This window comes from Streptomyces sp. NPDC060000 (genome assembly GCF_042737375.1).
Taxonomy (GTDB): Bacteria; Actinomycetota; Actinomycetes; order Streptomycetales; family Streptomycetaceae; genus Streptomyces.
On record NZ_JBHWUU010000086.1, the window covers coordinates 1 to 41830 of the forward strand.

Below are 41830 nucleotides of genomic sequence, written 5' to 3' on the forward strand. Positions count from 1 at the left end.
CCGACGGAACGTTCCGTCGGCGGGCGCCGGAGGGTCGTAAACCGGTCAGGCCGGCGAACGAAGGAGAAGAGATCGGGAAGAAACCGGGAAAAGACGGGAGGAGCCGGGCCAGGAGATTCGGGGTGGTCCCGGGGGACCGCCGGGGTACCGGGTGGGAGGTCAGTGGATGATGCCGGTCCGCAGGGCCACCGCGACCATGCCGGCGCGGTCACCCGTGCCGAGCTTGCGGGCGATACGGGCGAGATGGCTCTTGACGGTCAGCGCGGACAGGCCCATGGAGACGCCGATCGCCTTGTTCGACTGGCCTTCCGCGACCAGTCGCAGCACCTCGACCTCACGGCCGGAGAGCTCGCGGTAGCCGCCCGGGTGACTCGGGGCACCCGGGGGGCGGCGGTGCAGACGGGCGGCCGAGCCCATGGGGGCGGCACCGGGACGGCTGGGAAGGCCGAGGTTGGTACGGGTGCCGGTGACCACATAGCCCTTGACTCCGCCCGCGAGGGCGTTGCGCACGGCGCCGATGTCGTCGGCGGCGGAGAGGGCGAGCCCGTTGGGCCAGCCCGCGGCGCGGGTCTCCGACAGCAGGGTGAGGCCGGAGCCGTCGGGCAGGTGGACGTCGGCGACGCAGATGTCGCGGGGGTTGCCGATGCGGGGACGAGCCTCCGCGATGGACGAGGCCTCGATGACGTCGCGCACACCGAGCGCCCACAGGTGACGGGTGACGGTGGAGCGGACGCGTGGGTCGGCCACGACCACCATGGCGGTGGGCTTGTTCGGGCGGTAGGCGACCAGGCTTGCGGGCTGCTCGAGGAGAACGGACACCAGGCCTCCTGGGTGGGGGACGGGAGCCGGCTCGCGGGGCTTGCGGGGAAGGAAGCCGGGACGAACCGTGCTTTCAAGGTCACAGTCGTCTTCGGCAGCGAACCCGGGGTCCTTTAGAGAATGATCACGATCTAGTGAGTAACAATCCGTGCAATTCGGACACGCGATCGATCATCCGAAGATCGAGTCGGTTTAAGTGGGTGTCTTACGGGATCGAAAATGGCCGTATCGACAAAGAGATGGTCAACGTGAGTGTGGCCCCCTGCGCTGTGGCAGCGTCACCACCGACGCGTCCCCCGGACCGGCCGGCGGCAGCCCCGCCACCTGCGCGAGCAGATCGCACCAGGACGCCAGGTGCGCCCCCGTCTCCGGCACGCCGCCCAGCCCCTCGCGAGGTGTCCAGGAGGCCCGGATCTCGATCTGGGAGGTCGCCGGGCGCTCCGCCAGGCCGCCGAAGTAGTGCGAACTCGCGCGCGTGACGGTCCCGCTCGGCTCGCCGTAGGTCAGCCCGCGCGCCTGGAGCGCGCCGGTCAGCCACGACCAGCACACCTCCGGCAGCAGCGGGTCCGCGGCCATCTCCGGTTCCAGTTCGGCCCGGACGAGGGTCACCAGCCGGAACGTCCCGTGCCAGGCGTCGTGCCCGGCCGGGTCGTGCAGCAGCACCAGCCTGCCGTCGGCCAGGTCCTGGTCGCCGTCCACGACCGTCGCCTCCAACGCGTACGCGAACGGGGCGAGCCGCTTCGGGGCCGGCGTGCACTCGACCTCGATCTGTGGCCGCAGCCGTGCCGCCCTCAGCGCCTCGACTGCCGCCCGGAAGGGCGGTGGACCCGACCTGTTGCCATCCCCGTCCCCCTCGTTCGCGTCATCCATCCCGCCAGCGCCGTCCGACAGTCGTCCCTGAGCCGCAGCCATGCGGGGAAGGTTAAGGGGAACGGGGCCTTCGCGCAGGGCAAGACACCCGTGCGGGCCTCGCGGACGGGTGCGCGCTGGGCGAACAGGCGCACGGCCCGCGCACGCCCGAGGACCACGACTCACGCCCGACAACCGGCCCGACCGCGACCTGCAGGGTCACGGCGGCGGCCCGGCAGGGAGTCGGTGGCGGCCCGGCGGCAGCCTGCCGTGGCCCGGCTGCGGCGGGGTGGGACCCGGCGGGGGCACGCGGCGACCCGTCAGTGGTCCGGTGGTGGCCCGGCAGCCGCACGGTGGCGGCCCGGCATGGACCCGGCGGTGGGCTCGTCAGGGGTCCGGGGTGGCCCGGCGGCGACCCGGTAGGGAGTCGGTTGCGGGGCGGGGGCTGTGCAGGGGGCGGGGTCGCCGTCTTCGGCGGCGTGGGAGACTTGCCGGCGTGAGTGCGAACGAGAGCCCGGCGGGCCGGCAGCCGACAGCGACCTACGACAGTGCCTTCCTGAAGGCGTGCAGGCGCGAACCGGTGCCGCACACGCCCGTGTGGTTCATGCGGCAGGCCGGGCGCTCACTGCCCGAGTACCGCAAGGTCCGCGAGGGCATCGCGATGCTCGAGTCCTGCATGCGGCCCGAACTGGTCACCGAGATCACCCTCCAGCCGGTGCGCCGGCACAACGTGGACGCGGCGATCTACTTCAGCGACATCGTCGTCCCGCTCAAGGCCATCGGTATCGACCTCGACATCAAGCCGGGCGTCGGCCCGGTCGTCGAGCGCCCGATCCGCACCCGCGCCGACCTCGCCCAGCTGCGCGACCTCACCCCCGAGGACGTCTCCTACGTCACCGAGGCCATCGGCCTGCTGACGGCCGAGCTCGGCGCCACCCCCCTCATCGGTTTCGCGGGCGCTCCTTTCACCCTCGCGAGCTACCTCGTCGAGGGCGGCCCGTCCCGCACGTACGAGAACGCCAAGGCGATGATGTACGGCGACCCCGAGCTCTGGGCCGACCTGCTCGACCGCCTCGCGGAGATCACCTCCGCCTTCCTGAAGGTGCAGATCGAGGCGGGCGCGAGCGCCGTCCAGCTCTTCGACTCCTGGGCCGGCGCGCTCGCCCCGGCCGACTACCGCCGCTCGGTGCTGCCCGCCTCCGCGAAGGTCTTCCGCGCGGTCGAGGGCTACGGCGTCCCGCGCATCCACTTCGGCGTCGGCACCGGCGAGCTGCTCAAGCCGATGAGCGACGCCGGAGCGGACGTCGTCGGCGTCGACTGGCGCGTCCCGCTCGACGAGGCCGCCCGCCGGGTCGGTCCCGGCAAGGCGCTCCAGGGCAACCTCGACCCGACCGTCCTGTTCGCCGGCACCGAGGCGGTCGAGGCCAAGACTCGCGAGGTCCTCGACGCGGCCGCCGGCCTGGAGGGTCACATCTTCAACCTCGGACACGGCGTCATGCCGTCCACCGACCCCGACGCGCTGACCCGTCTCGTCGACCACGTCCACACGCAGACCGCCCGCTGAGCCGCCTCACCAGCTGTGCCGGGGGCGCGCCCGTCTGCCGAACAGCAGACCGCGCGGCTCCGGCGGCGGGGGCGTGCCCGCCTTGAGCGGCCAGGCGAGCAGCATGCCCGCGAGGAAACCGACGACGTGCGCCGCGTACGCCACGGTGCCCGCGCCGGACACACCCTCGCCGGAGGAGTACACCGCCTGCAGCCCGAACCAGAAGCCCAGCACCAGCCACGCCGGCAGGCGCAGCGGCAGGAACACCAGGAACGGGACGAGCACCCACACCCTGGCCTTCGGATACAGCACCAGATAGGCGCCCAGCACCCCCGCGATCGCCCCGGACGCGCCGATCAGCGGGTCGGTCGAGTCGGCGTTGAGCAGGGCGAAACCGTACGACGCCGCATAGCCGCAGACGACGTAGAAGAGTGCGAAGCGCACGTGCCCCATGCGGTCCTCGATGTTGTTGCCGAAGATCAGCAGGAACAGCATGTTGCCCAGCAGGTGGAGCCAGCCGCCGTGCAGGAACATCGCGGTGAGCACGCTCAGCGCGGGCGACTTGTCGTAGCCCGGCGGGTTCACCACACAGGTCGCGCCGCGTACCTCGCCGGTGGGGACGAGCTGCGGCAGCTGATGGTGGATCAACTCGCGTGGTACGGCGGCGTAATGCTCGAGGAAGGCGTGCAGATGACACGTCTGGGCCAGGCTGCTGTCGCCCGCCACGGAGCCGGACAGACCGGGCATGAACAGGAAGACGAAGACGTTCACCGCGATGAGGGCGTACGTCACCACCGGGGTGCGGCGCACGGGATTCACGTCATGGACGGGGATGACCACAAGGAAGTACTGCCCCCGATCCGTTCGGTGAACCGGTGAACGCGGATCCCCACGGGCGCGTATGAACCGTCAACCGCTCGCGGTACGAGGAAGGCGGGCCGCGGGGACGACGTGAGGAACAGGCATGAACGACCGAGTTACTTCCCCGATGCACGCGACCCCCGACGGCGAGGCGGAGATCTCCCTGGTGATCCGGCTGCCCTGGGAGGACGTGGCGCGGCTCGGCCAGGAGGCCGGGCGGCTCGCCGCGCAGATGCAGCGGCCGGTGACGCTGGACGAGGCGGTCAGCAGCCGTCTGCGGTCGCGGCCGGCACCCGCGGCGCACGCGAAGCCCGCGGAGCAGCCCGCCACCGCGGCTGTTTCCGCCTTGCCGAGGCTCAGCGGGACTGCGTAGCCGCCCCGCGGGGAGGCCGCAGGGCGTGGGTGGGTGCGGCGGCCGCGAGCAGTCGGTGGCCGGTCGCGCCCACGCGGCGCAGCCGCGGATCGACGCCGTTCCGCGCCCCTAACGTCCGCCGGCGTGCACCTTGGCCGTGGCCTTCCTGGCAGCCACCAGCACCGGGTCCCAGACCGGGCTGAACGGCGGCGCGTACCCGAGGTCGAGGACCGTCATCTGTTCCACCGTCATCCCGGCCGTCAACGCCACCGCCGCGATGTCGACGCGTTTGCCCGCGCCCTCCCTCCCGACGATCTGGACGCCCAGCAGACGGCCCGTCCTTCGTTCGGCGATCATCTTGACCGTCATGGGGGAGGCGCCGGGGTAGTAGCCGGCGCGGCTGGTGGACTCGATGGTGACCGTCTCGAACCGGAGGCCCGCGCGGCGGGCGTCCTTCTCGCGGAGGCCGGTGCGGGCGATCTCCAGATCGCAGACCTTGCTGACGGCCGTGCCGACCACGCCGGGGAACGTGGCGTAGCCGCCGCCTACGTTGGTGCCGATGACCTGGCCGTGCTTGTTGGCGTGCGTGCCGAGGGGAATGTGGCGCTCCTGGCCGGAGACCAGGTCGAGGACCTCGACGCAGTCACCGCCGGCCCAGACCGTCCCGGCGGCCAGGGACCCGCGCACCCGCATCGCCAGGTCGGTGAGCAGCCCGCCGTGAGTGCCCAGGGGCAGCCCTGCGGCCTTCGCCAGCGCGGTCTCCGGGCGGACGCCGATCCCCAGCACCACCACGTCCGCCGGGTACTCGGCGTCCTCGGTGACCACCGCACGTACGTGGCCGTCCTCGGCGGTCCGCAGCGCGGTGACCTCGGTGTCGTTCACCATGGTGATGCCCAGGCCCTCCAGGGCCCGGTGCACCAGCCGGCCCATGTCCGGGTCGAGGGTCGACATCGGCTCGCTGCCCCGGTTGACGACCGTCACCCGGTAGCCGCGCTTGATGAGCGCCTCGGCCATCTCCACGCCGATGTAACCCGCCCCCACGACCACGGCCCGCTTCCCACGCGCGCGTGACAGCGTGTCGAGCAGCGCCTGCCCGTCGTCCAGGGTCTGCACCCCGTGCACCCCCGCCGCGTCCGCGCCAGGCATGTCCGGCCGGATCGGCCGGGCCCCGGTCGCGATGACGAGCTTGTCGTACGACGTCCAGGACCGCGCCCCGGAATCCAGCGCACGCGCGCGTACCCGCCGCCCCGCGACGTCGATCTCCGTGATCTCCGTGCGCAGCCGCAGGTCGATCCCCCGCGCGCGGTGTTCCGCGGGCGTACGGGCGACCAGATCGTCCCGTTCGGTGACGTCGCCGCCCACCCAGTAGGGGATGCCGCACGCCGAGTAGGACGTGAAGTGGCCGCGTTCGAAGGCCACGATCTCCAGTTCCCCCGGCCCCTTCAGACGGCGGGCCTGGGACGCCGCGGACATGCCCGCGGCGTCACCGCCGATCACCACCAGTCGCTCGATGCTCATGCGAACACGCTACGGGGCGCTCACAGTTCAGTCCCGCCCGGGCTCACGCGCCTCGCCTCCCGCCTGCCCGGCCTCGGTCTGCCCCGCCTCGGTCTGCCCGGCCTGTCCGGTCCCGGCCCGCGCGGTACCTGTCTGCCCGGGCACACCCAGCCCGGCCCAGCTCGCCTCCGTCGCCCTTCGGCGCGGCCGCACCAGCCGCAGCCACGCCAGCAGGATCAGGACGCCCACCGCCAGGAACGGCAGCACCGCGCCGAACGCGACGGCGATCCAGCGCAGCATCGTGACGAACGCGTCCCAGCCGCCCGCCAGCGCGTCCACGAACCCGGGGTCGTCGTCCTCGGCGGCCAGGGCGACCGGCTTCTCGGACAGGGTCAGCGTGACGGTCGCCAGGCTCGTGCGGTCCCTGAGGGACGCCTGCTGGGCGAGCAGCGCCTCCAGGTCGGCCTCCCGGCTGCTCAACTCGCCCTCCAGGGTGACCACGTCGCTCAGCTTGGTGGCCCGGTCCATCAGCTCGCGGACCCGGGCGACGCTGGCGCGCTGCGAGGCGATGCGGCTCTCGACGTCGACGACCTGGTCCGTGACGTCCTGGGTCTTCGCCGTCCGCTCCAGGAGCTTGCCCGCGCCCTGGAGCGCGGCGAGGACGTCGTCGTACTTGCCGACGGGGACCCGCAGCACCACCCGGGTCCGCTCGGCGCCGTCCTCGTCCCGGACGGTCGTCTCGTCGCCGACGTAGCCGCCCGCGTTCTCGGTGGTCGCACGGGCCTCGTCCAGGGCCTTCGGCACGTCCTTGACCTGCACGCTCAGGGAGGCGGTGCGGATGATGCGGTTGACGGTGAGGTCCGGCGCGGCGGTGGCCTTCGAACCGCTCGCGCCCGCGCCCTCCTTCGCGTCCTGGGCGCCCGCGTCCTGGGCGCCGGCCTCTCCGACGGCGGCCTTGTCGGCCCCGCTGCTCTCGCCCGAGTCGCCCCCGGCGCTGCATCCGGTGAGCGCGAGGGCCGCGGCGAGCGCGATCGCGGCCAGGGCGTGGACGGGCGGGGCGAGGCGTCGTACTGAGCGTCCGTGTCCTGCGGAACGGCGTGTGCGCATGTGGGTGTACCCCCGGGGTTCTGACAACCTGACGCCCCTTCGACGCCCGGGCCGGCCGAAACGTTGGCGGGGGATCGGTTCCGAAGAGGTCACGGTCGGGACGCGGGGAGGACACCGGGGGCGGCGGGGGTGTCGGTGCGGTCTGAGAGAGTGGGCGTATGAGCGCAACGGGTACGGGCACGGGGCAGCACGTCGTCGTCGTCGGGGCCGGGATCGCCGGTCTCGCCGCCGCCCACCGGCTGCTCACGCGCGGGGCGCGGGTGACCGTGCTCGAGGCCTCCGACCGGGTGGGCGGCAAGCTGCTGCCCGGCGAGATCGCGGGCGCGCGCGTGGACCTGGGCGCCGAGTCGATGCTGGCCCGCCGCCCCGAGGCGGTCGCCCTCGCGCGGGAGGTGGGTCTCGCCGACCGCCTGCGGCCGCCGGCCACCGCGACGGCCTCGATCTGGACCCGGGGCGCGCTGCGCCCGATGCCCAAGGGCCATGTCATGGGCGTCCCCGGCACGGCGACCGCCCTCGCCGGAGTGCTGTCCGACGAAGGCCTCGCCCGTGTCGAACGCGACGCCGACCTGCCCCGCACCGAGGTCGGGGAGGACGTGGCGGTCGGGGAGTACGTGGCGGCGCGCCTGGGCCGCGAGGTCGTCGACCGCCTCGTCGAACCCCTCCTGGGCGGGGTGTACGCAGGCGACGCCTACCGGATCTCGATGCGCTCGGCCGTCCCGCAGCTCTACCAGGCGGCCAGGACCCACACCTCGTTGACGGAGGCCGTCCGCGAGATCCAGGCGAAGGCCGCCGCGAACGCGCAGACCGGCCCGGTGTTCATGGGCATCGTGGGCGGTGTCGGCTCCCTGCCGCTCGCGGTCGCCGAGTCCGTCGAAGCGCGCGGCGGCGAGATCCGCACCCGGGTACCGGTGACCGGGCTGCGCCGCGCACCCGGCGGGGGCTGGCGGGTCACCGCGGGGGAGCGGGAGCTGCACGCCGACGCCGTGGTCGTCGCCGTCCCCGCGCCGGCCGCCGCCGCGCTGCTGGCCGCCGAGTCCCCTGGGGCCGCCGCCGGACTGCGCTCGGTGGAGTACGCCTCCATGGCCCTGGTCACCCTCGCCTACCGGCGCGCCGACACGGATCTGCCCGACGGCAGCGGCTTCCTCGTCCCGCCCGTCGACGGACGCACCATCAAGGCGTCCACCTTCGCCTCCCGGAAGTGGGGCTGGATCGCCGAGGAGAACCCGGACACCGTCGTGCTGCGCACCTCCGTGGGGCGGTACGGCGAGACGGAGATCCTGGGGCGCGAGGACGCCGACCTCGTCGCCGTCTCCCGGCACGACCTGCGCGCGGCCACGGGACTGGACGCCACCCCCGTCGAAACGCGCGTCACCCGCTGGACCGACGGTCTGCCCCAGTACCCGGTCGGCCACCACGCGCGCGTGGCCCGCATCCGCGAGCAGGTCGCCGAGCTCCCGGACCTCGCCGTGTGCGGCGCGCAGTACGACGGCGTGGGCATCCCGGCCTGCATCGCGAGCGCGTACGCCGCGGTCGACCAGCTAGGCGGTGACCTGAGCGCGGTACGGGACCTCGCGGCCAACCCGGTGCAGAGTCTGCACGGCGGAGCGGGAGAATGAGGAGCATGAGTGACGACGCCCCCACCACCGAGTCCGGCAGGGTCCCGAACAAGGGCAAGCTGGCCAAGGACCTCAACGAGGTCATCCGCTACACGCTGTGGTCCGTCTTCAGGCTGAAGGACGTACTGCCCGAGGACCGCGCGGGCTACGCCGACGAGGTCCAGGAGCTGTTCGACCAGCTCGCCGCCAAGGACGTGACGATCCGCGGCACGTACGACGTGTCCGGCCTGCGCGCCGACGCCGACCTCATGATCTGGTGGCACGCCGAGACCGCCGACCAGCTCCAGGAGGCGTACAACCTGTTCCGCCGCACGAAGCTGGGCCGCGCCCTGGAGCCGGTCTGGTCGAACATGGCGCTGCACCGCCCGGCCGAGTTCAACCGCTCGCACATCCCGGCGTTCCTCGCCGACGAGACGCCCCGCAACTACGTGAGCGTCTACCCCTTCGTGCGCTCCTACGACTGGTACCTGCTGCCCGACGAGGACCGTCGCCGGATGCTCGCCGACCACGGCAAGATGGCCCGCGGTTACCCGGACGTGCGCGCCAACACCGTCGCCTCGTTCTCACTGGGCGACTACGAGTGGATGCTGGCCTTCGAGGCCGACGAGCTGTACCGCATCGTCGACCTCATGCGCCACCTGCGTGCCTCCGAGGCCCGTATGCACGTGCGCGAGGAGGTCCCGTTCTACACGGGCCGCCGTAAGGACCTCACGGAGCTGGTCGCGGGCCTCGCCTGATCAGCGTCCCCGCCGGGCGGCGCGCTCCGCGGGGGCGGCCGCCGGCCGGGGTTCCGCGTGCGCCGCGCAGGCGGCGCGCCGAACCGGGAGCCGCCCCTCCAGCAGATACGCGTCGAGATGGCCGTTGACGCACCGGTTGGGCCCGCCCGCGATGCCATGGGTGCCGGCATCCCGCTCCGTCACCAGTACCGAACCCGACAGGCGCCGGTGCATTTCGAGGGCCCCGGCATACGGCGCGGCCGCGTCCCGTTCGGCGGCCAGGATCAGGGTCGGCGGCAGTTCGCCCGGCCCGGTCCGCACATCGATTGGGCGCTGCCGGGGCGCCGGCCAGTACGCGCACGGCAGGTTCGCCCACACGTTGTCCCACGTCTCGAACGGCGCGACGCGCGCCAGCCGTGTGTTGTCGCGGTCCCACACCCTCCAGTCCGTCGGCCAGGACGCGTCGTTGCACTCCACGGCCGTGTACACGGCATTGGCGTTCTCCGCCTCGGCGGCGGCCTCCCGCACCGGCCCGGCCTGCGCGATCAGCTGCTTCGGATCGCCCTTCAGATACTCCGACAGCGCCTGCGCCCGCGCGGGCCAGTAGTCGTCGTAGTACCCGGCCTGGAGGAACGCGCCCTGGAGCTGTCCCGGCCCCACCTTCCCGCCGGCCGGCTCGGCGGCCAGCCGGGCGCGCGCCCGCTCGTAACTGTTCAGCACCTCCTCCGCCGTGCCGCCGAGGCCGTACACGTCGTCGTGCCTGGCGATCCACTCGCGGAAGTCCGTCCAGCGGCTCTCGAACGCGGCCGACTGGTCGAGGTTGTTGCGGTACCAGATCTGCGCCGGGTCCGGGTTCACGGCCGCGTCGAACACCATCCGCCGCACATGGGAGGGGAACAGCGTCGCGTAGACCGCCCCGAAGTAGGTGCCGTACGACGCGCCCATGAACGTCAGCCGCTCCTCGCCGAGCGCGGCGCGCAGCACGTCCAGGTCGCGGGCGTTGTTGACCGAGTTGTAGTGCCGCAGGGCGCTGCCCGACCGCTTCGCGCAGCCCCGCGCGTACGCCTTCGCCTGCGCGACGCGTTCCCGCTTGTACGACTCCGAGGGGTGGACGGGGGCGGGGGAGGGTCCCTTGAAGAATCGCTTGGGGTCCTGGCAGGACAGGGGCGCCGAACGGCCGACCCCGCGCGGGTCGTAGCCGACGAGGTCGTAGGCCGCGCCGATGCGCTTCCACTCCGGGAGCAAACCGATCAGCGGGAAGTACAGACCCGAGCCGCCGGGACCGCCCGGGTTGAAGACCAGCGCGCCCTTCCGGGGCACCCGGTGCTTGCTGTTGTGCGGGTCCCGGTGGGTGGCCCGTACCCGGCTGACGGTCAGCTCGAGCTGCTTGCCGTTCGGGTCCGCGTAGTCGAGCGGGACGGTGACCGTGCCGCACTGCATGCTGCCGGGCAGGTCCTGGGCGGCGGAGCACTTCCCGAAGTCGACGCCCTTCGCCGCGGCCCGAGCGGCGGCGAGTACGACACCGGGTGAGCCGGAGAGTCCGGTGGCGCCCGCGACGCCGCCCGCCGGGGCGCCGCCTGCCGGGACTGCGGAGAGGGCGGTCAGGAGCAGGGCTCCTGCGGCCGAGTGGAGGGCGGCGGCTCTCATCGGGTGTCCCTTCGGTGCACGGCGGCGACAAGAGGGATGGTTGGTTCGACCGTGGGGTAAGGCAAGCACCACCGGCGGGTGTCGGCGCCAATGCCCCCTGTGCGCCCCCCGGTGGTCGGGCGCGCCCTTCTTCAGTCGCGCGCGTGCTGCTCGCGATGTGCGAAGGCCGCCCGCAGGTCCGGTTCGCCCACCGCGCGGATCCCGCGTACGGCGACGGAGGTCAGGTACGTGCGGTCGTCCTCCACGGCACCGGCGCGCCGCGCCAGCGCGCCCAGCAGCCGCTGCCCGGCCGGGGAGGCCCAGCGCGAGTACGGATGCACTTCGACCCGCGCTATGGCGAGGCAGCTCAGGGTGAGGGCCAGGGGCAGCGCGAACCAGAGCGCGACCAGGTCACGGGGCATGTCCGGGGTGGCGGGGACCAGCAGGGCGGTGGCGCCCAGTGCGAGGACGACCACGGCGGCGGCCCGCACCTGCCGCACCCCGGCCGCGACCGTCGTACGGGCCCCGTCGGGCACCGCGAGACCGGCGCGGACCAGCCGGTCGGCGAGGCCGCCCACCGCGTCCGCGGCGGCCGCGGCCGCCCGCACCGGCGCGATACGGGACTGTCCCCCGGGTCCGATGGCCCCGATGACCGACCGCTCCATCTCGTCCCGCCCGCGCGGGTCCACGACGGTCGCCCAGCCGGTGTGGGCGAGCACCAGCCGGCGCTGCCGCGCCATGGAGACCATGGTCAGATCGGCGACCCGGCCGGGTCCGCCGGACAGGAAGGCCGCCTCGTAGAGCGTCAGATCATGTCCCCGGCCCGCGTTCTCGTCGACGGTCGCCGCCCGAACGGCGGCCAGACACAGCCGTGTGGACGCCGCACCCGCGACGGCCCATGCCAGCAGCAGGAGAAGCACCCAGACCATGCCGCGTTTCTATGCCATGCGCACCGCGGAACGCCATGCCCTGTTCATCATCCGGACCGAGTGTTTGCGGGTACGTGACGTTCCGTTCGCCCTCGCCCTCGCCCCGGCCTCAGGAGCCGGGCGGCGGGCTGGCCGCGGCCGGCGGGAGCGGGTAGGTGGGAGACGGCGAGGGACTCACCGGCACGGCGGGCACGGGGTCCGTCGTCGGGCCCGGCGGGCCGGGGGAGCGGGTGATCGGCGGAGTGCTGCCGGTGGCCATGTCCCGGGCGAGGGCGTCGAAGTCGACGTACCCGGTGGCCTCCAGGATCTTGATGTGGTCCAGCACGGTGGTGTTGGCGTCGTCGGCGAGCTCGCGCACCAGCGAGTTACGGGTACCGGCCCGCACCTGGGCGACGACGGAGAACACCCGCCCGTGCGCGAGGCGCAGGATGTTCGCGAACTCGCGGTCGTACTCCACGCCCTGCGCCGCGTCGAGCTCGCTCAGCCAGCCCTTCTGCTGGTCGTTGGGCTGGTTCGGCAGCGCGAGGCCCAGCCGGGAGGCGACGGTACGCACCCGCTCGTCCAGGAAGGTGTGCCCCTCGACCAGGTGCCGGCCCGCGGTCCGCACGGCCTCGGTCGTCCCCTTGGCCTGCGCCTGCTGACCGGCGGGCAGCTCCCACAACCCCGCCAGCCGGACCTTCGTGACGAATTCCCGGTCCAGCGCTGACAGCGGCCCGTACTGCGTCGACACCGTCTGGGCGTTCAGTACGTCCACCCCGGTGCCCGACCGGTCGGCGTACGACCAGATCGGGAAGACCAGCGCCGCCAAGGTCGCCGCCAGGCCCGTGAGGATGAGCCCGGTACCACTGAAGATGCCTCTGCCCTGGATCGGGGGTCGCGGCCGCATGGGGTGCCTCCTGCTCGCGGCACTGCACGCTAGTGCGCTTCGGTTGCGGGACTGGCATATTACTGCGCCTGCCCGGGCAACTGCCGTACGGCGGCAAAGGGTTGGAATACGGGTATATCAGGCGACGCGAGAGAGGTGAATGAGGTCTCAAAAGGGGAGGAACGGTGGGGAAACGGTGGGGGAAGTGGTTACGGCGTGCTCGGGCTGCGGTCGGGTGTTAAACCCGGCACATTCGGTCACTTGCTCACCGCCGGATCAGCGCCCGGCCCACCCGCCCCACCTGTCCCAGCCGTGACTTCGGCCTCGGCGCGGGTCCCGAGCGGTCCAGCCACCAGCGGCGCAGTTCGCGTCGGGCCCGGCCCTCCGCGGGCCGTGCGCCCATGAGCAGCTCCTCGGCGAAGTCGAGGGCGTCCTGCCGGTAGCCGCCCCGCATCGGGTGCTCTTGCGCGTAGGTGACGAACGCGGTTCGGTAGCCGCTTCCGAGGATCAGCGGCAGTTCCGGGGCCACCTTCGCCACCACGTCCGCCCGCTTGGCCGCCAGCGCCCGGGACTGCACGCCGAGTCGCACCCGGTCGAAGCCCTCGGGGACCGGCGTCCCGGCGACCAGCGCGGACAGGAGGGCCGCCTGAGCGAGACCGAGGCGCTGACGAGTGGACTCGTCGGGAGCGGTCGGTTCCGCCCTCCGGGCGGGCGCGGCGCAGTCGCCCCCCGCGCCTGCCCCCGTCGCCGCCTCCGTCCCCGCGCCCGTCCTCGCTCCCGCCGGTGACTCCGGCCCCGTCGCGCCACGTGTCGTCCCGCCGAGCTCGACGGCCTCCCGGATCGCGCCCAACTCCCGCTCCAGTTCGGCCGGTTCGGGGAAGTTCTCGTCCCGCTCCAGCAGTACTCCCGGCAGCGGTGCCCGGGACGCGAGATCGGTGAGGATGCCGAGGACGGGCCGGGGCACCGGGTGGGCGTGACTGTCGTGCCAGACGCCGTCCCGTTCGAAGCCGCCCGCGACATGGACGTAGGCGACGGCCTCCAGGGGTAGTTCGGCGAGCGCCTTGGCCGGGTCCTCGCCGCGGTTGACGTGATTGGTGTGCAGGTTGGCCACGTCGATGAGCAGCCGTACGCCCGTGCGGTCGGCCAGCTCGTACAGGAACTGGCCCTCGGTCATCTCCTCGCCCGGCCACGCGACGAGCGCGGCGATGTTCTCGACCGCGAGCGGCACGGGCAGCGCGTCCTGCGCGATACGCACGTTCTCGCACAGCACGCGGAGGGCGTCGCGGGTGCGCGGCACGGGCAGCAGATGCCCGGCCTCCAGACGCGGGGACGCCGTCAGGGGGCCGCCCGCGCGGACGAACGCGATGTGCTCGGTGACCAGCGGCGCGCCCAGGGCCTCGGCCCGCTCGGCGAGCGCGGTCAGCCGTCCCGCGTCAGGCCGCTCCGCATCGCCGAGCCCGAGCGAGACGCCGTGCGGGATCACGGTGATCCCGCGCTCGCGCAGCCGCAGCAGGGAGTCGGGCAGATGCCCGGGACACACGTTCTCGGCGACGGCCTCGACCCAGTCGATCCCCGGCATCCGTTCCACGGCGTCCGCGATCTCCGGCCGCCAGCCGATCCCCGTCCCCAGTCGCCTCATGGTCCCCGCCTCCTGCACGCCCCCTGCGTGGTGACGGTGGTATGGCCCCGCCACCGCCCGCCGAACCGCCCGCCGCCCTCCTTCAGAGCAACATTTGAGGTTCGGGCCCCGCGGGTCCCGCGGGCCCTGCCGCCCCGTCCTGCCGCCCCGACCTGCCGCCCCGCCGCCCCGCCGGGCCGCGGAGCCGCGGATGACGGGGCAGAGTGCTCGAACGATGAGGCAGCCGGGTCGTCGGGCTCCCGGGGGCCGGGGCGGCGCGGCTCCCGGCAGTCGGCAGGGCAGCGCGCGAGCTCCGGGCTTCCGGAGCAGCGGGGCCGCCCGGTCGCCGGGCCGGTCGGCCTACGGACCACCGGGTCCCCAGGGCCGGTCGGCCTACGGGTTACCGGGTCCGCAGGGCCGGGTGGTCCGCGACCACCGTGCAGCTGCCCGGCGCGATCTCGGTGAAGCCCGCGTCCCGCACCAGCGGCAGTCCGCTCTCCGTGAGCTCACGCCACCGCCGCGGCTCGGCCGTCCGCACGGCGAGCGGAAAGCCCGCCTCGCGCCAGGCGGTCCGCTCCTCGTCGGACAGCTCCCACCAGGCGAGCTGCGCGCCGTGCCCCGCCTGCGCCATCGCCTTGCCCGCGGACATGGTGACGTCCGGGTTCTGCCAGATCACCGGTGCCGTCGGGTCGATGCCGACCGGCGGCTCCGGGTCGTCGAGGTCGGTTCCTGAGACCTGGAGCTTGGCCAGGTCCTTGGGCCAGCCGTCCAGCGGGACGGGCGGGAAGACCCGCACCTGCGCCGCCTTGCCCGTGACCGTGATGCCGGGCAGTGTCTCCGCCCGCCGCCACTCGGCGCCCCGCGCCCGCCGCACCACCTTGCGTATCCGGGCGTCCTGCCAGTCACGCACGGCCGCCGCCCACTCGCCCTCACCCAGCGCCCGCTCGTCGGCGAGGAGGGTCAGCACAGCGCGCGCGGCCGTCTCCAGCGCGTCCGTGCGGGCCGGCGGGTCGGCACGCTCGATACGGACCACCAGGGGCAGGACGAACTGCGGAGCCTCGTCCCGCGTCGAGGGCTCGGAACGGAAGGGGCTGTCGCCGGGAACGGCCGGATCACTGGTCACGTCCTCCAGTCTGCCAGGTGGAAGATCCATGGATCCGCGAGCGAAAAGGACGGTCCGCATGCCACGTGAGCTACGGCTGGAGGCCGTGGGCCGCCGCTACGGCGTTCGCGGCCCCTGGGTGTTCCGCGATGTGCATCTGCACCCGGCCGCCGCCACCCTCACCCGCATCGAGGGCTCCAACGGCACCGGCAAGTCCACCCTTCTCCGGCTGCTCGCCCGCATCGACGCCCCGACCGAGGGCAGGGTCACCGGCGCTCCCCGCACCGCCTACGTTCCCGAACGCTTCCCCGCCGCCCTCCCCTTCACCGCTCTCGGCTACCTCACCCACCTCGGCGCCGTCCACGGGCTGTCCCGTACGGCGGCCGAGCGGGCCGCGGGCGACTGGCTGGACCGTTTCGGCGCCACGGCTCACGCCCACACCCCGATGAGCCGGCTGTCCAAGGGCAGCAGTCAGAAGGTCGCCGTGGCACAGGCACTCCTCGCCGAACCGGAGTTGCTGGTGCTGGACGAGGCCTGGACGGGTCTCGACACCGACGCGCGCGACGAACTGGAGCGGGCGGTCGCCGAGCGGACCGCGGCCGGGTCGGCCGTCGTCTTCGTGGACCACGACCCCCGCCGTCTCGCCGGCCGCGCGGACGCCGAGTACACGGTCCGCGACGGCACCCTCCACCGCCGTACCGCGGCGGAACCGGCCGCCGCCCCCGTCGGCCCGCACACGACCGTCGAGGTGCACGGTCCGACGGCCCCGCTCCCCCCGGAAGCGCTCCGGCTGGCCACCGCCGCCGAGGAGACGGCCGACCGCACCCACCGGCTCACCGTGCCCGCCTCCCACTCGGACGTCCTGCTCCGCGTCCTGCTGACCGCCCGCCCGCCGTGGCACGTGGTGAGCGTCCGTCAGGACGGGGGCCCGCGGTGACCGCCCTCCTGCGCTACCAGAGCGCACTGCTCGTGCGCTCGCAGCGCTGGCTGCCCCCGTTCCTCCTGTACGCCGTCCTTCTGGGCATCGGTGTGCAGGGCGGCCAGCCGCTGCTGGACTCGCTCGGCTACACGGCCGCGTTCCTGCTGCCCGTCGCCGCCTGGCTGGTGCGGATCTGTGTCACCAACGAACCACCGGCCGCCCGCAGCGTCGTCGCGGCTGCGGTCGGGTCCGCGCGGGCGCACCTGGCCTGTGTCCTGGTAGCGCTGAGCGCGGCCGCCCTGCTCGGTACGGCGGCGACCGTGATCGTCACGCTCATCAGCGACCCGGTCGGCAGCGACCACCAGAAGCGGATTCCCGTCCTGGAGGCCGCAGGGGCCGGACTGCTCGCCGTCCTGACCTGCGCCCTGCTCGGCGCGGCCGTCGGCGCGCTCACCGCCTGGCCCGTGCTGCGCTCACCGGGCCGGGCGGTCCCGACGCTGCTGCTGGCGGCCCTGCTGGCGTTGGTGGTGTCCGGCTCCCCGGCGCAGGCGGCGGTGAGCGGCCTGGTCGGCGGCTCCCACACGGCGACGGTCCACCTGCCGGTCCTGCCCCTGGCCGCGGCAGCCCTGCTGAGCGCCGCGGCGACGGCCGTGGCCTGCGCGCTCACGTCCCGCCGATCGCCGTGACGACGGAGGCGGCGCGAACGTCGCCCCTGGGCAGGTCACCCCGAGCAGGCGGTCCGCTGGGCTTCCTGCCACTCACACACAGGGCACATCGTGATCCCCCTGTACGACTCCGGATACTCCGTCGGCTTCCGGCACAGCACGCAGTCCGCGTACGGCGGCCCCTCCGCCCTGGGCGGCCGGGTCGCGTCGATCAGGCAGTACTCCCGGTCGCTGTCGCCGCTGTCGTCGCTCATACCTCCAGCGTACGTAGACGACGACGGCGTACGTGACTCACCGTCGTCCGCTCGCCCTTCCGATCAACTCGGACACCTTCACGAACCGGTACCCCTGCCGGCGCAGCTCCGGTACGACGGCACGTACCGCCTGTTCGGTCGTCGGGGCGGCGCTGCGCGTGCAGTGCATGACGACGACGGAGCCGGGCCTGACCCCCTCCAGCACCTGCCGGGCCACCGCGTCCGCGTCGGTCGCGAACGCGTCCCCGCTCACCACGTCCCACTGCACCGCGGTGACGCCCAGGCCGCTCACCGCGCGCAGCGCCCGCCGGTCGTAGCAGCCGCCGGGGAAGCGGAAGTACGGCATCGCGTCCGGCACCCCTGCCTTGCGGAACGCCGTGTACGCCCGCTCCACGTCCGCGCGCATCCGGTCCTCGGGGACGGTCGGCAGGCCGTAGCAGTCATCGGTGAAGGCATAGTGGCTGTACGAGTGGTTGGCGATCTCGAAGCGGGGGTCCCGGCCGAGGGAGCGGGCCTGGTCCGGGTACTCCTCGGCCCACCGGCCGGTCATGAACACGGTGGCCGGCACCTTCAGCGCCCGCAGCGCGGCGATGAGCCCCGGGTTGTCGAAGTGCTCGCCGGCCGCCGCGCGGGCCCCCTGGTCGGCGGTCATGTCGGCGTCGAAGGTGAGGGCGACCGTCTTGCCGGCGGTGCGGGGCGCGTTGCGGAAGACGGGGGTGAGGCCTGCCGGGCCGGGGGCCAGGGTCGGGGGTCGGGAGGGGACGGGCGCCGGGGGCCGGGAGGGGGCGACGGAAGCGTGCGCGGAGCCGGTCGGCCGGACGGCGCGAGGTTCCTGAGCGGTGCCGCAGGCGGTGAGAGGGCTGAGGGCGGCACCGAGGGCGCAGAGGGCGGCCAGGCGACGTACGGGAAGGATCATCGTACGAAGGTATGGGCAGGGCGCTGTTGGTTGTATGTATATATTCCCGCGCCTGTGGTGGTGTCACCCGCCCGGGCTCTCGCTCGCCCGGGCGGGCCGGGACGCGGGGGCTACCGCCGCCAGGGTCCCGTGACCGCGAACGTCGTCCCCGGGGTGTAGCAGTTGACGTACATCGTGTCGCCGTCGGGGGAGAAGGTGACGCCGGCGAACTCGCCCCACTCGGGGGCCTCGGGTGTCCCGATGTTCTGGCGGCCCCGCGCCATCGCGTACACCTCGCCGGTCCTCGTCACGCCGAAGACGTGCTGGGCGCCGTTGCCGTCCTCGCAGACCATCAGACCGCCGCTGGGCGCGAGACAGATGTTGTCAGGGGACTCGCCCGGGAGTCGGACGTCCGTGCCGGGGCCGAAGACGACGACGAGGGTGAGGCGGCGGCGCTGCGGGTCGTACCGCCAGATCTGGCCGAAGTGGTCGGCCGCCGAGCCGTCCGAGCCGCGCGCGAACGACGACACGAAGTACACGCACCGCCCGCCCCAGTAGCAGCCCTCGAGCTTCTGGGCGTGGGTGATGCCCCGCGGGCCGAAGTCCTGCAGACGGACCGGGGTTTCGACGGCCAGGGGGTCCGGTACGTCCACCCACTCGATGCCGTCGAACGCGGCGCCCGGGTCCTGGACCGAGGACAGGTCCGGTACGCCGCGGACGCGCATCGCCTGCAGACGGCCGCCCGCGCGCAGCGAACCCGCCCCGCCCAGCGGCTTCTCCGGGAGGAAACGGTAGAAGAGGCCGAACGGCTCGAGGAACGCGTCCTCGGTCTCGTAGACGATGCCGCGGCGCGGGTCGACGGCGATCGCCTCGTGCTGGAAGCGGCCCATCGCGGTCAACGGGACGGCCCCGCCGCGGCGCGGGTCCGCAGGGTCGACCTCGAAGATGAAGCCGTGGTCCTTGGTGTAGCCGTTGGTGCCGGCCTTGTCCTCGTTCTCCTCGCAGGTCAGCCAGGTGTGCCACGGAGTGGGCCCGCCCGCGCAGTTGACGGCCGTACCGGCGACGGCCACCCGCTCGGAGAGCACGTGGTTGCGGGAGTCCAGCGTCAGGACCGTACAGCCGCCCTTGCCGGCCGGGTCGTAGGTCAGGCCTTCGACCGTGGGGACGGGGAACTTCGCCGTGGGGCGGTTCTCGTGGTTGCGGACCAGGTGGACGCGACCGCCCCGGCCGGGCAGGGCCGTCATGCCGTCGTGGTTGGAGGGCACCGGGCCCTCGCCGGACCGCAGTGGATCGCCCTCGCGGGAGAGGACCCGGTAGCGGAAGCCCGCGGGGAGGTCGAGCAGGCCGTCCGCGTCGGGTACCAGGGGACCGTAACCGTCGTGGCCGGGGTTCTGCGCGGCCGCGGTCGCGGTGCCGGCGAAGAGGTCGGAGAGGGCGCCGGTGAACGCGATGCCCGCTCCCACCCCCAAGGCGCCGGTACCCGCGAGGATCTGACGTCGTGTCGCAGACATGGGAAGACCTTCCTGCTGGCGGACAGGAACTGTGATCCCGCTGTGTCTATCACCCGGGGTGCGCCCCGGGAACCACGCGCGTAGCACGTGTCACTCCTCCACGGCCTCCGGAGGCGGCGGCAGTGGAGGTGGGGGTGGGGGCGGGGAAGAAGGGGGCGCCTGCGGCTGCTGCGCCTGTTGCGGGGGCGGTTGCTGCGCCTGCTGCGGCTGTTGCGGGGGCGGTGGCTGGGCCTTCTCCAGGAAGCGCAGCAGTTCCACCGGGAACGGCAGGACGAGCGTGGAGTTCTTCTCGGCGGCGACCGCCACCACCGTCTGGAGCAGCCGCAACTGGAGCGCGGCGGGCTGCTCGGACATCTCCTTCGCGGCCTCGGCGAGCTTCTTCGACGCCTGGAGCTCGGCGTCCGCGTTGATGATCCGCGCCCGCCGCTCACGGTCGGCCTCGGCCTGCCGGGCCATCGAGCGCTTCATCGTGTCCGGCAGGGACACGTCCTTGATCTCCACCCGGTCGATCTGCACGCCCCAGCCGATGGCGGGGCTGTCGATCATCAGCTCCAGGCCCTCGTTGAGCTTCTCCCGGTTCGACAGCAGGTCGTCCAGCTCGCTCTTGCCGATGATCGAACGCAGCGAGGTCTGCGCCATCTGCGAGACGGCGAAGCGGTAGTCCTCGACGTTGATGATCGCGGCGGACGCGTCCACCACCCGGAAGTACACGACGGCGTCGACCCGCACGGTCACGTTGTCGCGGCTGATGCCCTCCTGGGCGGGGATGGGCATCGTCACGATCTGCATGTTGACCTTGTGCAGCCGGTCCACGGCCGGGACGACCAGGGTGAAGCCCGGCGGGCGGACTTCGCCGCGCAGCCGGCCGAGCCGCAGGACCACCCCGCGCTCGTACTGCTTGACGACCCGCGCCGCCGCCCCGAGGTACACGAGACCTCCGGCGGCGACCGCCGTGGCCGCGCCCAGCACTTCCTGGAGCATGGCGACCTCCTCAGCAAGAGGCCCGTAGGAGCACTTTCTGTCCGCCCCTGTAACGATATGCCCGCCGTCCGGCCCGGGGCCACGCCCCGGGCCCCGGGCCGCACGGCGAGCGGGGACTAGCCGCTCGTGACCGGCTCCGTGACCTTCACGGGTTCCGTCACCTTCACCGGTTCCGTGCCGGCCGCGCTGTGCCGTTCCGCCCAGGCCTCCAGGGCCGTACGGCAGGCGTGGTCGAGGTGGTGCAGACCGGAGAGGTCCAGCTCCACGGGGCGGTCCTGGGGAAGGGCCTCCAGGCTGTCGAGGATCTTCGGCAGCCGCAGGAAGGTCGCGTTGCCCGACAGATACGCCTGGACGGGGCCCGCACCCTTGTCGACGATCTCCATCCTGAGGTGCGAGGCCTCCCACGCCGTCTTGGCGACGGCCAGCGCGAGACCGATGAGCACACCCTCGAACATGCTGACCGCCACGATCGAGACGGCCGTGACGACCAGGATCAGCGCCTCGCCGCGGTGCTCACGCCACAGCCCCACGAGCGCCCGCACGGGCACGAGCTTGGCGCCCGCGTGCACGAGGATGCCGGCCAGCGCCGGGATGGGTATGTACGCCAGGACGTCCGGCAGCAGGGCCGCGAACAGCAGCAGCCACACGCCGTGCAGCACGCGCGACGCCTTGGTCCGCGCGCCCGCCTGTACGTTGGCCGCGCTGCGCACGATCACCGCGGTCATCGGCAGCGCGCCGAGGGCCCCGCAGAGCGCGTTGCCCGCGCCCTGCGCCATCAGCTCCTTGTCGTACTCGGTGCGCGGACCGTCGTGCAGCCGGTCCACGGCCGCCGCACTGAACAGCGACTCGGCGGACGCGATCAGGGTGAACGCGACGATCGTGCCGAGCAGGCCGATGTCCGCCAGCTCACCGAAGGCGCCCAGTGACGGGGGCTGGACGGAGTCCAGCAGCCCCCGCACCTCGACCGTGGCCACGGGCAGGTCCAGCAGCAGGGCGGTGAGCGTGGCCAGGCCCACCGCGGCGAGCGGGCCGGGCACCGTACGGACCTTCGCCGGCATCCGCTTCCACAGCACCAGTACGGCGACGGTGCCGGCGCCGATCGCGAGCGAGGACAGCGCGGCGGTGCTGCCCGCCGCGTCCACGAGCGCCCCGGGCAGAGCGGCGATCTTCTCCGGGCCGGACTCCGGCGCCTTGGCGCCGGCCATCGCGTACAGCTGACCGGCGATCAGCACCAGGCCGATTCCGGCCAGCATGCCCTCGACGACCGAGACCGAGATGGCACGGAAGTAGCGGCCCAGCTTCAGGGCGCCCATGGCGAGCTGCAGGGCGCCCGTGGCGAGGACGATCACTCCGAGGGCGGGCAGGCCGAACTCCCGCACCGCCTCGAAGACCAGCACGGTCAGCCCGGCCGCCGGACCGGACACCTGGAGGGAGCTGCCCCGCAGCACGCCGGTGACCAGGCCGCCGACGATGCCGGTGACGAGCCCGAGCTCGGCCGGTACGCCGGAGGCCACGGCCACGCCCACACACAGCGGGAGCGCGACCAGGAAGACGACGAGGGAGGCGGCGAAGTCCTGCCTGAGGTGGGGGAACCGGGATATTCGCCCGGCGGGCCGCTGGTTCATCGCGGCGCTCACAGGGCTTCGAAGCCGTCGGTGTCCACGCGGTGCTCGCGGACGGCACCGGTGTGCACCTCGTAGTACCAGCCGCGCACCCGCAGCCGGCCGTCGGCCAGCCGCTTCTCCACGCAGGGGTAGGAGCGCAGCCGCAGCAGCTGGGCGAGCACATGGTTCTGCACCGCCCGCATGACCGTCGGGTCGTCGGGGTCGCCGGCCCCCGGTTCGTCCGCGGCGTGCGCGAGCCAGTCGCGTACGGCGGGGACGCCGTCGAGGTCGTCGCCGCGCACCAGCGCGCCGACGGCACCGCAGTGCGAGTGGCCGCAGACGACGACGTCCTGGACGCCGAGCACCTCGACGGCGTACTCGATGGTGGCGGCCTCGCCGGTGGGGCGGTCGGAGCCGTAGGGGGGAACGATGTTGCCCGCGGTGCGCAGTTCGAAGAGTTCGCCGGGACGGGCGCCGGTGATCAGGGCGGGAACGACCCGTGAATCCGAGCAGGTGATGAAGAGGACCTGCGGGGACTGGCCTTCTGCGAGTTTGGCGAACTCCTCAGGGCGCTGTCCGAACGTACGGGCGTTGTCGATGAGGGGCTGCATGACGTGGTGACTCCTCCTGGCGCGCGGTGGGGGCGCGTCGGATGTGCAGGAAACTGCAGGGAACTGCAGGGAACAGGACAGGTGGGGGAAGCGCTGTTCTGCTCTGTTCGCTCAGCAGCGGAAGACCTGGAGTGCAGCCGGGGAGTGGGCCGCCGAGGATCTCGACGGGCGGTGATGGGGGGCGCCGGGCCGGGCCGGCTGATGCGCGGCCGCGGGGTCCTGCGCCAGCAGCGCGCGCTCCGGCTCCTGGGGCGCCGGGGCGGCCGGGGCGGAGGCGCGATGGCGGTCGCGGCTGCGCAGGGGATCCGCGGGACCGCCGGAGCGGTCGCAGTCGCGGAACGTGGCGATCTCGTCGCGCTTCGCTGCGCCGGAGAGTTTGGTTCCGGGCTGGGCCTTGGCCTCGACCTGACGCACCGTGTGCGCGTGTGCGAAGGATGGCGTGGGTGCGAAGAACGGGAGGGCCAGCAGGGCGGCGGTGAGGAGCGAAAGGACGGTCCGGGCCGTCGCACCTCGCAACATACGCCCCCCTCCGGTCACTTCACGCCTCTAGTCCAGACCAAAGGTTGGTCAACCACTGGTCAAGAAACACGTTAACCCTGCGAAGTAGTTTGCAAGGTTAACTCGACGTTTCGAGATGAAGTGCGCCTCAAAAGGGAGGGTTTTCTGGCGCGAATCGACTCTTGACCCGGAGGTCAAGATCGTTTATTGGGGTTCGACGAGTCGCTTCGCGTCGCGGGCCAGCGCGGTGAGCCGGGAGATCGCGCGGAAGTACTTCTTGCGGTAGCCGCCGTTCAGCATCTCCTCGCCGAACAGCCGGTCGAAGGGGAGCCCGGCGGCCAGGACCGGGACCTCGCGGTCGTAGAGCCGGTCGGCCAGGACCACCAGCCGCAGAGCCGTCGACTGGTCGGGCACCGCCCCCACGTTCGTGAGGCAGACCGCCTTCAGGCCGTCCGTCAGTGCGCCGTAACGGCTCGGGTGGACCTTGGCGAGGTGCTCCAGCAGATGCGGGAAGTCGTCGAGCGAGGCGCCCTCGGTGGCATACGCCGCCTTCGTCACCTGCTCGTCGGAGTACGGCGCCGGCGCCTCGGGCAGACCGCGGTGGCGGTAGTCCTCGCCGTCGATGCGCAGCGCGCGGAAGTGCGCCGACAGGCCCTGGATCTCGCGCAGGAAGTCGGCGGACGCGAACCGGCCCTCGCCGAGCTTGCCGGGCAGGGTGTTGGAGGTGGCGGCCAGCGCGACACCCGCCTCGACCAGTTTGCCGAGCAGCGTCGAGACGAGAACGGTGTCGCCCGGGTCGTCCAGCTCGAACTCGTCGATGCACAGCAGGCGGTGTCCCGAGAGGGTCCGCACGGTCTGCTGGAAGCCGAGGGCGCCGACCAGGTTGGTCAGCTCGACGAAGGTGCCGAAGGCCTTCAGGGCGGGCTCGGCCGGGGTGGCGTGCCACAGGGACGCCAGCAGGTGGGTCTTCCCGACGCCGTAGCCGCCGTCCAGGTAGACGCCACGCGGTCCGGCGGGGATTTTGGGTGTCTTCGCCCTGCCGAAGCCGAGGAACCCCCGCCTGGCGGTGCCCGTGGCGTGCGCGCCGCCGAGTCCGGCCGCGAAGCCCTCCAGGACGCCGACCGCCGCGGTCTGGCTGGGCTGGTTCGGATCCGGGATGTACGTGCTGAAACGGACCGAGTCGAAGCGTGGCGGCGGGATCATCTCGGCGACCAGCCGGTCCGCGGGGACATGCGGCTGACGGGTGCAGAGGGACACCGGGGCCGCGTCGGCTATCGGACGGACGCCGGGGGCGGGGGAGGAGGACGACACGGTCCCCCATGCTACGGGGCGTGCCAGACTGCCTGGCATGCGACGGCTGTTCCCTGTGACCGACCAGACAGTGACGACCGGCTCGGGCGGCCTGCCGCCCCGGGGCCCCGGTGAGGGGGGTGGCGCGGCGGAGGACCGTGAGTGGAGCCTCGGCGAGCTCGCGGACGCCTACGGGTACCCCGAGCCCGGACCCGGGGGGCCACGGCCCTGGCTGCGGGCCAACATGGTGGCGACGCTCGACGGCGCCGCCCAGCACGACGGGCGTTCCCAGCCCATCTCCACCGCCACCGACATGCGGATCTTCGGCACGCTGCGCGGCCTCGCCGACGTGGTGGTCGTGGGCGCGGAAACGGTACGTCTGGAGGGGTACCGCCCGGCACGCGCGCGTGCCGAGTTCGCCGCGCCGCGCGAGGCGGCCGGGCAGGGGCCCGCTCCCGCCGTCGCGGTGGTCAGCGCCGGCCTGGACCTGGACTTCTCGCTACCGCTCTTCACCTCGCCGCTGGTCCCCACCCTGATCCTGACGGGCGCCGCGGCGGCCCCCGACAAGGTCGCGGCGGCGGAGAAGGCGGGCGCGCGGGTGGTGGTCGCCGGGGACGGCATGGGGGTCGAGCCGGCCCGGGCCGTACAGGCTCTCGCCGAACTCGGGCACACCCGGCTGCTGACGGAGGGCGGGCCCCGCCTCCTGGGTCAGTTCGTCGCCGCCGGGGTACTGGACGAACTCTGTCTGACCGTCTCCCCGATGCTCACCGTCGGCGACGCGCAGCGGATCACGGGCGGCCCGTCGGTCGCGGTTCCGCACCGGTTCGCACTGGTGTCCCTCCTGGAGGAGGAGGGTTTCCTGTTCGGCAGGTACCGGCGGCCGTGAGTGCCGGATACGAGTTCTGTCGTCGCCTTTGGTCCTGAAAACAGCGGAATTGGCCGTTCCGTTCAGCGTCCGGCGGGCACACTGAATCTCGCAGTCCCCGTGCGACCACGGGGAAGGATGGTTTCCGCAGGGCCATGAACGGCCCACGGAGGAGTGAGGGCCACGGGGGTCCTCGAAGGAGAATGGGGCGCTGGTGTTCACAAGCGTTTTGATGATCGAGAAGGCCCTGACGTCCGCCGACGTGGAGTTCGTCAGCACCTTGCACGGAGACGAGCCGGTCTCCTTCCAGGTGCTGCTCCAGCCGCGCGGCGACCAGGCGGACCGCTTGCTGCGGGCCATCGACGACGTGGCTCTCGGCGAACTGGACGAGGCGGCACGGGAGGGCGAGACGCCCGAGGGGGACGAGGCGAAGGGGTTCGGGGTACGGGCCCTGGAGGTCTCCTTGCAGGCACTGCACGCGGCGGGCAGCGAGGCGGTGGGCCGCCTCGTCGAGGAGCATCCGCTGGACGCGCTGAAGTCCCTGGTGGCGGAGGCGCGGGCGGACGAGGTGATCGTCCTGACCGACCCCCACTACGTCGAGGAGTTCTTCCACCGGGACTGGGCCTCCCGGGCCCGGCACAAGGTGGGCGTGCCGGTGCTGAAACTCTTCTCGCACAGCAAGGCGTGAGCGGGCCGCCACCTTGTTGGGGGCCGTGATGTGCGGGTGCGGGTGCGGGTATGGGTGCGGGTGCGGGTGTGCAGCCGCCGCGCGCGCCCGCGCGGCGGGGCCGTGCGTCGGCCCGTCGCCTTCGCCCAGCGGTACGGCCCCGCGCCCCTGGGTGGGTGCGGGGCGCCTCGCGCAATAGGGTGGGGGCGCACCGAACCCGTCGTAGCGCACCCTGGGAGAACACGCATGGCACCCGGCCTTCCTACCGCCATGGACCGACCGCACTTCATCGGCATCGGTGGGGCGGGGATGTCGGGGATCGCGAAGATCCTGGCTCAGCGCGGGGCGAAGGTGGCCGGCAGCGACGCCAGGGAGTCCGAGACCGCGGCGGCGCTGCGGGCGCTCGGGGCGACCGTCCACATCGGCCACGCCGCCGGGCACCTGGCCGACGACGCCAGCTGTGTCGTCGTGTCGTCGGCGATCCGCGCGGAAAACCCGGAGCTGGCCCGCGCGGCCGAGCTGGGGATTCCCGTCGTCCACCGTTCGGACGCGCTCGCCCGGCTGATGGACGGGTTGCGGCCGATCGCCGTCGCCGGCACGCACGGCAAGACGACCACCACGTCCATGCTGGCGGTGTCGCTGTCCGAGCTGGGCCTCAACCCCTCGTACGCGATCGGCGGCGACCTGGACGCGCCAGGCTCCAACGCGCTGCACGGCGAGGGCGAGATCTTCGTCGCCGAGGCGGACGAGTCGGACCGCAGCTTCCACAAGTACGCGCCCGAGGTCGCCATCGTCCTCAACGTCGAGCTGGACCACCACGCGAACTACGCCTCGATGGACGAGATCTACGAGTCCTTCGAGACCTTCGCCGGGAAGATCGTGCCCGGCGGCACCCTGGTGATCACCTCCGACCACGAGGGCGCGCGGGAACTGACCCGGCGGGTCGAGGGCGTACGGGTGGTGACGTACGGGGAGGCCGAGGACGCCGACGTGCGGGTGCTGTCCGTCGTCCCCCAGGGGCTGAAGAGCGAGGTGACCGTGCTGCTCGACGGGCAGCGGCTCACCTTCGCGGTCTCGGTGCCCGGCCGCCACTACGCGCACAACGCCGTCGCCGCGCTGGCGGCGGGCGTCGCCCTGGGCGTCCCGGCCGCGGAACTGGCCCCCGCGCTGGCCGCGTACACGGGCGTCAAGCGCCGGCTTCAGCTCAAGGGCGAGGCGGCGGGCGTCCAGGTCGTCGACTCCTACGCCCATCACCCGACGGAGATGACGGCCGACCTGGAGGCGATGCGCGCCGCGGTGGGTGACGCCCGCATCCTCGTCCTCTTCCAGCCGCACCTGTTCTCCAGGACCCAGGAGCTCGGCACGGAGATGGGGCAGTCGCTGGCCCTGGCGGACGCCTCCGTCGTCCTCGACATCTACCCGGCCCGCGAGGACCCGATCCCGGGCGTGACCAGCGAGCTGATCATCGACGCGGCCCGGGCGGCGGGCGCGGACGTGACCGCGGTGCACGACAAGGACACGGCGCCGGAGGTGGTGGCGGGAATGGCGAAGGCCGGTGATCTCGTTCTCACCATGGGCGCGGGTGACGTGACGGACCTGGGCCCGCGCATTCTGGACCGTCTTTCCCAGTAAGGGGCTGAGGCTCATGTCGTACGACGTCGAAAAGCCGGACGAGCAGTGGCGGGCGGAGCTGACCCCGGCCGAGTACGCCGTTCTGCGGCAGGCCGCCACCGAGCCCGCGTTCACCGGTGAGTACACCGACACCAAGGCCGAGGGCGTCTACTCCTGCCGGGCCTGTGGTGCCGAACTGTTCACCTCCGGGACCAAGTTCGACTCCCACTGCGGCTGGCCGTCCTTCTTCGACCCGAAGGACACCGACGCGGTGGAACTGATCGAGGACCGCTCGCACGGGATGCTGCGCACCGAGGTGCGGTGTGCCCGGTGCGGTTCGCACCTCGGGCACGTCTTCGCGGGCGAGGGGTACGCGACCCCGACCGACCAGCGGTACTGCATCAACAGCGTCTCGCTGCGGCTTGCGGAGGACGGCGCGGGCTGACGGTGACGACGGACGGCGCGGGCTACGTGACGACGGACGGCGGGGGCCGGCGGCTCACAGGTGCTTCCGCTGCACCAGTGCCGACAGCACCAGCATCCCGGGCAGCAGGGGCAGCCAGACCGTGAGCACCCGGTAGCCGATGACCGTCGCCGTGGCGAGGGGCAGCGGGGTGCCGTAGCCCGCCAGGGTGAGGACCAGGGCCGCGTCGACCGGGCCGATCCCGCCCGGTGCGGGGACGGCGCCGGCCGCGGTGCTCGCCGCGAGGAACGCGAAGAGCAACTGCGCCCAGGACAGGGGCAGGCCGAGCGCCGTGCCCACCGAGGCCACCACGCTCGCCTGGATCAGCGGCGCGGCGATCGCCCCGCCCCACAGGGGCAGGAAGCGGGCGGGGCGCGTGTGCAGATGCCGGGCGTCCGTGAGGGCCGTACGCACGAAGTCCACGGTGGGCCGGCGCAGCGGCCGGACGAGGACGAACAGCGCCGCTCCCGCCGCGGGGACGAGCAGCAGGCCCCCGGCGGCCAGCAACAGCGTCCGTCCCTCGGGGAGAAGCCTGGCGGGCGGCACGGCGCTGGGTGCGGCGAGCAGGAAGCCCAGCACGACGGGTGTCTTCGCCACGGCTCTGACCAGCGAGTACAGGGCGATCGAGGCGGTGGCGCGGGGCAGGGGGACGCCCTGGCGTTGCAGGAAGCGGACCGTGACCGCGTGGGCGCCTATGCTCGCCGGCAGTATGTGGTTCGCGGCGCCCGCGGCGATCTGTGAGGCCACCAGCAGACCCGGTGGCAGCCGGTCCGTGATCGCGCCCTGGCGGACGCAGGCCGCGGCGACCGAGCCCAGGTAGCTGAAGAGGAGCCCGACCAGCAGCCACCAGGGATCGGCGCCGGCCAGCAGGGCGGTGCCGTCTCGCACGGCGTGCCAGTCGACCGCCGCCCACACCGCGAGCAGCAGGACCGGGAACAGGCAGAGGGCACGGCGGGTGGCGGCGGCGGCCCGGGGGCGGCGGCGGCCGTCCGTGCGCGGGGGCGGCGACGCGGGGTCGTCGAGGGGCAGCAGGGACACGGCGCACGTCGTCCTTCCGCGTCGTGACCGCGCGCGGCGGCGCGACGGATCGGGCCTGGGGAGGGGACAGGGACGTCGTTCCCCTCCGGTGTGACGGTGCGGTGTCCGTGAGCCGACGGAGTGCGGGCCGAAGGGCGACCGCCGTGCGGTGGGGCAGGTGCGGTGGGGCAAGGTGCGGTGGCGCAAGCGCGGTGGGGTGGAACAGGCGCGGTGGGGCAAGGTGCGGTGGAGCAGGTGCGGTGGCCCGAGTGCGGTGGGGCGAGGGGTGGTGGGGCCGGGGAGGTGCGATGAGGCTGTGGGATTTCTGCCCGTACCCCTCGCGGTTCATCCCGGGCACCTCCCGGGGTGAGTAGTTGTCAGGACTTGTGGGTGAGTCCTTGATCACCGGGCCATGCCCTCTGTCGGCCTTGATGTCAGCTGGTGATGTCAACCATGTCTTCCGCCGGCGGCCGCCTGCAGCGCCTCGGCGGTTGCCGAGTCCACCGGGAGGAACGCCTCCAGTTTCAGCTCGGTGAGGGTCACGTCGATCGCGGTGGCGAACGTCGTCACGGTCGTCACCAGGTGCAGCTCACCGTGCGACGTCTCCAGGTGGAGCGGGACCGCGAAGCCGAGAGCGCCGGCGGCCCACTCCAACTCGGGTACGTATTGCGAGAGTTCGGCACGCAGCTCTTCCTGGTGGTCCAGGCGCGTCAGGATGTGACGCGCCCATTCGGCGAAGTTACGGATGCGGGGTGCCATTCCGTGGGGATGGAGGGCGAGGCGGTACACGTTCGTCCCCGGGCCGACCAGCTCGGGGGCCGCACCCTCGGTGATCAGGTCGAGTGCCTTGTTGGCGGCGATCAGATCACCGTTCCGGTCCACGACGAGCGCGGGATAGGGAAGGTGCCCGTGCAGGATGTGGTCCATCGCCGCACGTACAGGGGCCAGGACCGGATCGTCGAGGGCGTTCTCCGGATAGACGGGCGCGTATCCGGCGGCCAGCAGCAGCTCATTGCGCTCCCGCAACGGCAGTTCCAACGACTCGGCCAGGCGTACGACCAGGTTCCGGCCGGGGGTGGACCTGCCGGACTCGACGAAACTGAGGTGCCGCTGGGTGGTACCGGCCCGCAGCGCCAGGTCGAGCTGGCTGAGACGGCGACGGGTACGGCGTTCACGGAGCGCAGTTGGGAAGTCCACAGGCCTGTTGTAGCGGCCGGGGCGGAGGTCCGGCCATTCCCTGGAGGGAATTGTGGGCACCGTCGCCGGCCGGGAGCATCTGGGGCATGGACATCGGCGTACTCCTCCCGACCGGAAAGGCCCAGTGGGGCGCGGACGACGACCCCCGGAGCCTGATCGCCTTCGGCGTCCGGGCGGAACGGTCGGGCTTCTCTTCGCTCTTCGTCAACGACTCCCTGATCAGCCCGCGTATCGAGGCGCTCACGATGCTGGCCGCGCTCGCCCCCGCGACCGAGCGCGTGACGCTGGGGACCGGTGCGCTGCTGCCATTCCTACGCCGCCCGATCCAGGTCGCGCAGTCGCTGGCGTCGATCGACCTGCTGTCCGGCGGCCGGCTCACCGTGGCGGTCGGCGCCGGCTTCCCCGGACGTTTCGGACGGCCCTTCTACACGCTGTCCGAGGTGCCGTGGGAGCGCCGCTTCGCCCGGCTTGACGAGACCGTGGCGCTCTGGCGCGGCCTGTGGACCGGCGCCACCTCCTTCCACGGCGAGATCCTCCAGTTCGACGACATCCCGCCCGCGACCCTGCCCTTGCGCGCAGGCGGCCCGCCGATCTGGCTCGGCGGCGCGTCCCCGGCCGCGCTGGCCCGCACCGGTCGGCTGTACGACGGCTGGCTCCCCTACCCGCCCGACCCGGCCGATTACGAGTCCGGTCTGCTGGACGTACGGAAGGCGGCGGCCGAGGCTGGGCGCCCGGCCGACGACGTCACCCCGGCCCTGTTCGTTTCCGTACGGGTCGATGACGGCGTCGAGAACGGCCGCCGGGCGCTCGACGACCACGCACGGGCCGCCTACGGCATGCCGCTGGAAGAACTGGAGAAGATCCAGGCGGTCGTCACCGGCTCCGCCGAGCAGGTTCTCGACGGCCTCGGCCGGTACGTCGCCGCCGGCGCGCGCCATCTCGTCATCCGCCTCGCCGCCCTCGACCTGCGCTCACAGCACGACCAACTCGAGCGCATCGCCGCCCTGATCCCCGATCTCCGGGCATCGGCGGTTCACGCCTCGTCCTCGGCAGGCGCGCTCACTCCGGACGCGGCCTGCTCAATGACTATCAGTCGATCACTCGGGAAAGTACGCCCTTCACATGCTCCCCGAGCCCCAGTCGACAAGTCCTGAGCATTGTTCCCCGGGGTGCACCGGCCCGCAGTACCGCCGGCCCCTCGCGGCTGCTCCGGTCGGCCATCGTGACGGGCGTCGGCAGGCGGTGGCCGCCACGGCGCGAAGGGCCGCTCAGCTCCCCGGCCCGCCCGGGGGCAGTGTCACCGTGAACACCGTTGCCCCCGCCGTGTCGTCCAGTTCCAGCGAGCCCCCGTGCGCTCGCACCAGGGACCGGGCGACCGACAGGCCGAGGCCGCTGCCGCCGCGGTCACGGCTGCGGGCCTTGTCGACGCGGTAGAAGCGGTCGAAGACGCGGTCGCGGTCACCGGGCGGGATGCCGGGGCCCTGGTCGGTGACGTGCACCCGTGCGGTGCCCGACGAGAGGGACGCCCCGACGGAGACGGGGGTGCCGGCCGGGGTGTGCACGGCCGCGTTGGTGAGGAGGTTGTCCAGGACCTGGCGGATGCGGTGCGGGTCCATCCGCAGCGGCACGGCGGCCGGGCCCGGCGTCACCGTCAGCGCATGGCCGGGGTGACTCGCGCGGAACGCGTCGGCCGCCTGCTCGACCAGCTCCACCAGGTCCGCGTTCTCCATCCGCAGGGGCGTCTCCACCTCGGCCGCGTCCAGACGGGCGAGCAGCAGCAGGTCGTCGAGGAGGAAGCCCATCCGGGCGGCCTCGGCGCGCAGCCGGGCCAGGTGTTTGTCCCGTTCCCCGGGCGCGTTGGCGGCCGCGTACTGGAAGAGGTCCGCGTAACCGCGCACCGACATCAGCGGCGTGCGCAGTTCGTGCGAGGCGTCGGCGACGAACCGGCGCAGGCGCTGTTCCGCCTCCGCCCGCACGGCGAGGGAGTCGTCGATGTGCTGCAACATCGTGTTGAAGGCCGTGCGCAGTTCCTCGACCTCGGGGCCGCCGCCCAGGGCGTCCGCGCGCAGCGTGAGGCGGGACGCCGACTCGGTGAGGTTGTGCGAGGTGATGCCGTGCGCGGTGTGCGCCATGTCGCTCAGCGGTTTCAGACCGCGCCGCAGCAGGGCCCGGCCGAAGACCACGAGGGCAAGCAGCGCCAGGCCGAAGGTGACGACCTGGATCGTGATCAGCTGGCGGACGGTGTCCTCCAGGTCGTTCATGGAGGCGCCGCTGACCAGCACCACTCCGGGCTCCACCGTGCAGGCGCGCAGCCGGTACACGCCGTCGCCCGCGAGGTGCGCGGTGCCCAGCACCTCCGAGTGGGCGATCGTCTGCGCCTTGGCCAGGGCGGTGAGGTCGTCGACGTCCTCGGGCAGGTCACCGGGGTCCTCGGGCTCGCGCAGCACGGGCTTGCCGTCCCGCACGTCGTACACGGCGTAGTACCAGCCCCAGTACTTCTTCCCGGTCAGCGAGCCGGAGTCCACGATGCTCTTGGACTGCGCGACCTGGGCGATCGCGAGCTGGTCGTCGAGCTGGGCCGACAGGTAGTCCCGCATATAGGTGGTCAGGGCCGTGCCGACGACCGCGAACACCACCAGTGACAGCGCGCCGAGACCCAGCGCCAGCCGGGTGCCGAGCCGCAGTCTGCGGTACGTCTGCCAGACCCGGCCGATCACTCGGCCGCCTGCCGGATCACGTACCCGAAACCGCGCACCGTCCGGATCATCGGTTCGTCACCTGTCGGGTCGAGCTTGCGGCGCAGTCGGCTGACGACGAGCTCGACGACGTTGGAACGGCCGCCGAAGCCGTACTCCCACACGTGGTCGAGGATCTGCGCCTTGGTGAGCACGGTCGGCGACTTGCGCATCAGATAGCGCAGCACCTCGTACTCGGTGGGGGTGAGCGTCAGCAGTCTTCCGCCGCGCCGGACCTCCCGGGTGTCCTCGTCCATGGTGAGGTCCGCGACCCGCAGCACGGAGCGCTGGGCGCCGGGGCCGGCGCTGCGCCGCAGCACGGTCCGCAACCGGGCCATCAGCTCCTCCACGGCGAACGGTTTCACCAGGTAGTCGTCCCCGCCCCGGGTCAGCCCCGCGACCCGGTCGGCGACGCCGTCGCGCGCGGTGAGGAACACCACCGGCACCATCGTGCCGCTGTGCCGCAGCCGGTCGAGCACGCCGAAGCCGTCGATGTCGGGCAGCATCAGGTCGAGCACCACGATGTCCGGACGGAAGTCGGCGGCACGGCGAAGCGCCTCCGCACCCGAGTTCGCGGTGACCGCGTCCCAGCCCTCGTAACGGGCGACCGTCGCCACGAGATCGGCGATCGGCGGGTCGTCGTCCACGACGAGGAGTCGTACTTTTTCCACCCGCTCATAGTGCGCCACACCTCGCGCGGCACCGGCCTCGCGTCCCACGCGCGCGTGAATCGATAAGATCTTGAAAGTTGTACGACAGGAAAACGACAGCGAAGCACGGAGAAGCTCTGTGTTCTGAGGACCCGATCTAGGAGTTTCCGTCCGTGACGACCGTCCAATCGCCTCCCGTACCCCCCACGGCGATACGTCCCAAAGTGGTGGCCCGCACCGGCCTGTACGCCGTGCTGGCCGTGAACGCGGCCGTCGTGACCCTCTTCGCCGTCCAGGCCGGCTTCGCCTCCAACGCGCTGGTCGTGATCGGCCGCTTCGCCGGCCTGTACGGCGCTCTGCTGATGGCGTTCCAGCTGCTGCTGGTGGCCCGGCTGCCCTGGCTGGACCGCCGCATCGGCATGGACCGGCTGACCAACTGGCACCGCTGGACCGGCTTCGGCCTGCTCTGGACGCTGGTCGGCCACGTGGTGTTCATCACCTTCGGCTATGCCGACTCCTCGTCGATGAACCCGGTGAGCCAGCTCGTCGACCTCGCCGAGACCGTCGAGGGCGTACTGCGCGCCGTCGTCGCGCTGGTGCTGATCCTGGTCATCGGCGGCGTCTCCGCCCGCTGGGCCCGCCGTCGCCTCGCCTACGAGACCTGGCACTTCATCCACCTGTACACGTACGTCGCCGTGGTGCTGGCCTTCACCCACCAGGTAGCGGTCGGTACGACCTTCACCGCGTCGTCCGCCGCCACGGCGTACTGGTACGCGGTGTGGGGCGTCGCCCTCGGCTCGGTGTTCCTGGGCCGGCTGGCCCTGCCGCTCTGGCGGAACCGGCGCCATCAATTCCGCGTCGAGGCGGTCGTCCCCGAGGCCGACAACGTCGTCTCCGTCTACATCACCGGCCGTGACCTGGACAGGCTTCCCGCCCGGGCCGGCCAGTTCTTCCTGTGGCGGTTCCTGACCAAGGACCGCTGGTGGCAGGCGAACCCCTTCTCCCTGTCGGCCGCGCCCGACGGCACCCGGCTGCGCCTCACCGCGAAGGCGGCGGGCGACGGTTCGGCAGGACTGCGGCACATCAAGCCCGGCACGCGCGTCTTCGCGGAAGGCCCCTACGGCGCCTTCACCGCCATGCACCGCACCCGTCCCGAGGCCCTGCTCATCGCCGGCGGCGTCGGCGTCACCCCGATCCGGGCACTCCTCGAGGAGATCCACGGACACGCGGTGGTCATCTACCGGGTGGCCGGCGAGCGCGACGCCGTCCTCTACGACGAGCTGCGCGAGCTGGCCGTAGCCAAGGGCGCCGAGCTGCACCTGGTCACCGGGCCACCGGTGCCGGACCGGCTGGCGCCGCGCGAACTGGCCGCCCTCGTACCGGACATCGCGGAGCGGGACGTCTTCCTGTGCGGACCGCCGCCGATGATGAACGCGGTCCTCGGCACCCTGCGCGAGCTGGACGTGCCCAAGCCGCAGATCCACTTCGAGCGCTTCAGCCTGGCGGGATGAGAGATATGAGGAAGACGCTGTGAAGCGAGCAATACCTGTCCTGGTCCTCTCCTTGGCGGGGCTGATCCCGCTCTGGCGCTACGAGCCGTCGACCGGTACGACGACATCCACCACCGAGGCCGCCTCGACGCCCTCCGTGTCCTCCTCCACGTCGTCCTCGGGCGCTTCCGGCGCAACGGGCTCTTCGGGCTCGACCACCGTCACCGGTACGACCGTGACCACGGAGAAGGGCGACGTCCAGGTCCAGGTGACCTACGAGGGCGACCGGATCACGGCGGTGAGGATGCTGAAGGCGCCGGACCATCCGCAGACGGCCGCGGCGGTGCCCGAGCTGATCGCGGAGACGCTCACGGCGCAGAGCGCGGACATCGACACCGTCTCCGGCGCGACCCTGACGAGCGACGGCTACAAGGAGTCCCTCCAGGCGGCGATCGACGCGAAGGGCGCCTGACGTGCGCCGCGTCGAACACGTCATGGGGTTCCCGGTCTCGCTGCGGATCGACGACACGGTCGTGCCCGAAGGGACCGGGGACGCCGTGTTCGCCTGGCTGCGCGAGGTCGACGCACGGTTCAGCCCCTTCAGGGCCGACAGCGAGGTCTCCCGGTACGGCAGGGGTGAGCTGTCGGCCGACGAGCTGAGCGCCGACCTCGTGGAGGTCCTCGGCATCTGCGAGCGGTACCGGACCGCCACCGGCGGCGCCTTCGACGTCCGGCTGCCCGGCCGCGGCCTCGACCCCTGCGCGGTGGTCAAGGGCTGGTCCGTGCAGCGGGCGGCGGAGCTGCTGACCGGGGCCGGGCTGCGCCGGTTCTGCCTCAACGCCGGGGGCGACGTGGTCGTCTCCGGCGGGCCCTGGCGGGTCGGCGTGCGGCATCCCGAGATCGCCGACCGGCTGTGCACCGTCCTCGACCTCACCGACGGGGCGGTCGCGACCTCCGCCCGCTACGAGCGCGGCGACCACATCGTCGACGGCCGCACCGGCCGCCCGGTCACCGGCCTCGACAGCCTCACCGTCGTGGCTCCGACCCTGACCGAGGCCGACACCGTCGCCACGGCCGCGTTCGCCCTGGGCGCGGCGGGCGTCGAGTGGGCGGCCGCGCGGGACGGCTGCGAGGTGTACGCCGTGCTGCCCGGCGGACGCGTGCTGCGCACCGGCGGGTTCCCCACGGCGGCGGCAGTGGCCGCGTGAGCGTCGAGGCGGGGGCCCTGGGGGCGGCCGGGTGGCTGCTCGGGTGGGGCGCGACGGTCCTCGCATGGACCTCGGGCCGGGGGCGTCGTCCGTACTCGCGTCCTCAACGCCGGTGCCGCTGAGGCACGTTGGGTGCCGCCGCCCGGACGGGCATGCGGAGGGCGGGCCGCCGGTGAAGCCGACGGCCCGCCCTTTTTGTGTACGGCCTGCCCCGTAAGGGGACTTCAGCCGACGTCGGACGCGTCCAGGCGGTAGAGGCCGCTGTAGTCGGACACGGCCGTGCCGTTCGCCTTGACCCAGGTCGAGATCTCGGAGTTCGAGGATCCCTGGCCGCTGTCGCCGACGACGATGTAGTGCAGCTTGCCCGCCTTCACCAGGCTCTTCAGCTTGGCGAGCGTCATCGCGTCGTCGCTGCCGGACCAGCCGCCCATCGAGATGACCGGCTGGCCCGACTCCAGGATGATCGAGGAGGCCGTCTGGTCGGTGGCCACCGCCACCAGCCAGGTGGCGCCGTCCTGGTTCTTCTTCAGGTACGTGATCATCGCGGACGACACCTGGGTGTCGCCGCCCATACCCCCGCCGGTGCGACCGTCGGCGGTACCGGACTCGGACGTACCGGACTTGGTCGTACCGGACTCGGTCGTACCCGATTGCGTGGAGTCGTCGCCGTTCGTGGAGCCGCCGCTGTTCGACGGCGGTTCGCCCATCTCCTGGGCGTCGCCCGTACCGCTCGGCGCCTCACCGGAGTTGGTGCCCGGTCCGCCGTCCGAACCGCTGGGCCGCTGGCCGCCGCCACCGCCCATGCCTCCCATGCCGCCGGTGCTCGGCCCGGCCGTCGGGTTGGTGCCGTTGGTGCCGGAGGTGGCGGCCGAGGCCGAGTAGGCGGCCGGACCGGCGAGGAGTGCCACGACCGCCGCCAGTGCCGCGACGCCCATCAGCCGCTGCCGCTTCGTGAACCGGGCGACCAGCAGCCCGGTCACCGAGGCGGCCCCCGCCACGCCGGCCACGACCTCGGCGACCGTGTACAGCGTCCCGGAGCCGGAGACCCGCTGGAGCAGGACGACCGCCCACACCGAGCTCGCCGCCACCGCGGTCGGCAGCACCCACCCCCACTTCACCGCGGAGCCCTCGCGGAAGGCGTTGTAGAGCATGACGCCGCCCGCTCCGGCCAGGGCCGCGACACCGGGAGCCATGGCGGTGACGTAGTACGGATGGAAGGTGCCCTCGGCGAGGGCGAAGGTCAGGTAGTGCAGGACGAACCAGCCGCCCCACAGCATCAGCGCGGCGCGCCTGGCGTCCGTACGGGGCGCCCGGCCGCGTAGGACGAGCCCCGCCACCAGCGCGACCGCCGCGAAGGGGATCAGCCAGGAGATCTGGCCGCCCATGATGTCGTTGAACAGCCGGTACAGGCCCGCCTCGCCGCCGAAGCTCGCGCCGTTGCCCTGCGAGCCCACCGACGAACTCGCCCCGAATATACGGCCGAAGCCGTTGTAGCCGATGACGAGGTCCCAGACCGTGTTGTCCGTCGAACCGCCGATGTAGGGGCGGGAGGAGGCCGGGATCAGATCGACGACCACCATCCACCAGGCGCTGGAGACGACCAGCGCGACCGTGCCGACGGCGAGGTTGCGGACGCGCCTGCCCAGGGAGGCGTTCGCCGCCCACAGGTACACCAGGAAGAAGGCGGGCAGGACGACGTACGCCTGCATCATCTTCGTGTTGAAGGCGAAACCGATGGCGACACCGGACCACACGAGGGGCATCGGCCGGCCGGTGCGCACGGCCTTCAGCAGCGCGGCCGCGCCCAGCAGCATCAGGAAGACGAGGACGGGGTCGGGGTTGGTGTCCCGGGTGATGGCGACCGTGATCGGGGTGAGCGTCAGCACCAGCGCGGAGACGGTCGCCGCCACGGCGCCGAAGTCCCGCTTGACCAGCCGGTACAGCAGCGCGACGGAACCGGTTCCCACGGCGACCATCGGCAGTGTCAACTGCCAGGTGCCGTACCCGAAGGCGCGGGCTGACAGGCCCATCACCCACAGGGCGAACGGCGGCTTGTCGACCGTGATGAAGCTGCCCGAGTCCAGGGCGCCGAAGAAGAACGCCTTCCAGCTCTTGGTGCCGCTGTAGACGGCCGCGTCGTAGAAGGTGTTGCCGGTGATCGAGGAGAGGTTCCAGGCGTACAGGGCCGTGGCCAGGACGAGAATCGCCCAGAGGGCCGGGCGGGCCCAGCGCGGGTCCTCGGGGGCGCCGGTGAACAACCGCCCGGCGCGGGAGGCGAGTCCGCCGTCGGAGGAGGGGGCCGCCCGGTGGCGGGCGCCGTCCTCCTGGACGGGGGCGGGTGGCGGGGCGAATGTCGTCATGGCGCTTACTCCAGGTGGGATTTCGCCCCGGTGGGCGTTCATTGCCATGACGATCGGGGGCGTGTCTGGGGGATCCCTGAGCCGTTCCTGAGGGAAGAGTGAGAATCAGCGGACTCACAGGCTGCGCACAGCCCGGATCGCTTCTAGAGAGCGGCTCTCCCACGAAAACGGCCGAAACGTAAGCGGTTTAGACTCTCCCCGCAACGGCCCGAAACTCGTCAGGTCGAGAGTGGGCGGAAACAGCCAGACCCGAAGGGTATTCGGCGTTTTGATACGGATAGATTCAGTCACCAAGCGATACCCGGACGGCACGGTGGCCGTCGACCGGCTCTCTCTGGACATACCGGACCGTTCGATCACCGTCCTCGTCGGCCCCTCGGGCTGCGGCAAGACGACCACCCTGCGGATGATCAACCGGATGGTCGAGCCCAGCGAGGGCACGATCCTCATCGACGGCGTCGACAGCCGTCAGCAGCCGGTCAACACCCTGCGCCGGTCCATGGGTTACGTCATCCAGAACGCGGGACTCTTCCAGCACCGCACGATCGTCGACAACATCGCCACCGTGCCCCGGATGCTGGGCTGGAGCAGGGACAAGGCCCGCGCGAGGGCGCGGGAACTGATGGAACGGGTGGGGCTGGACGCCTCGTTCGCCAAGCGGTATCCCTACCAGCTGTCCGGTGGTCAGCAGCAGCGCGTCGGCGTGGCACGTGCGCTCGCCGCCGATCCGCCGGTGCTGCTGATGGACGAGCCGTTCTCCGCCGTCGACCCGGTCGTCCGCAAGGGCCTTCAGGATGAACTCCTGCGCATCCAGGCGGAGTTGGGTAAGACGATCGTCTTCGTCACGCATGACATCGACGAGGCCGTCAAGCTCGGCACGATGGTCGCCGTGCTGCGCACCGGCGGCCGGCTCGCCCAGTACGCGCCGCCCGCCGAGCTGCTGTCCGACCCCGCCGACGCGTTCGTCGAGGACTTCCTCGGCGCCGACCGGGGCATCCGGCGCCTGTCGTTCTTCTCCTCCGGCGGTCTGGAACTGCTCACCACCCCGATCGTCGCGATCGACGCCACCGCCGAGCAGATCGCCGCACGTGGCGCGGCCGAGGCCCCCTACCTCCTCGTCACCGGCCTGGACGGCCGTCCGCTCGGCTGGAGCGAGCCCGGCGCGCTGACGGCCGGACGGGTCGACGCCGACCGACTGCTGCCGTACGGGCGGCCGTTCGTCGCCGGGCGGGACTCGCTGCGCGCCGCGCTCGACTGCGCCGTCCTGTCGCCCACCGGCTGGGCGGTCGCCATGGACGCCGAGGGCCGGGCCGCCGGAGTCGTCTCGCAGGCGGCCATCGGCGAGGCCATCCGGGGCGCCCACGCGGCAGGCCGCGCGGAACCGCAGGCCACGGGGGTCGGCGTCCAGAAGGTCATCCGGTGAACCGCTTCTTCGACATCCCCAGCGACCTCCAGCACGACTGGTTCGGCCTCATCGTGCTCCATCTGCGGGAGGCCCTGCTGCCGGTGCTGGGCGGGCTGCTGCTCGCCCTCCCGCTGGCCCAGCTGTGCGTGCGGCTGCGCTGGCTGTACCCGCCCGTGCTGTGGGTGACGACCGTGCTCTACGCCATCCCGTCCCTGGCCTTCTTCGTCGTCCTCATCGACTACACGGGGCAGACCGAACTGACGGTGATGATCCCGCTCACCGTCTACAGCCTGGTCGTGCTCGTCCCCGCGATCGTCGACGGCGTCCGTTCGGTCCCGCAGGAGACCCTCGCCGCCGCGACCGCCATGGGCTTCGGCCCCGTACGCCGTTACGTCCAGGTCCAGTTGCCGATCGCGGTGCCCGCCATCATCGCCGGTCTGCGGGTGGCCACCGTGTCGAGCATCAGCCTCGTCAGTGTCGGCATGCTGATCGGCAACCAGGGCGCGCTCGGCAACCTGCTGCACGACGCGCAGATCTACAACCGGCCGGAACTCGCCTGGAACTCCGTGATCACCAGCGCCGTTCTGGCGGTACTCGCGGACGCCGTGCTGGTCGTCGTGCGCATCCTGCTCACGCCCTGGATGCCGAGCGGCACCCGGGGCGGAAGGACCAAACCCGCCGGGGTCCGGCCCGACAGGGCCGTGCCCGCCCTGGAGGACGCAGCCCGGTGAACGTCATCAACTTCGTCAGCGCCTTCTTCGGCGACAGCGCGCACTGGCACGGCTACGACGGGATTCCCACCCGGCTGTGGGAGCACGTCCAGTACTCCCTGGAGGCGCTCGCCCTCGCCGCCCTGATCGGGCTGCCGGTCGGCCTGATCACCGGTCACTACGGGCGGGGCGGCAACGTCCTCTCCCTGGTGGCCACCGCGGGCCGCGCCCTGCCCACCTTCGGCCTGCTCGTGGTGACGACCATCGTGCTCGGGTTCGGCATGCTGCCCGTGATGATCCCGCTGGTCGTCCTCGCGGTCCCGCCGATCCTGGTCACCACCTACGAGGCGATGCGCTCCGTCGATCCGCCCCCCGTGGACGCCGCGCGGGGCATGGGCATGCGCGAGTCCGACATCCTGCTGCGCGTCGAACTGCCCGTCGCGCTCCCGCTCGTCCTCGGCGGGCTGCGCTCGGCGGCCATCCAGATCGTCTCCACGGCCACCATCGCCGCGTACGTCAGTCTCGGCGGCCTCGGCCGCTACATCGTCGACGGTCTCTACCAGCACGACTACGAGAAGGTGGTGGGCGGCGCCACCCTGGTCGCCGGCATGGCACTCGCGACGCTCGCGGTGTTCTGGGCGGCGGCCAAGGTGACGGTCTCGCCGGGGGTACGCAGGAGCAACTAGGACGACCGCGGTGCGGGGGAACGGCGTTCCCCCGCACC

41 protein-coding genes are annotated in these 41830 nt (G+C 72.5%); 17 read left to right on the forward strand and 24 right to left on the reverse strand.

The window, feature by feature from the left end; translation table 11 throughout:
- Positions 1 to 159 precede the first annotated feature (159 nt).
- Together ACFWBB_RS34710 and ACFWBB_RS34715 are read right to left on the reverse strand one after the other, a co-directional pair.
- Positions 160 to 819, reverse strand: coding sequence for a response regulator transcription factor (locus ACFWBB_RS34710; RefSeq protein WP_020125228.1), 660 nt, complete (start codon positions 817 to 819; stop codon positions 160 to 162).
- Between the two features lie 243 nt (positions 820 to 1062).
- A complete protein-coding gene (locus tag ACFWBB_RS34715; RefSeq protein WP_385280721.1) occupies positions 1063 to 1731 on the reverse strand; it encodes a DUF3000 domain-containing protein in 669 nt (222 codons plus the stop codon).
- A gap of 433 nt (positions 1732 to 2164) precedes the next feature.
- Here ACFWBB_RS34715 and hemE point away from each other — a divergent pair, with 433 nt between their 5' ends.
- Positions 2165 to 3232 (forward strand): uroporphyrinogen decarboxylase, encoded by a 1068-nt coding sequence (gene hemE, locus ACFWBB_RS34720; RefSeq protein WP_385280723.1) that lies wholly within the window; start codon positions 2165 to 2167, stop codon positions 3230 to 3232.
- Between the two features lie 6 nt (positions 3233 to 3238).
- Here hemE and ACFWBB_RS34725 read toward each other — a convergent pair whose 3' ends face one another.
- Positions 3239 to 4051: a rhomboid family intramembrane serine protease gene (locus ACFWBB_RS34725; protein ID WP_385280726.1), complete on the reverse strand. Its 813-nt coding sequence runs from the start codon at positions 4049 to 4051 to the stop codon at positions 3239 to 3241.
- A gap of 124 nt (positions 4052 to 4175) precedes the next feature.
- On the opposite strand from ACFWBB_RS34725, the gene ACFWBB_RS34730 reads away from it, so the two are divergent.
- On the forward strand, positions 4176 to 4445 hold the full coding sequence (locus tag ACFWBB_RS34730) for a hypothetical protein (RefSeq protein WP_385280728.1): 270 nt from the start codon (positions 4176 to 4178) through the stop codon (positions 4443 to 4445).
- A 108-nt stretch (positions 4446 to 4553) separates the two neighbouring features.
- Here ACFWBB_RS34730 and ACFWBB_RS34735 read toward each other — a convergent pair whose 3' ends face one another.
- Positions 4554 to 5942: an FAD-dependent oxidoreductase gene (locus tag ACFWBB_RS34735; protein ID WP_385280731.1), complete on the reverse strand. Its 1389-nt coding sequence runs from the start codon at positions 5940 to 5942 to the stop codon at positions 4554 to 4556.
- A 27-nt stretch (positions 5943 to 5969) separates the two neighbouring features.
- Positions 5970 to 7028: a DUF4349 domain-containing protein gene (locus ACFWBB_RS34740; protein WP_385280734.1), complete on the reverse strand. Its 1059-nt coding sequence runs from the start codon at positions 7026 to 7028 to the stop codon at positions 5970 to 5972.
- Positions 7029 to 7186: 158 nt separating this feature from the next.
- Here ACFWBB_RS34740 and hemG point away from each other — a divergent pair, with 158 nt between their 5' ends.
- Both hemG and hemQ read left to right on the forward strand, forming a co-directional pair.
- The gene (gene hemG / locus ACFWBB_RS34745; RefSeq protein ID WP_385280736.1) at positions 7187 to 8644 is read left to right on the forward strand and encodes a protoporphyrinogen oxidase; all 1458 of its coding nucleotides are present in this window, start codon (positions 7187 to 7189) and stop codon (positions 8642 to 8644) included.
- 5 nt (positions 8645 to 8649) lie between these two features.
- Positions 8650 to 9381: a hydrogen peroxide-dependent heme synthase gene (gene hemQ, locus ACFWBB_RS34750; protein ID WP_385280738.1), complete on the forward strand. Its 732-nt coding sequence runs from the start codon at positions 8650 to 8652 to the stop codon at positions 9379 to 9381.
- On the opposite strand, the gene ACFWBB_RS34755 is transcribed toward hemQ, so the two are convergent.
- From ACFWBB_RS34755 to ACFWBB_RS34775, 5 genes are all read right to left on the reverse strand, one after another.
- Positions 9382 to 11007, reverse strand: a complete 1626-nt coding sequence (locus ACFWBB_RS34755; protein ID WP_385280741.1) for an alpha/beta hydrolase — start codon at positions 11005 to 11007, stop codon at positions 9382 to 9384.
- A gap of 131 nt (positions 11008 to 11138) precedes the next feature.
- Positions 11139 to 11915 (reverse strand): TIGR04222 domain-containing membrane protein, encoded by a 777-nt coding sequence (locus ACFWBB_RS34760; RefSeq protein WP_385280744.1) that lies wholly within the window; start codon positions 11913 to 11915, stop codon positions 11139 to 11141.
- A gap of 109 nt (positions 11916 to 12024) precedes the next feature.
- Entirely contained in the window at positions 12025 to 12801 is a 777-nt protein-coding gene (locus ACFWBB_RS34765; protein WP_385280746.1) for a DUF4142 domain-containing protein, read from the reverse strand.
- 244 nt (positions 12802 to 13045) lie between these two features.
- Complete coding sequence (locus tag ACFWBB_RS34770; protein WP_385280749.1) at positions 13046 to 14419, reverse strand: DUF692 domain-containing protein; 1374 nt, start codon at positions 14417 to 14419, stop codon at positions 13046 to 13048.
- 379 nt (positions 14420 to 14798) lie between these two features.
- A complete protein-coding gene (locus ACFWBB_RS34775; RefSeq protein ID WP_385280752.1) occupies positions 14799 to 15551 on the reverse strand; it encodes a peptidyl-tRNA hydrolase in 753 nt (250 codons plus the stop codon).
- Between the two features lie 28 nt (positions 15552 to 15579).
- Between ACFWBB_RS34775 and ACFWBB_RS34780 the strand changes: the two genes are divergently transcribed.
- Together ACFWBB_RS34780 and ACFWBB_RS34785 are read left to right on the forward strand one after the other, a co-directional pair.
- Positions 15580 to 16437, forward strand: a complete 858-nt coding sequence (locus tag ACFWBB_RS34780) for an ATP-binding cassette domain-containing protein (RefSeq protein ID WP_385280755.1) — start codon at positions 15580 to 15582, stop codon at positions 16435 to 16437.
- Positions 16434 to 17105, forward strand: coding sequence for an ABC transporter (locus ACFWBB_RS34785; RefSeq protein WP_385280758.1), 672 nt, complete (start codon positions 16434 to 16436; stop codon positions 17103 to 17105). Before ACFWBB_RS34780 ends, ACFWBB_RS34785 begins: the two co-directional genes overlap by 4 nt.
- A gap of 35 nt (positions 17106 to 17140) precedes the next feature.
- Here the strand turns inward: ACFWBB_RS34785 and ACFWBB_RS34790 are convergent, their stop codons facing one another.
- From ACFWBB_RS34790 to zapE, 8 genes are all read right to left on the reverse strand, one after another.
- On the reverse strand, positions 17141 to 17338 hold the full coding sequence (locus ACFWBB_RS34790; RefSeq protein ID WP_385280761.1) for a hypothetical protein: 198 nt from the start codon (positions 17336 to 17338) through the stop codon (positions 17141 to 17143).
- 37 nt (positions 17339 to 17375) lie between these two features.
- A complete protein-coding gene (locus ACFWBB_RS34795) occupies positions 17376 to 18254 on the reverse strand; it encodes a polysaccharide deacetylase family protein (RefSeq protein WP_385280764.1) in 879 nt (292 codons plus the stop codon).
- 110 nt (positions 18255 to 18364) lie between these two features.
- A complete protein-coding gene (locus tag ACFWBB_RS34800; RefSeq protein WP_385280767.1) occupies positions 18365 to 19744 on the reverse strand; it encodes an alkaline phosphatase PhoX in 1380 nt (459 codons plus the stop codon).
- Between the two features lie 90 nt (positions 19745 to 19834).
- Positions 19835 to 20725 (reverse strand): slipin family protein, encoded by an 891-nt coding sequence (locus ACFWBB_RS34805; RefSeq protein ID WP_385280770.1) that lies wholly within the window; start codon positions 20723 to 20725, stop codon positions 19835 to 19837.
- Positions 20726 to 20841: 116 nt separating this feature from the next.
- Positions 20842 to 22350: a SulP family inorganic anion transporter gene (locus tag ACFWBB_RS34810; RefSeq protein WP_385280773.1), complete on the reverse strand. Its 1509-nt coding sequence runs from the start codon at positions 22348 to 22350 to the stop codon at positions 20842 to 20844.
- Between the two features lie 8 nt (positions 22351 to 22358).
- Positions 22359 to 22940 carry a carbonic anhydrase gene (locus tag ACFWBB_RS34815; protein WP_385280776.1) on the reverse strand — a complete coding sequence of 194 codons (582 nt, stop codon included), beginning with the start codon at positions 22938 to 22940 and terminating at the stop codon, positions 22359 to 22361.
- Between the two features lie 111 nt (positions 22941 to 23051).
- Positions 23052 to 23459, reverse strand: coding sequence for a hypothetical protein (locus ACFWBB_RS34820; RefSeq protein WP_385280778.1), 408 nt, complete (start codon positions 23457 to 23459; stop codon positions 23052 to 23054).
- A gap of 183 nt (positions 23460 to 23642) precedes the next feature.
- Positions 23643 to 24788 carry a cell division protein ZapE gene (gene zapE / locus ACFWBB_RS34825; RefSeq protein ID WP_385280781.1) on the reverse strand — a complete coding sequence of 382 codons (1146 nt, stop codon included), beginning with the start codon at positions 24786 to 24788 and terminating at the stop codon, positions 23643 to 23645.
- Here zapE and ACFWBB_RS34830 point away from each other — a divergent pair.
- The 4 genes from ACFWBB_RS34830 (at position 24787) to msrB (ending at position 28316) form a co-directional block, all read left to right on the forward strand.
- Positions 24787 to 25614 carry a pyrimidine reductase family protein gene (locus ACFWBB_RS34830; RefSeq protein ID WP_385280784.1) on the forward strand — a complete coding sequence of 276 codons (828 nt, stop codon included), beginning with the start codon at positions 24787 to 24789 and terminating at the stop codon, positions 25612 to 25614. The two genes, zapE and ACFWBB_RS34830, sit on opposite strands and share 2 nt — an antisense overlap.
- 193 nt (positions 25615 to 25807) lie before the next feature.
- Complete coding sequence (locus tag ACFWBB_RS34835; RefSeq protein WP_385280788.1) at positions 25808 to 26281, forward strand: indole-3-glycerol phosphate synthase; 474 nt, start codon at positions 25808 to 25810, stop codon at positions 26279 to 26281.
- A 225-nt stretch (positions 26282 to 26506) separates the two neighbouring features.
- On the forward strand, positions 26507 to 27892 hold the full coding sequence (murC, locus tag ACFWBB_RS34840) for a UDP-N-acetylmuramate--L-alanine ligase (RefSeq protein WP_385280791.1): 1386 nt from the start codon (positions 26507 to 26509) through the stop codon (positions 27890 to 27892).
- Between the two features lie 13 nt (positions 27893 to 27905).
- On the forward strand, positions 27906 to 28316 hold the full coding sequence (gene msrB, locus ACFWBB_RS34845; protein ID WP_385280793.1) for a peptide-methionine (R)-S-oxide reductase MsrB: 411 nt from the start codon (positions 27906 to 27908) through the stop codon (positions 28314 to 28316).
- 54 nt (positions 28317 to 28370) lie between these two features.
- Here the strand turns inward: msrB and ACFWBB_RS34850 are convergent, their stop codons facing one another.
- Both ACFWBB_RS34850 and ACFWBB_RS34855 read right to left on the reverse strand, forming a co-directional pair.
- Positions 28371 to 29372, reverse strand: a complete 1002-nt coding sequence (locus ACFWBB_RS34850; RefSeq protein WP_385280796.1) for a YbhN family protein — start codon at positions 29370 to 29372, stop codon at positions 28371 to 28373.
- Positions 29373 to 29798: 426 nt separating this feature from the next.
- Positions 29799 to 30548 carry a helix-turn-helix domain-containing protein gene (locus ACFWBB_RS34855; RefSeq protein ID WP_385280799.1) on the reverse strand — a complete coding sequence of 250 codons (750 nt, stop codon included), beginning with the start codon at positions 30546 to 30548 and terminating at the stop codon, positions 29799 to 29801.
- Between the two features lie 86 nt (positions 30549 to 30634).
- Here ACFWBB_RS34855 and ACFWBB_RS34860 point away from each other — a divergent pair, with 86 nt between their 5' ends.
- Positions 30635 to 31702: an LLM class flavin-dependent oxidoreductase gene (locus ACFWBB_RS34860; RefSeq protein WP_385280802.1), complete on the forward strand. Its 1068-nt coding sequence runs from the start codon at positions 30635 to 30637 to the stop codon at positions 31700 to 31702.
- Between the two features lie 114 nt (positions 31703 to 31816).
- On the opposite strand, the gene ACFWBB_RS34865 is transcribed toward ACFWBB_RS34860, so the two are convergent.
- Entirely contained in the window at positions 31817 to 33265 is a 1449-nt protein-coding gene (locus ACFWBB_RS34865) for a sensor histidine kinase (protein ID WP_385280805.1), read from the reverse strand.
- Complete coding sequence (locus tag ACFWBB_RS34870) at positions 33262 to 33954, reverse strand: response regulator transcription factor (RefSeq protein WP_385280808.1); 693 nt, start codon at positions 33952 to 33954, stop codon at positions 33262 to 33264. Before ACFWBB_RS34870 ends, ACFWBB_RS34865 begins: the two co-directional genes overlap by 4 nt.
- Before the next feature lie 152 nt (positions 33955 to 34106).
- Here ACFWBB_RS34870 and ACFWBB_RS34875 point away from each other — a divergent pair, with 152 nt between their 5' ends.
- Positions 34107 to 35444, forward strand: coding sequence for a ferric reductase-like transmembrane domain-containing protein (locus ACFWBB_RS34875; protein ID WP_385280811.1), 1338 nt, complete (start codon positions 34107 to 34109; stop codon positions 35442 to 35444).
- 78 nt (positions 35445 to 35522) lie between these two features.
- On the opposite strand, the gene ACFWBB_RS34880 is transcribed toward ACFWBB_RS34875, so the two are convergent.
- A complete protein-coding gene (locus ACFWBB_RS34880) occupies positions 35523 to 35648 on the reverse strand; it encodes a hypothetical protein (RefSeq protein WP_385280813.1) in 126 nt (41 codons plus the stop codon).
- A 10-nt stretch (positions 35649 to 35658) separates the two neighbouring features.
- On the opposite strand from ACFWBB_RS34880, the gene ACFWBB_RS34885 reads away from it, so the two are divergent.
- Positions 35659 to 35895 carry an FMN-binding protein gene (locus ACFWBB_RS34885; protein WP_385280816.1) on the forward strand — a complete coding sequence of 79 codons (237 nt, stop codon included), beginning with the start codon at positions 35659 to 35661 and terminating at the stop codon, positions 35893 to 35895.
- A 1-nt stretch (position 35896) separates the two neighbouring features.
- Positions 35897 to 36631, forward strand: coding sequence for an FAD:protein FMN transferase (locus ACFWBB_RS34890; protein WP_385280819.1), 735 nt, complete (start codon positions 35897 to 35899; stop codon positions 36629 to 36631).
- A gap of 224 nt (positions 36632 to 36855) precedes the next feature.
- On the opposite strand, the gene ACFWBB_RS34895 is transcribed toward ACFWBB_RS34890, so the two are convergent.
- Positions 36856 to 38991: an ArnT family glycosyltransferase gene (locus ACFWBB_RS34895; protein WP_385280822.1), complete on the reverse strand. Its 2136-nt coding sequence runs from the start codon at positions 38989 to 38991 to the stop codon at positions 36856 to 36858.
- 268 nt (positions 38992 to 39259) lie between these two features.
- Here ACFWBB_RS34895 and ACFWBB_RS34900 point away from each other — a divergent pair, with 268 nt between their 5' ends.
- The 3 genes from ACFWBB_RS34900 to ACFWBB_RS34910 are packed head-to-tail and all read left to right on the forward strand — an operon-like array spanning position 39260 to position 41792.
- The gene (locus ACFWBB_RS34900) at positions 39260 to 40414 is read left to right on the forward strand and encodes an ABC transporter ATP-binding protein (RefSeq protein WP_385280825.1); all 1155 of its coding nucleotides are present in this window, start codon (positions 39260 to 39262) and stop codon (positions 40412 to 40414) included.
- The gene (locus ACFWBB_RS34905) at positions 40411 to 41127 is read left to right on the forward strand and encodes an ABC transporter permease (RefSeq protein ID WP_385280828.1); all 717 of its coding nucleotides are present in this window, start codon (positions 40411 to 40413) and stop codon (positions 41125 to 41127) included. The genes ACFWBB_RS34900 and ACFWBB_RS34905 overlap by 4 nt, the downstream gene beginning before the upstream one ends.
- Positions 41124 to 41792, forward strand: a complete 669-nt coding sequence (locus tag ACFWBB_RS34910) for an ABC transporter permease (protein ID WP_385280831.1) — start codon at positions 41124 to 41126, stop codon at positions 41790 to 41792. The genes ACFWBB_RS34905 and ACFWBB_RS34910 overlap by 4 nt, the downstream gene beginning before the upstream one ends.
- Positions 41793 to 41830 lie beyond the last annotated feature (38 nt).

Bases quoted from the DNA above. Each gene is read 5' to 3' on its own strand.
- ACFWBB_RS34795 (WP_385280764.1), bottom strand. From the start codon at position 18,254: ATGATCCTTCCCGTACGTCGCCTGGCCGCCCTCTGCGCCCTCGGTGCC.
- ACFWBB_RS34765 (WP_385280746.1), bottom strand. From the start codon at position 12,801: ATGCGGCCGCGACCCCCGATCCAGGGCAGAGGCATCTTCAGTGGTACC.
- hemQ (WP_385280738.1), top strand. From the start codon at position 8,650: ATGAGTGACGACGCCCCCACCACCGAGTCCGGCAGGGTCCCGAACAAG.
- ACFWBB_RS34800 (WP_385280767.1), bottom strand. From the start codon at position 19,744: ATGTCTGCGACACGACGTCAGATCCTCGCGGGTACCGGCGCCTTGGGG.
- ACFWBB_RS34735 (WP_385280731.1), bottom strand. From the start codon at position 5,942: ATGAGCATCGAGCGACTGGTGGTGATCGGCGGTGACGCCGCGGGCATG.
- ACFWBB_RS34760 (WP_385280744.1), bottom strand. From the start codon at position 11,915: ATGGTCTGGGTGCTTCTCCTGCTGCTGGCATGGGCCGTCGCGGGTGCG.
- ACFWBB_RS34830 (WP_385280784.1), top strand. From the start codon at position 24,787: ATGCGACGGCTGTTCCCTGTGACCGACCAGACAGTGACGACCGGCTCG.
- ACFWBB_RS34815 (WP_385280776.1), bottom strand. From the start codon at position 22,940: ATGCAGCCCCTCATCGACAACGCCCGTACGTTCGGACAGCGCCCTGAG.
- hemG (WP_385280736.1), top strand. From the start codon at position 7,187: ATGAGCGCAACGGGTACGGGCACGGGGCAGCACGTCGTCGTCGTCGGG.
- zapE (WP_385280781.1), bottom strand. From the start codon at position 24,788: ATGCCAGGCAGTCTGGCACGCCCCGTAGCATGGGGGACCGTGTCGTCC.
- msrB (WP_385280793.1), top strand. From the start codon at position 27,906: ATGTCGTACGACGTCGAAAAGCCGGACGAGCAGTGGCGGGCGGAGCTG.
- ACFWBB_RS34730 (WP_385280728.1), top strand. From the start codon at position 4,176: ATGAACGACCGAGTTACTTCCCCGATGCACGCGACCCCCGACGGCGAG.
- ACFWBB_RS34805 (WP_385280770.1), bottom strand. From the start codon at position 20,725: ATGCTCCAGGAAGTGCTGGGCGCGGCCACGGCGGTCGCCGCCGGAGGT.
- ACFWBB_RS34740 (WP_385280734.1), bottom strand. From the start codon at position 7,028: ATGCGCACACGCCGTTCCGCAGGACACGGACGCTCAGTACGACGCCTC.
- ACFWBB_RS34770 (WP_385280749.1), bottom strand. From the start codon at position 14,419: ATGAGGCGACTGGGGACGGGGATCGGCTGGCGGCCGGAGATCGCGGAC.
- ACFWBB_RS34860 (WP_385280802.1), top strand. From the start codon at position 30,635: ATGGACATCGGCGTACTCCTCCCGACCGGAAAGGCCCAGTGGGGCGCG.
- ACFWBB_RS34755 (WP_385280741.1), bottom strand. From the start codon at position 11,007: ATGAGAGCCGCCGCCCTCCACTCGGCCGCAGGAGCCCTGCTCCTGACC.
- ACFWBB_RS34895 (WP_385280822.1), bottom strand. From the start codon at position 38,991: ATGACGACATTCGCCCCGCCACCCGCCCCCGTCCAGGAGGACGGCGCC.
- ACFWBB_RS34790 (WP_385280761.1), bottom strand. From the start codon at position 17,338: ATGAGCGACGACAGCGGCGACAGCGACCGGGAGTACTGCCTGATCGAC.
- ACFWBB_RS34715 (WP_385280721.1), bottom strand. From the start codon at position 1,731: ATGGCTGCGGCTCAGGGACGACTGTCGGACGGCGCTGGCGGGATGGAT.
- ACFWBB_RS34820 (WP_385280778.1), bottom strand. From the start codon at position 23,459: ATGTTGCGAGGTGCGACGGCCCGGACCGTCCTTTCGCTCCTCACCGCC.
- ACFWBB_RS34780 (WP_385280755.1), top strand. From the start codon at position 15,580: ATGCCACGTGAGCTACGGCTGGAGGCCGTGGGCCGCCGCTACGGCGTT.
- ACFWBB_RS34810 (WP_385280773.1), bottom strand. From the start codon at position 22,350: ATGAACCAGCGGCCCGCCGGGCGAATATCCCGGTTCCCCCACCTCAGG.
- murC (WP_385280791.1), top strand. From the start codon at position 26,507: ATGGCACCCGGCCTTCCTACCGCCATGGACCGACCGCACTTCATCGGC.
- ACFWBB_RS34775 (WP_385280752.1), bottom strand. From the start codon at position 15,551: ATGGATCTTCCACCTGGCAGACTGGAGGACGTGACCAGTGATCCGGCC.